Here is a 56,258-nt window from a genome sequence, read left to right as displayed (position 1 = left end):
ACCATAAATGTATTGTCTTAATATTCCCTTAATCAACAGTTAAATTGTGGTATACAAATTACTCATTCTTGAAAAACTTAATTTCAGCATTCCACTTTATGATATAATAACTATGTTTTGGAAATCCTTAATACTATTAAAGATTTCACATAAAAATACGAAAGAATTAATAAAAAAGGAGTTGCTCATTTTTGCTTACTAAGTTTAAGAGTTTGCCTAAAGCGGTATATGCAATTTTGGCGCTTTCTTTCCTGTTGCACGTTTTTTGTTTAGTAAAACAGCCAGGATTAGATGGAGAGTTAGTCAAAGTAACATATGGTGCAAATGATGCCTTTAACTATTCGTTAACAGCTGAACAACTATTAAAACATGGTGTATTTGGTTATGTGTATTTAGAACCTAGTGAAGTTCCAGGGAAAAATGCATATATTACACCAGGTCAGCCATTACTATTAGCTGGCGCTATGATTATTTCTGATATTACATCAATTCCTTACTATTACGTAGCAACTGTTATTAACATGATCATGAACCTTTGCACAGTGCTATTAGTATTCTTAATAGGAAAAGAATTGTTCGAAAAAAACATTTATGGAATTGTTGCAAGTATTTTATATGCTATTTATCCAAGTAACTATACATACTTCCGTACATTGCTAACAGAAGTTCCATCCATATTCTTATTGGCGTTATGTGTATATGTATTTGTTCTCGCATGGAAATACAATAAAGTGAAATTCCATATATGGTTTGGAATTGTCGTTTCAATTTTACTTATGTTCCGTCCAAATCCAGCTCCAATGATGCTCATTCCTGTTCTTGTTGTGTTATTTACATATGGATTTAAAGACTCCATTCGAATCGGATTGTTATGGTTTATCGGACCTTTCTTTATTATTGGCGCATGGGTTGTTCGTAACTACTTAGCACTCAACCAATTTATTTTATTCTCAACCCAAGGTGCAGATCCACTAATTGCCGGTGCAGATCCATTTAATAAAATTGGATATGAAAATATAGTAAATGAAATGAGAGCTAAAGGCTTAGATGACAAAGGTGCATACGCAAAAGAATTAATCAAGAACGGATTTAAGACGGACTTCACTTATTGGTTCTCTTGGTTCACTGTCGGTAAAACAATTGAATTATTCAAAACAGCTCCTGCTGTAGACCAATACCGTATTCACAACTTTATGCAACTATGTCATAGAGTGTTTATCATCGGTACATTCTTGAGCAGCTTCTGCTTCATGCTAAATTCATTTAAACATAAACGCGTTATGATGCTAGTAGCAAGTTCTATTATTTACATTATCTTCTCAAACTTATTCTTAGCAATTAATCGCTATGGATTTTTCATTAATCCTCTTATGTGCTTAATTCTTGCATACGGATTAATTCACATTGTGCAGAAACTTCCATTCTTCCGCACTAACCAAGCATAATAAGAAAGAGGTCGTCCACCGTTGGACGACCTCTTTCTTATTCCCCACACTTTAATTCCATATGTATGTATTTCTGTATTTGTCAAAATATCTTTCACAACACCACTCACTGTTTTATGTATAAATGCAAGTTTTTTACAACTATTACTATAACGAAAAGAACCTGCCACAAGACAGGTTCTTTTCGTTATTTTATGATAAAAGAGAAAATGATTAGCATGTGTATTATATAAAAGGAAGCAGCCATATTTTCCATACGATACATACGAGTACTATAATTACAAAATCAAAAAAATCTAATCTCGGACCTTTTTTCATATTCATATGTAGCCACATATGAAACCACTTTATTTTTGTATATTTATGGATGTTTTTCTTTGCAAATCGGTAAATAAGCATTTGCATAATAAAAAATCCGGCCACAAAAATAAATAATAAGATGAGAAATCCAATCACAAAATTCCTCCTATTTTTGTAGCGTTTTTTCTACTATCCGATTTTTCAAAACCCACTCTTCAAACTGGGCACTTCCAAATTCCCAGCTAAGATCGCGAGCATGTACAGAAAAAACGTAATAACCGGCATATTCATCCATAAACCTACCTAACTCTACATCGTCTTTCTGAATACCGTATACTCCAAAATTAAAATACACATCCCATACGTCTTCATTCTTCCTCTTATAAGCAATCGATTCCATATCACATTCTGTCCCGAAATAATCAAGATGTAAATGTACGCTATCATCGTATTCGTACTCCATTTTATCACCCCTTATATTTGTACTTCTTTACCACCCAAAAAATTCCTGCTATCTACACTCACATATGGGCACTTACCTACATATCATGCTTGTAGAGTGACTTCTGGGAGGTGTTATATAGTGAAAAAATTAATCGCGATTTTTTGCATCATGTTACTAGCTGTTTTTACTTTTGCTGCTTGTAGTAGTAAAAAAGAAAGTACGAAAGAACAAACCCAAAACATTCGCGTCGGCGAAGTTACCCATTCTCTCTTCTATGCCCCATTATATGTCGGGATTGAAAAAGGATTTTTTAAAGATGAAGGACTAAATATTGACCTACAAACAACAGCTGGTGGCGATAAAACGATGACCGCCCTATTATCTGGCGGAATTGATATTGCTCTCGTCGGTTCTGAAACGTCTATTTACGTTCATCAACAAGGAGCGAAAGACCCTGTCATTAACTTTGCACAGCTTACACAAACAGATGGGACATTTTTAGTTTCACGTAAAAAACTAGACTCTTTTAATTGGAATGACGTAAAAGGTGTTACATTTTTAGGACAGCGTAAAGGCGGCATGCCGCAAATGGTTGGAGAATACGTTTTAAAGAAAAATGGCATTGATCCTCATAAAGATACAAACTTAATTCAAAATATCGAGTTTGCTAATATTGCAAATGCCTTCGCATCTGGTACCGGAGAGTTTGTACAGCTCTTTGAACCGACTGCAAGTATACTTGAGAAAGAAGGTAAAGGTTATATCGTCGCTTCATTCGGAAATGAATCTGGTACTGTTCCTTATACAACGTTCATGGCAAAAGAAAGTTTCTTAAAGAAAGATAAAGTTGCTGCTGAAAAGTTCACACGTGCTCTCTATAAAGCACAGCAATGGGTTGATACACATAGTCCAGAAGAGATTGCTGATGCTGTTTCCCCGCTATTTAAAGACACTTCAAAAGACATTACAGTAAAAGTAATTGAACGGTATAAAAAGCAACATTCTTATGCGACAAATCCACTACTAGATGCGGAAGAATGGAAACAGCTCCAAACGATTATGAAAGACGCTGGTGAATTACAAAAGGAAGTCCCACATGAAGCGCTCGTCAATACAAAAATTGCCGAAAGCGTTATTAAGAAATAGAGGCGAAGTGTATGAGTTTTTTACAAATACGTAACGTTTCTCACTGCTTTTTTGCAAAAGAGAATGCCAAACTTATTCTTGAAGATATGAGCTTACAAGTGGAAGAAGGCGAATTTATTTCTATACTCGGCCCAAGTGGTTGCGGTAAAACAACGCTCCTCTCGATCATTGCTGGGTTACTTGATCCAATTGACGGTATCGTCTTTTTAGATGGTGAACCAATTACAACGAAAACATCATCTATGGGATATATGTTGCAGCAAGATTACTTATTCCCTTGGAAAACGATTGAAGAAAATATTATGCTCGGACTTCATATTAGAAAGATTTATGATGAGCAGATGAAAGAACATACTTTAAACCTTTTAAAACAAGTCGGTCTGCATGGTGTAGAAGAACAATATCCTCGTGAACTATCCGGCGGTATGCGTCAACGTGCCGCTCTCGTTCGAACATTAGCGACTGATCCGAAAATTTTATTACTAGATGAACCATTCTCCGCACTCGATTATCAAACGAAGTTAAAACTAGAAGAACTGGTTTTCAACTTACTAAATAAATATAAGAAAACATCACTACTTGTTACTCACGATATTGAAGAAGCGATTGCGATGAGTGATCGTATTTATTTACTACAAGCGAATCCCGGAAAAATCGCAAAAACCTTTATCGTCCCGGAAAGTATCCGTTCTTTATCACCGTTAGAAGCACGCCATCACTACGATTTCCCAGCCCTCTTTCAAGATATATGGAAGGAGCTGGAACGACTTGGATAATATAAAACAACTACATGAACAATTTCGAAAGAACGAACGCAGACGCGCTTGGATTGCTCGCTCGCTACAACTTTTACTACTTATTCTTTTCTTTGCACTATGGGAAATAGCTAGTAAAAAAGAATGGATTGATCCTTTACTCTTTAGCTCTCCTTCGAGTATTTGGGATCTCTTCTTAACGAAATGGATCGATGGTTCACTTTGGATCCACATATGGACGACATTGCTGGAAACAGGAGTAGGCTTCATTCTCGGAACGGTACTCGGTGCTATTATTGCCACGTTTCTTTGGTGGATGCCACTTCTAGCCCGCGTACTTGATCCTTACCTCGTCGTTCTAAATGCAATGCCAAAAGTTGCACTCGGTCCAATCATCATCGTTATTTTCGGTCCAAACATTTCATCTTCTATCGCAATGGGAGTAATCATTTCCATCATCATTACCATTCTCGTTATTTACAGTGCATTTCAAGAAGTCGATTCTAACTATATAAAAGTGATGGACACATTTGGCGCAAATAAATGGCAATGTTATAAGCAAGTCGTTCTCCCTGCATCCTTTCCAGCAATTATCTCAACGTTAAAAGTAAATGTTGGTTTATCCTGGGTCGGTGTTATTTTCGGAGAACTTCTCGTTTCCAAACAAGGACTTGGCTACTTAATTAGCTACGGATTCCAAGTCTTTAACTTCACACTCGTCTTACTTAGCGTACTACTCACATGTGTTCTTGCAACTCTTATGTATGTATTTGTTGAGGCATTTGAAAAAATTCTAATTGGAAAAAGAAAAAGAAGCTGACTCAAAACAGTGCGCTATAGTCAGCTTCTTTCTTTTACCTTTTATCACACATTTTCGTTTCATTTGTAATGTTTCCATCCGCAACCGTAACTGTATGGAAACAGTCTTTCACACGTACTGTAACGACATTATCTTTTCGATCTATCACATGATAATCATTAAACTTTTCATTCAAAGCACTACGAATTTGCTCCCCTTCAAAAATCGGAAAACCGTGAGACATTACCCAAATGAGACCAGCAACAGCAAGAATCGTTTTCATACGTTTCATTACCTCCTCGAGAGTAAACTTATAGTCCCTACAACACGCGCATTATAATTGTGTCTAAATTGTGACATTTTTATACTAATTCTATTTTATACCGCAAGTTCCTTCTTCTTTTTAATAAAAATACAGAATTTCCAATTTTATCAACATAAAAAAACGCAAAGAATTAAAAATTCTTCACGCTTTTCTTTAACGAAACTATATCGAAAGCATAACTCACATTAGTCTCCACTTTGTTGTTCTATCGTTTTTGAAACATCATATAATCCCGACAGCACTTCCGCTCTCATTTTTACAAGCTCAGGGAACTGATAGAAGAAAGCAATTTTTTTATATTTTAACTCTGTTCCTTCTTTCACCTTTTTTGAATCTTGTAAAATGAACGCTGTAAATGTATCTGCGATATCCTCCGTTACATTTGTTGTTCCATACAGCGATACAAAATCATCATGCTTTTCTTTATAAAATTCAATTTGTGCCTCTTCACTTTCTTCTACTTTCTTTTCTGTCCACTCTTGCTCAATTGGTTTCCAAAATTCATTATAAAATTGGTTAATATACGAAGTTTTTCTCGCACATCCATTTTTCAAGAATACCGTGTTACATTTATTTCGATATGATGAAATGTCTTTCTCTTCATCAAACGCCTCTAAATATTTCCTATCCACTGGTACTTGTTTATGCCCAATCGTTAATACGTGAGCCGTTTCATGAATTAATGTTTTCATCACTTCATCTATATTCACCCCAGAATCGAGCACGTCTAAACTAAGCAACCAATCTCTCGGGTCATCCATACTTGGCATGACATGGGCAACAACGCCGTCATAACCATCCGTTATTAGATCAAACCCTGTTATATTCTCACGATATTTCACTGGAATGAGAGTGCGATACATGTCCCATAACGTTTCATGATACTCTCTATCTTGTCGCTGGCTTAACAAATCATCTTTTGCTACTTTGTCATCTGCAAAAACTTTATTCAATCTCTTACGATCCAATTTCTCAAAATAAGGATCTACAATTTCATCATCATCGATATAATAAGAAGCTAAAAAGAAGTAATTGTAATTGTCATCCTCTTCTTTTTTCTGTTCCGCCTCTTTCATATTCATACTTTCATACTCTTCTATGTCATAATCCTCTACTTTTTCAAGTTCTGAAAGTCCCTCTATCTTTTTATATACTTTTTGTAATGTTTTATCTCCTATTTGCGTACACCCTTCTTCTGTTTTACAAATTTCTTTTTCTTTCGTAACCTCGATAGCACTCTCGCATCCTGCAACTAAACTGCTTGCTATAATACAACACACTAACTTGCCATACAGTTCCTTCATACAATCCCCCATTATTCCATTCTACAAAATATCATAATCATTTTTTTGCGAATATGCGATAATTAATTATAAAAACTGCAAGGGGCTTCCCATGATTCGTGCAATCTTATTCGACTTAGATGGAACACTATTAGATCGGCGCCAATCTTTAGAACAATTTATTTGTGAGCAATATAATCGCTTCGCCTCACATTTGAAGAGCATAGAGAAATCAGAGTATTGTTCTCGATTTCTTGAACTCGATAATAATGGCTATACGTGGAAGGATAAAGTATATGCTACTCTCTTTTCTGGATACAACATTACTACTTTAACGCAAGAACAACTACTACACGACTATATTACAAACTTCCAACATCATTGTATTCCTTTCAAAAACACGCATGAACTACTTCAACAGTTAAAACAGCGAAACATTAAAATTGGTATTATTACAAATGGTTTTACTGAATTTCAGATGAGCAACCTTCGAGCACTACATATACATACGTATACAAACACCATTCTCGTTTCAGAAGCTGAAGGAATTAAAAAACCTCATCCTGAAATTTTCGAACGTGCTTTGCAAAGACTAGATGTGAAGGCAGAAGAATGTCTTTATGTTGGAGATCATCCAGAAAACGATGTGCTTGGTTCTGAACAAGTAGGGATTCTTGGTGTTTGGAAAAAAGATTCGTTTTGGGGGAATTTTAAGCATTCACGTATCGTAGATGATTTGTTGGAGGTGCTTTCGTTTTTAGAGGTGGAGATAAAAACACAATAATAGTAATTAAATTACATCAATGATTTTCACAATAGATCGATTTACTGAAAAAAAATAAAAATAATAAGAGGAGGCGTTGTTCAAAAAAGCCTCCTCTTATTATTCATACACTGTAAACTGTGGTTTACTCGGATGATCTTTTACTAGCGCATCATCTGGAAACTTTGAAACTTTTTGATATAAGGCAATGTCACCGATACAACCTGCTGTTAGTAGAATTCCTAAAAATGAGAGTGGCTCCAGATTCATAGCTAATCCCAATACAATTGGCAAAATTCCAGTTGGTAAAAACGGAAGCATTAACACTTTCTTCATTTGCTTTACTGTAACCGCCTGTTTAGAATGAGCATATGCAACACCTAATTTCCAATTAACGCCCCATTTTAGTTCACTCCACGGAACACCTCCGATATAGCGAAAGCCAATTAAATGTATCGCTTCATGAATACAAACGAGAACAATCATTGCGATAATAAAAAGAAACATCGTTAATAATGTAACTTCAACTTGAACCCCACCTGAAAGAAATATATGCAAATAACCAATTCCAAACGACAAAGCAATTATTATAAAAAATAAAGAAAAGTTTAATTTAACCATCGAAACAGTAACAGTCGTTTCTTTTCTTTTATCCATCTTCCCCCTCCTAAAATGTAAATATATCTTTACAAAATTGTATAATATACCCAAAATAATGTAAAGATATATTTACATTTATTCTTACATACAAAAAAAGAAACCGGCCACTTTACTTCGTAAAACAGCCGATTTCTTCTATATGTTTCATCGTACGCGCTAATACGTCATCGCGCATTATAAAGCTAAATTTTCTATTCGTTTTAATGTTGTCAGGAATGTCTTTTAATAAAACAGACCCTTTCGTTTCTTCGTAATGCGTATGTTCTTCTACCGCACTAATTGTTGCAAAATAAATGTTTTTAATGATTATTTTGTCTTTTCCAGATACTTTGTATTGTCCTAAGTAAGTTAAATCAGAAACTATGCCGCCGGTTTCTTCATGAACCTCTCGAACTGCCGCTTCTTCCGGTGTTTCCCCTAATTCTACTTTACCACCTGGAAATTCAAGTCCGCGACGTAAATGATGCGTTAATAACCATTGATCCCCGTACCGGCATACAACCCAAACATGCTTTGGCTCAGGAGAAAATGGATAACGTTCAAACGATAATTGTACAGTGTTGTGGTAATAATCTTTAAATTTGTACATGCCATTACTCCCCTATTGATGGTTACAAGTTTTTCCTACCACAAATTGTAGCATATTCTCGCTTTTCTGCATAATATTATCCAATTACAATCCATTGATTATTCCCATTTGCGCGACTAATTCTTTCGTCTCATGATTTCCTAAATCGTAAATCATTTTATATGCTTTTTGTAGTTGTTCATCATATCGGTCATTATTTGAATCGTGATGATACTCAACAAATGGAACGTGGGAGCGTACAAATGACCCTAAATCTTCTACATATGCTTGATCAAAGTGCTCTCGTAATTCCGTAATTTCCTCATCATTTGCGGAAATCTCAAAATTATACGTATCCGCCGTCTTCACTTGTGAAATTTGACCATTTCCTATTGATATATAATATGTTTTTTTCGTCTCCATGTAACACCCTTCTTTCATCCTTTTATTTTCTATTGTTTTCATCAATTACAAAATTATGTAAAATAAAGAAAAGGAGGGGGTTTTATGTTCAAAATATTAATTATCGGTATTATCATCGTCCTAATCATCCTCGTACTCTCCATCATGACAATTAATAAAGGCTATGCTTATAAACATTCCGTCGATAAACTAGAAGACAATCCTTATACAAAAAAGAATAAGGAGAATTCCTAATATGCTTCGTATACTTCGCATCATAGTAGCACTCACTGTGATTGTTATGTCGGCAATTGGATTATATACAGGTCAAAATAATTTTTTACCTCTTTCACAATTTCTATTAGGAGCTTTAATGTTTCTCATCGCATTTGAACAAATAAAGAAAAAGGAGGCAGCAACTGGATTTATTTGTATTATTGCCGGTGCTTTCATTTGGATTGTTCTCATCATTAGCTATATCAAATAAAAGGAGGTACATGCATGCTAAAAGGAGTACGGATTACTTTATCACTTATTGCTTTATGTATAGCAATCTATGGATTTTTTACTAGTAATAGAGAAATAATGCCGTATATGTTTATCTTTTTAGGAGTTATGGCCCTCACCATAAGTTTAGAGGAAATATTAAAACAGCAAACAGGAGGTAGTGTGCTCGCTCTACTAGCAGGAGCCGCTGCTTTATTTATTGGTTTCACAGAAATATTCCGATAAATGGTCTAAAGGAGGCTATACAATGCTAACTCTAACTATATTACGGAGTTTTTTAGCATTTCTCATGCTTCTCTTACTCATTCTAAGCACTTATATCCATGTTACCGATAATTTTTCACTTCTCCCATACGTACAATTTATTCTCAGTTGTTTCTTTATTCTTCTAGGAATTAATGAATTGAAATCCGGACGAAAATCAATGAGTATCCCGTATTTTTTTGTTTCGGGCCTTATATTATTCGTTTTAATATCATATTACTTTCGCTACATGTAGAATGAAATTTTGACCAATTTGGCATTTATAATTATTTTCTCTCAGTAACTATTTCTTTCTACTTAAGGGGGATTCCATGTTAAAAAACATTCAAATTATAATCGCCACTATCGCTCTTTCTCTCGCCCTATTTAGCTTCTTTGCAAACTTCACTATTCTTTTACCTTACGTGTTTATCCTTTTAAGTATTATGTGTATCCTTTTTGGAATCGATGAAATAAAGAAGCAGCAAAAAAAGAAAGCATTTGTTTATTTTCTCTGTTCTGCCTTTGTTTTATATGTTGGAGTGTCTAGTATACTTTCATAAAAAAAGAACATGTTCGTTCTTAATAAAATAAAAAAACTGCCCTTTCACAGGCAGTTTTCCTTTTTATCCAAACACTTTCTCAAGTTCATCTTTATCTTGGCTTAACCAGAAGTTCATTAAGCGTTGTGCTCCTTCTAAGTCGTGAAGCTTCGCTTGACCACATTGTGTTTCATTTGCAGCCGGAATTTCTGTAATTTGAACCGCATCTTTTAATGTTAATTCTAATAAATCAATGATTTCTCGTACTGTCGGTGTTCCGCTTACTACAAGATAATATCCTGTTTGGCAGCCCATCGGTGAAATATCGATAATATCAAAATGCGGATAACGATCAATATATTTACGTAAATTAAATGCTAATAAATGCTCTAACGTATGAATAACATCTGGTTTCATTGCTTGTTTATTCGGTTGACAGAAACGAATATCAAATTTATTTACAATACCGTCACTACCTACATTGTGAACTCCGCAATGTCTTACATAAGGTGCCTTTACAATCGTATGATCTAATTCAAAGCTTTCTACTGATGGCATAAAACATCTCTCCCGCTTTTAATTTAATTCCGTTATATCCAATATGATATAACGGAAATGCACATTAGTAAAGTATTATGTACAGTCGTGCTATAATACTTTAAAAGTATGCTGAAAAGGAGACCATTATGAAACAGATTTTTATTGGGATTATACGCTTTTATCAAAAGTTCATTTCTCCGATGACACCACCAACATGCCGCTTTTATCCAACTTGTTCTCATTACGGATTAGAGGCGTTTCAAAAACATGGTGCACTCAAAGGCTTTTGGCTTACTTGTAAGCGTATATTAAAATGTCATCCTTTCCACCCGGGAGGATTTGATCCTGTCCCAGATAAAAAGGATGACAAAGTAAATTCTTAATTGTCGTAACCATTCACAACTAAATCTAATTTTCCTGTATCAGGATCTATAACAAGACCGTGAACAGGTACTTCTTCTGGAAGTAATGGATGGTTGCGAAGTATCGATACGCTATGTTCTACACTTTCTTCTACACTAGAGAACCCTTGTAGGAATCTTTCTAAATCGATTCCAGAATAACGGAGTGTATCTAATTTCTCATTTGTTATACCGCGTTCTTTCATCTTCTCAATTGTACTGCTTGCTTGAATTTTTGCCATACCGCAATCATGGTGACCAACTACACAAACTTCATCAGCACCAAGTTCATATACAGCAACTAAAATACTACGCATAATACTTCCGAATGGATGTGAGATAACAGCTCCTGCTACTTTAATAATTTTCACATCACCGTTACGCATATTCATTGCTTTTGGTAATAATTCAACAAGACGAGTATCCATACAAGAGATAATTACCATTTTTTTATTCGGGAATTTTCCCGTTTCATACTCTTCGTATCTTTTCTCTTCAACAAATTTTTCATTGTATTGTAAAATCTCTTCTAATGACTTCATAGTAAAAAACCCTCTTTTCTCTCATTTACATTACTTATATAGTGTACCAAAATATGAAAAACTCAAAAAGGATATCGCTTTATAGTAAAAATAAGATATTTTCAGATAATCGACATAATTCTTTCAAAATATACACACAGCTTTGTAACAAGTCTCACATACTTTAAACGTATTTTCACTATAAACTGATTGTAGATAATGTAAAAAAGGAGTGAATATTTATTATGTCCGACGTTCTGTTACTGAGTCGTTTTCAATTTGCAATTACTATTTTTTATCACTTTTTATTTGTACCTTTGACAATCGGACTTGTCATTTTAGTAGCATGTATGGAAACTCAATACGCCCGCACATTGAATCCAACATACCGTAAAATGGCAAATTTCTGGGGTAAATTATTTACAATTAACTTCGTAATGGGGATTATAACTGGGATTACGATGGAATTCCAATTTGGAACGAACTGGTCTGAATACTCCAAATATATGGGAGATATTTTCGGATCACCTCTCGCAATCGAAGCACTCGTTGCCTTCTTCTTAGAATCTACTTTCATGGGAATATGGTTATTCGGTAAAGACAAAATTTCACCAAAATTCCGTGCCTTCTGTATGTGGATGGTTGCACTTGGAACAAACATTTCCGCACTTTGGATTATTACAGCAAACGGATTTATGCAAAACCCTGTTGGCTACGTAGTACGTAATGGCCGCGCTGAATTAAATGATTTCTGGGCACTCGTTACAAATCCATATGCTTGGAATATGTTCTTCCATACTGTCATTGGTTGTTATATCGTAGGTGCTTTCTTCGTTATGGCAATTAGTGCCTATCACTTATTACGTAAAAATGAAGTGGAATTCTTCAAAAAATCATTTAAGTTTGGTTTAATGTTAGGCTTATTCGCCGCAACAATTACACCGTTTATGGGACATCAATCTGGTGTATCAGCAGCTAAATATCAACCAGCAAAAGGAGCTGCGATGGAAGCAGTTTGGGAAACTGGAAAAGGACAAGGCTTCTCAATTGTTCAAATTCCTGATGTAAAAAATGAGAAGAACTTTGAATTCCTTACGATTCCAAAACTCGGAAGCTTCTTCTATACAAACTCATTTGATGGCGAAATTGTTGGTTTAAAAGATATTCCGAAAGATGAACGTCCAAATGTTAACCTCGTGTATTATAGCTTCCGCTTAATGGTTGCACTTGGTATGTTCTTTATGGCATTAACTTGGTATGGCTTCTATTTAAACCGAAAAGGAAAACTAGAGAACTCAAAACGTTATTTAAAAATTACAATATGGTCTGTCTTACTTCCATACATTGCGATTAATGCTGGCTGGATTGTCGCTGAAGTAGGTCGTCAACCTTGGACAGTATATAAACTAATGCGTACCGCAGAATCTGTATCACCTATATCTGTTCCACAAATTTGGTTCTCATTAATTAGTTTAATTTTGTTCTACACTTTACTTTTAATCGCAGACGTATACTTAATGCTGAAGTTCGCGAAAAAAGGACCTGCAGCATTAGAAGATCCTGCTACTGAGGGAGGCGTGGCTCATGTCTCATGATATGCTTGCAATCATCTGGTTTGGTTTATGGGGCGTGATTTGGACAGTTTACTTTATTCTTGACGGGTATGCACTTGGTAACGGAATGATTTTTCCTTTCGTTACGAAAGATCGACAAGAACGAAATCAATTACAAGAAGCAATTGGCCCCTTCTGGGGCGGTAATGAAGTATGGTTAATTACAGCTGGTGGCGCAACATTTGCTGCCTTCCCAGTCACATATGCAAATATGTTTAGTTATCTATATACACCGTTATTCTTAGTATTACTTGCACTGTTTGCTCGTGCCGCTGGACTGGAATTCATGCATAAAGATGATTCACCGATTTGGCAAAAAACTTGTAAATGGGCATTTGCAATTGGCAGTTTTTTAATTGCTTTCCTATTCGGTGTTACGTTCGCTAATCTTTATTACGGACTACAAATCGGAAAAAATGGTTATGAAGGAAATTTACTTAGCTTACTAAACCATTACGGTATTTTAGGAGGGTTGTTCTTCACTGCTATATTTGTCGTATCCGGTGCCCTTTGGGTCATGATTAAAACGACTGGTGAAGTATCCGACCGTGCTTATAAAATCGCAAGACCATTTTCAATGGCAGCAGCTATTATTTTAGCTATCTTCTATGTAGCAACTGCTAATCGGACAAACTTATTCCAAAACTTTACGGAATATCCGGTACTATTCATTCTTCCAGTACTTGCAATGCTAATGAGTGTACTCGCACTTATTATGGTGTACAAACATAAAATTGGCCTTGCATTCACATTCGTTTGCCTAACAATCGCAATGTTTATGACAACTGGCTTTGCAGGTATGTTTCCAAGAATGTTACCATCTCGTATTAACGATGCATACAGTACAACGTTATACAACGCAGCCGGTAGTCAATTAAACTTAAAAATTATGTTCTTCGTTGCAATGGTCATGGTACCAATCGTTATTGGATATCAGCTTTGGAGCTACAGTATTTTTAAAAATAAAATTCATAAAGACTCTGCTAAAGGGTATCACTAAAATGAAAAAAGACACTTCGTTTGAAGTGTCTTTTTTATACGTATGATTTTCGATAGGATGTTATATTTCTAATCTAACAACTATAATACAGAAGAATCATTAACAGCTCACAGCTAGATTGTAGCACAGGACAAACATGTTACTTTATGCAATTTTGCATATAAAAATTATAATGTAGATTGGATTACTTGATCATACACATCGCTATCTCTTACATCCGCTGTACTAACCCCGCTAAACGTTTGTACTTTTATTCCTGTATTCGATGATCCTGACCCATTATACGCTTTCGTTTTTTCAATCGGCTGCACATTATATTTATCTCCTAAATTAATCGTTCCGTTACAGTTTTCAATAATAACACCTTCCACAACTGCCGGCATTTTGTCACCCACTTTCATTTCTTTACTTTTATTTTATGAAAATCGCCTAGAAAAATAGCATGTTTCAATAAGAAAAAGCACTCAAATTGAGTGCTTTTTCTTTAAGCATAAAGACAAGTTTGGAGACAGTTGACTTCTTCAAAATTTTATTAGGGGTAATATTTTGAAAAAGAAAGCCTTTCATATGTAGGTTAACACCACTGGAATATATAGTAAATTGATAATATTTATACGGAAGATTGCTAATGTTTAGTATAGATAGTTTACACTATGCTAACAGTGAAAACTATCTATACTAATAAAAAAAGGTGCCTTCAAAGAAGCCACCTTTCAAAAACAGACACTATAAAACAGAATTATTTATTGTTATACGATTGTTAGATACAAAAAGTAGAGGGAAATGTTTGTATGAAATTCTGCTTTATAAAGTCTGTCTACAACTTATATTGTAATCCTCTTCATTTGAAAAAAAATATAATATGCACAATTGCATACAAAAAGAAAAAGCACTCTACTGAGTGCCTTTTCAACCATTTTACTTTTAATATATCGCTTTGAATATATTGTAACATATGTATTCAAATATTTTATTGAGAAAATTCAAAATCCTTTTTCTTTCATTTTCACTTATAAAATCATGTAATATAAAAGGTATGTCAAATTCTTATACAAGTTGAGGTGTACTATATTTATGCTGTATTTTGGAATTATTCCTCTTATACTATTTATTATTTTTCTTATTTCCTATTTAAAAGATCCGCGAAAAATAATAAACGGCTTTTTATTTAATGCCTTTGTCTGTTTTTTCCTTCTTTTTTGTGTGATTATATCTGTGAATTCAAGTAGTGATGTCCTACGCTATATTATAATTTTACCTATTTTAGCACTTCTTATTATGCTTCCTTTCGGTATTGTTGCTTTAATGTTTGGGCTATTTCTTAATGCTAGAATTTTAATGAAGCGAGAAGGAAGACGGTTCACCAACTGTTTAACACTCCTTGCTGCTTTAGGGATGTTATTCTTTATGTTACTCCCTATTATAAACCCAGCAAGTTTGGTCTCATCGCATTTAGAGCCTATTTTTGCAGCTATTTCTCTTATAAGCTTCTATTTCTTTATACACTTAACTAATTTCTTAAGCGCATATTTTTTATACCAATTCAACAGACCAAGACGTAATCAAGATTTCATCATCGTTCTTGGTAGCGGCTTAATTAATGATAAAGTACCACCTTTACTTGCAAGCCGCATTAATAAAGCGATCGACTTCTATTGGAAACAAGCCGCTGTGAATACACCACCAACAATTATTTTTTCTGGTGGACAAGGTCCAGATGAAGGTCTTCCAGAAGCGGAAGCGATGCAAAGTTACGCTGTTGAAAAAGGAATTCCTCTTGAACATACAGTCCAGGAAAATCGCTCTGTAAACACATATCAAAATATGCTGTTCTCTAAAGAAATTATGGATTCTTTAAAACCAGAAGGTAAATATAAAAGTATTTTTACAACGAATAATTTCCACCTTTTCCGTGCTGGTATATATGCAAGACAAGCTGGTCTTAACAGCCAAGGTATTGGATCAAAAACTGCATTTTATTACTGGCCTAACGCAATGATCCGTGAATATGTTGCGATTGTCGTAATGGGACGTAAGCGCCATATGAAAATATGTGGAACTATTTTAGGCTTAGCTGTATTCGTATCAGTACTTAGTTTTATATTTTCTTAATAGCATCCCATCCTTTGAAAGGATGGGATTTCTTATACTTATTTCAAAAATATTTTAAAGATAATATGGTCATAATATTCCCTGCATACATCCATTAAAGGAGAAATTTTTCAAATTAAATGTTAAAATAAAATTTAGATGTAAATTATGTAACAAACAAGAAACTAGTTTGAAACGAGGAAATTATATGGAGAAAAGTATCAAAAACAAGCCCAATAAGCTAAAAATTGCTTCGAAAGCTTTGATGATTATTATTGGGGCATTTATCACAGCGTACGGATTAGAAGCAGTATTAATTCCAAATAATGTATCAGACGGTGGTGTGACTGGTTTAAGTATCGTTAGTTCAAGATTATTTGGATTGCCATTAGGAGCTCTAATCGCAGTTATTAACATTCCTTTCGTTTGGTTAGGATATAAGCAAATCGGTAAAAGCTTTGCGATTTATTCCATTATCGGGATTGCTTCATTAGCAATAGGTACCGTTGTCATGCACGGAATACCAGCTATTATTGAAGGCGATACATTATTAGTTACAGTTGTTGGTGGTATTATTATCGGTTTTGGTATGGGACTAGCATTACGTAACGGTGGGGCATTAGATGGAATCGATATGCTAGCTGTATTGCTTTCTCGTAAGTTACCATTTGGAACGAGTGACCTTATTTTATTCTTAAACATGTTCGTATTTATTTTCGTATCAACGGTATTCGGTCTTCAAGGAGCTATCCTTTCGGCAATTGCTTACTTTATTGCTTCGAAAGTGATTCATATCGTTGAAGTTGGTTTAAGTGGTTCAAAAGCATTTAAAATTATTACAAAAGAGCCTGAATTAATGGTAGAAACAATTCGCGATCGTTTAGGCAGAAGTGCAACATATAACGAAGTATACGGTGGTTATTCAAGAGAGAAATTCAAAGAAATTTCTTGCGTAATTAACCGTTTAGAAGAAAGTAAAATGAAAGAACTTATTAATGAAATCGATCCTAATGCCTTTATTACCGTTTATGACGTAGCAGAAGTAAAAGGCGGTAATTTCAAGAAACGTGATATTCATTAATCGTTATGAAAAAAGAGGGTGTGCCGAGATTTTGGTACACCCTCTTTTTATTATTAAGTTGCTATCGTTGTCAGTTTTTGTCGGTAAGTCGATATATTTCAATAATCGCTGATATATTTTGAATTGTGGTCGATATATTCCAATAATCGCTGATATATTTTGAATTACGGTCGATATATTCTAATAATCGCTGATATATTTTTACTCGCCCCCTTATGCCTAAATTACACCACCTGAAAGGAATTAGTTCTTATAACAAGAAAAAAGACCAAAAAGCAATTTACACTTTTCGGTCTCTACACTATCTTCTCTTCGTAATCTTTCCTGAACCACCGACCCTCGTTTTTGGAGGAGATGTATTTCTTGGCGGCGTTTTAATAGATGATTTCGGCTTCACATCTGATCCACTTGAACCGCCTGGTGTTTTTGTAATTTTACCCTTGCTTCCAGTAGAAGGTGGGGGCGTCGTATTATTTCCTTTTTCAGTAATACTTCCCTTATCACCTACTGATGGTTTCGAATCTACATTATCGCCTCGCTTAATGATAGACCCTTTCCCTTCCTTCGTAATTGGAGGTGGGGTTTTCTTTTCTTCTTTCGTAGGTGGTCTCTCTGGAATGACTGGTTTATGATTTTGTCTGTCGTTATATCCTCGATAATCACCGTATGATGATTTTCGTGAACCGAATATATCGTTTAATATGCTACCCATAATATATCCTTGCAAGAAGGACGGTTGATAATTTTGACGGACAAATTCTTTATTACTTATTTCAATTAATGTATCAGATGGTTTCTCTTTATCCTTTTGCAGGTTATAAATCTTGTCAGAATAAACGAGGAACATTTGATTTTCGTCTTCTTTAGATGCTTGCTTCGGTTCTCTTTCGTTAATGAGTTCCTTCGCTACTTCAGGAACTGACCGATTGGCGGCCCTATACACGTAAGATTCTTGTTTACCTTCCTTGGCAACAGATTCAAGTGGATAACGGTCTTGAATCGACTTTGTCTGCCCGCCTTGACAACCTGATAAGGCATAACCAGCAACAACAAGTAATATAACGATAGCAAGTATAGGGATCACAAACGATTTAATCATGGTAAACAATCGGTTTGACATGATTACGCCCCCTTACGTTGCTCTTATAATTTGTACATCAGCAGGAATGATTGCTTCTCCCTCATACATCATTGTGCGACCATTTTGCCATTCAATACGCAATAATTTTCGATTATCTGATTGGAATTCCCATATATACTGTTCTTCTGAAGCTGAGAATGGAGTTTTTCCCATCACAACAACACGTCCGTTATATTGTTCTTCCATATGGTACTCGATATCATCCATTTCAATTGTCGTCGGAATTTCATCAATTGAATCTAAGCGACCATCAATTGGAGTATATAATTTGTAATACGTATTTTCTCGGTCTTCAATTTTTAAATAACGAATATCTTTTCCATCTTGCAATGTCAAAACAATTTCCTTGCGCGAATGCATACTCGTTTTCCCAATTAATTCATACATAACTAATGAAACTTCAATCATATCGCCAGGAGCTAACGTTAAAAGACTCTTTTCCGGCTTCGGTGGCTCTGGGCTTTTCATTATATTTTTAATTCGTTTAAATAAACTCATGATCTACCCCTCCTTTTCTCTTTATAAACAAGCACCTAAAATTAGTGCACCAACAATATGTAATGATCCGGCTAACATCGCATGTGCAACGCTACCTTCTTTCGTACCTTCTTCTAAATCAAGACCAGACATTTTCTTTAATACGAATTCGATAAACATTTCTACCACTAATAAAATAACGAAAGAAACTGCTGATGCAAGAAGTGCTTGCCATAAGTCATTTGCTTTCGTTATCGATTGAGATAAAATGTACCCTTGTGCAAATAATTTCATAATAAAACGAGTTGTTACAGCTGTATTTCCATTTTTGATTTCTTTTAAATCATTGTATTTTGTAAAAATTGAATCAACCCACATAATTGCAAATAAAAGTACTGCACTCGCTCCAGTCCATACAAGCATGGCAACTACATTCATCCATGTCATTGCAAAACCTCCTCTAAAATATAATAGAAAACCGACATGAGTATATTTAGACATGTCGGTTCATTTGTCTCTATTCTATATTATTTCTCATACTGCTTCATAATACGAGCTAATTCATCGTCAACAGCAGAATTTTTGTTTAAGCTTGCGAATTCATCATCTAATGATTTTTCTTTCTTATAAACTTCACCGCTTGCTTCCGCTTCAGCCTCTAATTGAAGAGCTTTCTCTTCCATACGGCTTAAACCAGCTTTTGCTGAATTTGAATCAAATCCAGACATCGCCTGATTAATATTCTTTTGTGCTTTCGCCGCATTTACACGCGCTACAAGTGTTTCACGTTTATTTTTCAGCTCATTTAATTGCTTACGCATTTCTTCTAGCTTTAGGCGCAGGTTATCAGCAGCAGCTTTATTTTGCTCATAGCTTGCTTTATACTCATTCATTTTTTGCTCTGCGTTTTGTTTTTCTTCTAATGCACGACGCGCAAGATCTAAGTTATTAGCTTGAACAGCCATATGAGCCTGCTCTTCACGTTTTTTCACAAGTGCTTCTTGCTCTTCAAATAATATTTTGAATTTCTTCTCAAGTGCGATTTGAGCTGCTACACTTTTCTCAGCTTCTTGTACATCCGCTTGCATATCGCGTAAATATTGATCCGTCATCTTAACTGGATCTTCCGCTTTTTCAATTAACGAGTACACATTCGACATTGTTAAATCTCTTAATCGTTTAAATACAGACATCTAAATTCCTCCTATGATATACCTCATATTTCAAATTCACTACTTGGAAAACTGAAAAATCTCCCTTTACAGTAAAGAATATTCATTTTTACAGCCTATGTGTTTATTATAACAAAACTAATATGTCCTTACATGTTATTTCCAAAATACATCCATTATAATATGACATTCTATATACAATATTGCATTTCTAATATATTCTCATTATCCCTCTTTGAAATTAACTTACTTTTGTGCAATTTCACTAAATTACATAAGTGTAATGTTACTGTAAGCTAACTCGATAGTTGCATTCCGATATTTCTTATACACTAATACCAGAAGCAACAAACAAGCTTCTTCACATGTAAGCACTAATACAAAAATTGTATTTACTATAAAACATATAAAAGGAGAAATCATCATGAAAAAATTAGTAGGAATCGGATTAGCAGCAGCAATTTCATTTGGAGCATTATCAGGTTGTTCTTTATTAGGAGAGAAAGCGAACGGTTTTGTACTGTACGGCTCAGAAGAACAAGTTCAACAAATTACAGATAAAAACAAAAAAGAAGTGAAAGAAAAAGACTTCTATAAAATGAAAATGACAACATTAGATGGTAAAAAAGTTCTTGTAATGGATAAGAAAACTGGTGAAGAACTAGTGAAAAAAGAGTTACTTAGCAAAGTTGATGAAAAAGACAACACGAAACCACTTGATAAATTACCAGCTGTAACAACAGAACAAGGTGTATTATTCGCAAAAGAGAAAGTAGAAAATGCTACACTTGATGGAGCGAAATTAAAATATGAAGGCAACACAATTATCGGAAGTGGCCGTGCATATACAGATATGTATGCGATTGTTGATGACGCAACTTACAGCAATGTAAAAGGTGATGAAAAATCTGTAGGTGTATTAAAATTTGATAAAGACCCAAGTAAAGAATTCCCTGGTTACAAAGGCGTAGAAGCTTCTCAACTTGTAAAAATTAAAAAGTAAAAAGTAAAACAAAAAAGCTTTGCGAAATTCGCAAAGCTTTTTTCTATTTATGAGCAACTTGTTCCATATCCGGACTACAAGTATTCGACTGACATGACTTATTTAAAGAACATGCCGCGCATTTTCCTTTTTTACTTCTCTTTACAAAATTAACTAACGTATATGCTGCATAACCAAAAATGATAGCTCCAATTATAATATTGACCATCATCACAATACATCTCCTTCTAGAATCCGAGTAAGGATCCAACTTGGTATATAATGAGCGTTAATACATAAGCAACTACGAGTGGATAAACGACTGAGAAAATCGTCCATTTCGCTGATCCTGTTTCACGTTTAATAACAGCTACCGTCGCTAAACACGGAACATATAATAAAATAAAGAACATAAATGCATAAGCTGATAATGCTGTATAATGTGCTCCCATTACATTTCCAAGCACATCTTCTTTAACTGCATAAATAATTGCCATTGTAGAAACGACAACTTCCTTCGCTAAAAATCCTGTTAAAAGGGATGCTGCAGCTTGCCACGTTCCGAAGCCGAGCGGTGCAAATAGTGGTGCGATAAATCCACCAATCATCGCTAAGTAGCTATCTCCCATATCAACGCCAAATCCTGATGGACCTGCATAGTTTAATAACCAAATGACAACCGAACCACCAAAGATGAATGTACCAGCTTTACGAACAAATCCTTTTCCTTTCTCCCACGTGCTTAGCCATAATGTTTTCGCTTGTGGCACACGGTAAGGTGGTAATTCAATTACGAAAATAGACTTTTCCGCTTTCAAAATCGTAAGAGACATAATTTTTGTAACTAATAACGCAAGAACAATCCCTGCAACATATAAAGAAAATACAACAGTCGCCTGACTATGCGGGAAAAATACACCCGCAAATAATGCATATACAGGTAATCGTGCTGAACAAGACATAAATGGTGTTACTAAAATGGTAAGTAAACGTTCTTTTTCCTGTTCAATCGTTCTCGCAGCCATGATACCTGGAACGTTACATCCAAAACCGATAATCATCGGAATAAAAGCTTTTCCGTTTAAGCCGAAAAACTCCATAATTCTATCCATAACAACTGCAATTCGCGCCATATACCCTGAGTCTTCTAATAATGAAATGAAAAAGAATAGTGCAAAGATTTGTGGTACGAATACTAATACCGCACCAACACCGGCAATAATACCTTCTGTAACGAGCGCTTGAATAAAATCAGAAGCTCCAATACTTGTAAGTCCAGCCGTCACCCAATCCGTAAGCTGGCCACCAAAAAACTCATCTAACATATCCGATAAAGGTGTACCAATCCACGTAAACGTAACCTGAAAAATAAAAAACATAACTGCTAAAAAGATTGGAAGTCCTAAAATTTTATGTGTAATTAATCTATCAATTTTTTCTGAAAAAGGAATTTTCCCTTCTTTCTCATGCTTCATAACATTTGTTTTTAACTTTTCAATATACGCTTCACGAGTTTTGTAAATGTGCTCTTCTAACGTACAATCAAGTTTTCCTTCTAAGCGAGATCGAATGGCTATGAGTTCCTTATAAATTGGTAATGCTTTCATTTCTTTTTCTACTACTTCGTTATTGCTTAAAAATTGAAGTGCTAACCATCTCGGATGCTCGTAATTCACTGTCTCTAAAAGAGCAATTACTTCTCTAATTCCTTCATCCATTTGTACACCATATGAAATAAGGAATGGCTTTTTCTCTTGTTTGCCATTTTCTTTAAGAGTCGTAAGCAGCTCTTCACAGCCTTTTCCACTTCTTGCAACAACAGGAACGACTGTTACACCTAATAGCTCTGATAATCGTTTTACATCAATGACAATTCCTCTTTGCTTCGCCACATCAATCATGTTTAAACCAATTGAGACTGGCTTACCAAATTCAAGTAACTGCAACGTTAAATGCATATTTCTTTCAAACTGCGAGGAATCTACGATATTTAACATATGATTAAATTCTTCTGTTAATAGAAAGTTTGTTACAACACCTTCATCACGTGAAACTGGATTTAAATCATAAACACCTGGTAAATCAATTAATGTTCCTTGTCTATCTTTTAATTTACCAACCTTCTTTTCTACTGTTACACCGCTCCAGTTTCCTACATACTCATAAGAACCAGTAAGTGCATTAAATAATGATGTCTTCCCTGTATTCGGATTCCCTAGCAAAGCTACCTTATTCACGCTAATTCCACCTTTATCATTTTCGCGTCACAATGACGAATACTAATTAACTGTCCACGACACTCCAATGTACAAGGACCTTTGAACATCGCTTTCTGTTTCAAGCGAAGTACGCTTCCTTCCGCAAGACCGAAAGCAGCTAGTCTACGCTTTAATAGTTGATCTAAAGACTGAATACTTTTTACTAACACTTTCTCTCCAATTTTAATATCTACTAAGCTCATAACCTTCCCCCTCAGAAGAGAATGATAATTATTTTCAAAAAAATTATACCACACCCAATTTCTCTTGTACTATACCCTTTTGCTTCATATTTATTAACATTTCGCTACAATTCTATTTCAATTATTGTCATACAGCATTTGTTTGCCATTCTCATCCATTTCGCTTACAATAAACAATAGCAAATAAAGAATCTCGTTATCACTGGGGGAGCCATGCCGCTGAGAGGGAACACTTCGTTCCGACCCTTCGAACCTGTTAGTTAATGCTAACGCAGGGATTGTGCAAACGTCCGAAATACATACCTCATTTTTATTTACGTATTTCGTATCCTCCTATGATATCTATTCTTTTTTGTACAACTTGGATTTAGGGGGAGACAACATGCGTAACACCAATTTACAAGCGATGATCGAATCTGCTATTCTTGCAGCCTTCGCCTTGGTCATCGACATTTTACCACTTTCAATAAAAATATCAGCAACAGGCGGTTCCATTTCATTTGCTATGATTCCTATTTTTATTATCGCATACCGCTGGGGTTTCAAAATGGCTTTCTTAGGAGGCTTAATTTGGGGATTATTACAAATTGTCGTAGGCGATGCCATTATCGTCACACCAATTCAAGTACTAATTGAATACTTTGTTGCTTTTGCATTCATTGGATTTGCTGGTTTATTCTATCGTCCAATTCAAAAGGCGCTTTTAGCGTCAAATGAAAATAGCGAAGAACAATCAAATTTAGGTAGCCGTAAAGACAAACCTTCATCAAAACCAAACCAAGGAAAGAAAGTAATTGGATACATTATCGTCGCTACTTTTATCGGTAGTCTAGCTCGTTACTTCTGTCACTTTATCGCTGGTATCATTTTCTGGGGACAATATGCACCAAAAGGCCAATCGGCTTTCCTATATTCTTTAATATTTAACGGTAGTACAATGATTGGTTCCTATATTCTATGTACCGTTTTACTTATATTTTTATTTATCACTTCACCACGCTTATTCAAAAGCATCAGTGCTTATCAAATGAATACACAAAAAAAGGGCGCTTAATGAGCGCTCTTTTTTCATATCGTAATATTAATTAAAAATACAATAAATGCGCAAAAGAAAATAAATACCATTATACTTAGCCAATTGCTATGCACGGTTCATCGACTCCTTACATAACCTCATATTCTAAACAAATTATACTGATTAAAAATAAAAATTAGGTAAAGATAATATGAAAATAATTTAAAAAAACGTAGATCATATTTTCTACGCTTTTTTCGGTAAATAGAAATAAAATAACACACCATCTTCTGTATTTCCTGCCCCATATTCAGTATCATGTAGTTCTAAAATATTCTTTGAAATGGCAAGCCCAAGCCCCGTCCCACCTTGTGAACGCTGCCGAGCTGTATCCACTCGATAAAAACGATCCCAAATTTTATCTAATTGTTCTTCTTCAATGTGAGTACCTTTATTTTCAATGCACACTTTTATACGATCCTTCTCATCTATTGTAGAAATAATAATATCTTCTTTATTTGGTGTATAACGTATGGCATTCGTAATGAAATTCACGATGACTTGTTCAATCCGGCCTTGATTTGCAATCACTTCAAATGAACATATATTTTTATGAACACGAAGCTCTTTTTTCTCTATTTCCACAGATAGATGTTCACATATGTCTTCAATTACTGTATCAATATAAAACGAATCCTTTTTCATTTTATATGTACCAGATTCAAATTTAGCTAACTCAAGCATATCCAAAATTAACGTATCCATTTTGTCTACTTCTCTCTCCATCGCCTGAAAATAATAATCCTTTTTATGCTCAGCTACCCCGTCTTTTAAAATAGAAATACAGCTTTTCATAATACTTAGCGGTGTTTTTAATTCATGTGAAACACCAGAAATGAATTCTTTTCGCGTCTTTTCTAACTTTCTTTCCTTTTCAATATCTTCTTCTAACTGCCCAATATGCGAATGGAGTTTATTTGATAGCACATTAATATTTTTCGATAAATCTCCAATTTCATCTTTTGAAGTAATCGGTATTTTTTCTGTAAAATCTAATTGTGCTATTTTCTTCGTCGTATCATTTATTTTTAATAATGGTTTTGCAATTTGTTTTGAATAATAAAACGAAGCTAAAAAAATAAGAACAACTACAAATGCAATGATATAGATGTAATAATCTTGCACCATTTGTACAGCTTCATCTACGGGCTGTAAAGAAGCCATCGCATAAATATATGTTACTGATCCATCTTTTTCTTTTATTGGTTTCATTAATAATTTATATTTTATATCATTCTTTTCATAGTCCATTGTCTTTGTTGAATACTCTATTTGATTACTCTCTTTTAGTAATACATCTGTTTGAAATTCTTTTATACTATCCAAAAATAAAGTATTTTTATAAATTGGATTCACAGGACCTTTTACATCTGGAAACTGTACTTTTGTAACAAACCCACCTATGTAAGCATCTGGTTCTTGGGCAGCTTGCTCCTGAACAGCCGGCTTCTTTTCCTTACTTACTTGTTCCTCAGCTGCTTTCTTTTTCTCCTCATCTAATTTACTCATTTTCTCCTTAAATGCTTTTTCTAACGGTTTATTAGATCCACTTAAATTCTGCTTAGATAACGAGAAAGAGAATGGAATAAAACTATCTCCTTTTTTCACTCCAGAAAAATAAATTCCTTGGCCTAGAAACTGATCTGATGATTTATTATCAATCTCTTCTATATTGACGAGATTGTATAAAGGAATTTTGAATATTTGTTGTCCAAAGCTCTTTTGTTGCCTACGATCTATCGTTACTTCAAAATAAAAATCATCTGCATGTTTTAAATCCCCGTTCTTATCTAATGTCGTAATCCACGTATTATTTTCTCTTAAAAAGTCTTGCTCAAGTTTCTGAATTCCTTCTACGTTTCCTGTGTAGTTTAAATAATTCTTCTCAAAGGAATTTAAATTTACTTTAATATCTTCCACTTTTCGATTCGCATAATATTGTTTAAAAAATATCGTTTGTCCAATAAATATCGTCGCTAAAATCAACATGCATAATGCCGTTGTAAGAGTAAATAATTTTAGTACAATTCCTTTCCTCATACATTGCCCTCAAATTTATAACCTGTTCGTACTACAGTTGTAATATACTTTGCTTTCTCTCCTAATTTATTTCTTAAATTACGAATATGACTATTCACCGTTCGATCATCACCAGCAAATTCATATCCCCAAATTCTTGAAATGAGTTGCTCTCGCGTTAAAACGATTCCTTGATTTTTCATGAAATACGCTAATATTTCAAATTCTGTATGCGTTAAATTAATATCTGTTCTATCTACCGTAACAGTGCGAGACGGAAAATGAACGTGAATACCGTGGATTGATAATGTATCATCTTCATTCTCTAAAAGTTGCTTTGTCACTTTTCTGCTTTCTAATAACCTTTTCGCTCTTGCTAATAAAATTGGCGGACTATACGGCTTCGTCACATAGTCATTTGCCCCAAGTTCAAAACCAAGTAACGTATCGTCTTCATCTACGCGCGCCGTCAGCATAATAATAGGCACCTCAGACGTCTTCCTAATTCTTCGGCAAACAGACCATCCATCGAGTTCTGGCAACATAATATCTAAAATAACTAAATCAACCTCTTCTTCTTCAAATACAACTAAAGCCTCTTTCCCGTCCCTCGCTTCAAACACTACATATTGTTCACTTAAAAAATAATCTTTTAATATTTCACGTAATATGTCTTCATCTTCAACAATTAAAATGTTTTTTGACATAACTGATATATCCCCCTCCTGCTTTCAAAAACTATAATTTCATTTTGAATAACTGCCAGTTAACTTCGCCTCGATAATATATCTATCTGGTGCATCCCCTATATAATCAAATGGGTAACAAGTTGTCAGTGTTAATATCGGTTCTTCTTTTTTTATAATAACAGTACGATCATCCGCATGAGTAATCCATGTCTTTTGAATTTCATATGTGTACGTTTTATTATCATACTCTAAAACAAGGGTATCCTTTTCTTTCAACTCCCCTAAATCTGTAAATACAGTATCTCGATGTCCACTCAGTACAGTATGTCCCCCTCCAGATGGGGTTGTCGTTAAATTACTAACGAACATACCCACTCCTTTTTTCAAAGTCGTATCATCCGCTCCCCAATATATAGAAAACTTCTTCTTTATTTTTGGTATGTTTAACATCGCTACCTTTTCTCCTTCTTTATGTTCTGTTTGAGAAGAAGGCACTTGAGAAGTTACAGGTGTTTCACGAGAAAGTTGAGTATATTGTATATTTTTAAGACTCTTTATTTCTTCTGCAGTTAATTGCCCGGCAGAGCTTCTTCCTTTATACCATTCCACAGCATAATAGGATCCCATGAATAGCCCTATAGCCATCAATATGATACCGATATAATTGAGTAACTTCATTCTTCATTCCTCCATGCCAAAAATGGTAGGAGTAACCTACCATTTTTAATATATGAAATTATCCCATTCTTTATAGGAAAATATTTTATTTACGCTTTAATCTTATTGCGACGATTCAAACCAAATAATGTACCTACCGCTACAAGACATGCACTTAATCCCATCATTGCTACATTATTTGATGCTGTATTTGGTAATTTTTCACCTTGTACAACTGGCTTTGCTTCTTCTTTTTTAGCTACTTCATTCTTTTGCTCGGCTTTTATCGCTGCTTCTTTTTTGGCCATATCGTTTTTTAACTGTTCTTGCGCTATTCTCTTTTTCTCTTCTTCACTTTTTTTCTCAGCTTTTATTGCTTCTTCTTTTTTAGCCATATCATTTTTTTCTTGTACTTGTGCCGCTTGCTTTTTCTCTACTTCACTTTTTTGCTGTTCCTTAATTGCTTCTTCTTTTTTAGCTTTATCTTGTTGCACTTGCGCTTCTTCCTTTGTTACTGTTCCAGTATCTGCACTCGCTACTGAAGAATATCCTACTGCTAAAAGTGCCATTGCACAAATTGGTAATAGTCTCTTTTTCATTTTCATTCTCTCCTTATATTTTATTCACATCAACTCGCATCGGATGTATTACTAGAATAAGCAAGAGATATAAATATAAAATGCAGATGAAATATATTTCATTTAAAGATTTCATTGTAGCAAAAGAAAAAAACATCGCAATATGTACGATGTTTTTTCGGGTGTGTGTCTCAATTATTTACATGTTACTTTCGCGTGATTTGGAAGTAGAACGGGCCGGAGCGATAACTAATTGTCTCGGCTCAGTTTTCTTGAAGTGATTTTTGACGTTACACTTACGACGTTGAACAACCCACGCTTTAATAGGGTTTGTTAAAATAATCTTTTGCTCTTCGTTAGGGGCCTCTTCTTCAATCTTACAACTCTCGCTCCATTTATTCCATTTCATTGTAAATTTAGAAGAAGAATGATCATCTTCACGATCAAACAAGTGCAAAAAATCCATTTTTCCATCTAGCATTACGGTGTTACTAGTCGCTAAAAAAGAAAAGGTCGTCCAACGTTTCTCCATGCCCTCCTACTCCTTTTTCACATATAGAGTGCCTAAAACTTAATTTACCTAAAATATGCTTGCCTTTTACCTTACACCCATAGTTTATCCAAAATGCTATTATGCAACTATCGATTTGCCTTACAACTACCTTACATTTTTGTAAGAAACAAAAAAACCTTCACTCTATATAATGAAGGTTTCTTACTTTTTATCTATATGATCTCTCATATCATCAAGTCCAGCTTCTTTTAGCTGCGACATCATACCGTGCGAAATTGCTCCTAACACTAAAGTCATTCCAATTAATGAAATACGAATCGCAGGTACATCAATTACGTAAGCCAACAGGCCAAGAACAATTGTTAAAAGTAATGCTTTTATAAATGTTACACTTGTGTACTGTTTCTTCTTCATCATATTCACCCTTTATGGAAGCGTTTTCTTAATACACTTAGTATATCATATCATCAGATGATTTTGGCGTTATCTTTGTAAAAAATTACTATCTCCTTTGACTTTTTCCATTCTATCCTTTACAGTCGAAATGTTCGCAAGTTTTACACTGTAGGAGGATTACAATGAATATTGAAATAAAAGACACTTTAATTTCTGAAGAACAATTACAAGCAAAAGTTAAAGAATTAGCACTTCAAATCGAACGTGATTTTGAAGGAGAAGAAATCGTAGTTATCGCAGTATTAAAAGGTTCATTCGTATTTGCTGCTGATTTAATTCGTCACATCAAAAATGATGTAACAATTGACTTTATTTCTGCATCTAGCTACGGAAATCAAACAGAAACAACAGGAAAAGTGAAACTACTAAAAGATATCGACGTAAACATTACTGGGAAAAACGTAATTGTTGTAGAAGATATTATCGATTCTGGTTTAACACTTCATTTTCTAAAAGACCACTTCTTTATGCATAAACCAAAGGCACTCAAGTTCTGTACATTACTTGATAAGCCAGAACGTCGTAAAGTAGACTTAACAGCTGAGTATGTTGGCTTCCAAATTCCAGACGAATTCATCGTTGGATACGGTATCGACTGTGCGGAAAAATATCGTAACTTACCATTCATTGCTTCAGTTGTAACGGAATAATCGTATAACTTAAAAAATCGATAGTACATAAAATGGTACATAAAATGTATATCGGCGATTTTCAAAATATATCGACCGTAATTCAAATTATATCGGCGATTTTTTAAATATATCGACTTACCGACAATAACTGACAATGTTAGCACCCAATTAATAGGGAGAAGCTGTTCTAAAATACATGGGAACAGCTCCTTTCTTTCCATTTACAAACTACAGGGAGAGATGAAATATGACAAAGAAAAAATTTGAAAAAGTACTCCTCATCGTAAATCCGAAAGCTGGTCAAGGTGACTTACATACAAATTTAACGAAAATCGTACCACCTCTTGCCGCAGCTTTTCCTGATCTACATATCCTTCATACCAAAAAACAAGGTGATGCAACAAAATATTGCCAAGAGTTTGCTAGTAAAGTAGATTTAATTATCGTCTTTGGTGGTGATGGAACAGTATTTGAATGCACAAATGGCTTAGCACCTCTCGAAACTAGACCTACACTTGCAATCATTCCAGGTGGAACTTGCAATGACTTCTCTCGCACACTTGGTGTTCCGCAAAACATTGCAGAAGCAGCAAAACTTATCACAAAGGAACACGTAAAACCAGTTGACGTTGCAAAAGCAAATGAACAACATTTCTTAAACTTCTGGGGCATTGGACTCGTATCTGAAGTATCAAACAATATCGATGCAGAAGAAAAAGCAAAGCTTGGTAAAATCGGTTACTATTTAAGCACAATTCGAACTGTAAAAAATGCTGAAACATTCCCGGTAAAAATTACTTATGACGGACAAGTATATGAAGACGAAGCTGTCCTTGTCATGGTTGGAAATGGTGAATATCTTGGTGGTATTCCATCCTTTATTCCGAACGTAAAATGTGATGATGGAACACTTGATATTTTCGTAGTCAAATCAACAGGTATTCAAGCATTTAAAGATTACATCGGAAAGAAACTATTTGAAGACTCAAATGAAAATGACATCTTCCACGTAAAAGCGAAATCCATTCATATTGAAACGAAAGAAGAAAAAGAAGTAGATACAGATGGAGAAAGCTCGCTTCATACACCTTGTCACATTGAATTATTACCAGGACACTTTACGATGATTTATAATCCTGCGGTTGTGTAATACAAAAACGAGTGCTAGCACTCGTTTTTTTCTCTTCTAATCTAGTTATGTCGTTGAATCATTTCTTGTATTTCTTTAACTCTCTCTAAAGTAATTCCATTTCTTTGTTCGATCGCTAAAGGATGCTCGGTTGGCTCTAATTCAACATACGGTGCCGTTCCAACTTCTCTTATATGTACATTTGTTTTTAAATTTAATGTTTCTGGATAAAATGGTATTTCTACAGATAACCAACCAAAATAAGGATCACTATTTTCTCGGCCTCTCTCATCCCACTTTTTTAATACTTCATCATAACTTTCTTTACTAAGTGATACCCACACAGTCCATATGAAATTTTCGTGGTAATCAATGATAGGAATCTCTAAACAACCTCTAATAAAGTAATGTTCATCGTCCATTACGCAAAGTTCTGATGTTAAATGGAAGCGTTCCTCTCTTTCATGGGGCGCTACCTCGTAATAATAATATGGTGCTTCACTTCCTTAGCATAGAGGTAGTGCAAAACGATGCATTTGTACTTTTTCTCCGGATTTTCTTCTTCTTTTCATTTATTATTCTTTCTCCTATCCTTTTCAGTCACAATCAAACGCTACCCAATTTCTCCAATGCGTGTTAGAATCCTTCTTCACAATAATACTTGGGTCTTTCTTCTCTATTGCAGCGGCTACTGATTGGAAGAATTCATTTTCACTTACTTTTTCGTCTTCAACATGTTTCCATTCTTCCGTTTCATACGCTAGTTCCCAATTACCTTCTAAACCGAACTCTTCTAAAATCTCTTCTTTACTCCACCATAATAATGTTCTAACTTCTTCATTAGTAGCAAGCATACGCATAAAGTATGTTGGATAATGCTCTGTCGTTTGTACTTCTATTCCATTATTTATATAATCCTCTTCTGTAAATTCATATTCAAAATGATGCTCACGAATTTTTAAACTGCCGTTATAAATATTCGGCATAAATTCACCTTCATCATCAAACAACTCATAATTGCCATCATTTAATTGTAAAATGCAATCATCACCCATTGAATGAGTAATTCTATCGCCATATACTTGAATATCATTACATACACCTAATGAACCTACACCAACAAGCTGAAACACCATTAACCAATCCTTAGTATCTTTAAAGAAAAGAGAGAATTTCACTTGCGAAATATCCATATATTCATTATCAAATGCAGGAAATTCATAGTTACTTTGCTTTTTATCTAATAGTTTTAAAATATCTTTTTGCATATGTAGCATCTTCACCTCGATATAAACAAAAATATTTTTTTAATTTCACTAGAGTATAACATAACCATACTTACCTGTGACATTCTAATAACACTACTAAAAAATAGAAGAATGGCTTGTTTGCATACTCTAGTTCTTTTTATGTACAATGAAGAAAAGAAGCACCTTCATATAAGGGAGAGGACAAACTTTGTTCAACCAACAGTTAGTTAATTTACGCATTGATTTTGCATTTAAACAATTGTTTGGTACGAATGGTAGTGAAGATATTCTAATTGCATTTTTAAATGCTATGTTACAAGAGTCTTTAGAGTCGCCCATTGCTTCTCTACAACTAGAAGATCCACATTACACAGGGAATATGAAGAGGATAAGTTATCTATTTTAGACATTTCAGCGACATTAGACACAGGAACAAAAGTTAATGTAGAAATACAACTCAATAATAATCACGATATGGTTAAACGCAGTTTATATTATTGGGGAAGACTATACACATCTCAACTACAAAAAGGGATGCCCTACAGTGCACTTCACAAAACCATCACCATAAACTTACTAAACTTCGTAATGTTTTCGGAACACCCAGCCTTCCATACAACGAGCATATTATGGAATACACAACAAAAAAACTCCTGAGTGAAGACATAGAAATCCACATTATAGAAATTCCAAAGTTAACTGAACAATGGCATGAAGAAAAAGTAAATCCGTGGAAAGATCCATTTGTTCGTTGGCTTTTATTGCTTTCAGCAAATGAGGATGAGCACTTAACTAAACTATTGGAGGATATTGCTATGAACGAAGATCCTATTTTACAAAAAGCGATAAATAAATGGGAACGTATGAGTCAAGATTCTTCTTTCCGGCAAGCCTATGACGCAAGGGAGAAAGTTTTAATGGATGAAGCAGCAAAATTCGCCCATGCAGAGACAGAAGGAATAAAAAGAGGAATGGAACAAGGAATTAAAAAAGGGCTTGAAAAGGGTATTTAAAAAGGCATTCAACAGGGCATTGAAAAAGGTCGAAAAGAAGGAGTCCAACAGGGGAAATTTCAAATGATTAAGAATATGTATGATCTTGGTATACCACTTGAAACGATTGCTAAGGCAAGTAAATTAAGTTTGCATGAGATTGAGCATATTTTAGGACATAAATAGTCATAAAAAAAGAGCTTGAATAGTTTCAAGCTCTTTTTTTATCAACTCTCCTCAATATCATCCAATTGAGTCTTATAACACTCATCACACTCTGGCCTCGTAGGAAGAATCCCTCTTTCATCAGGTAATAAAACCCTCAAAACTTCTCGATCCATCTCTACGAAAGACTTCATAATAATGGGATATCCTTCAATAATATTCGTATACTCAATCCCTTGTTCAAACTTTTTTCCGTTCTTTATTTCTTCTATTATGGAACAAAAAACACTATGCGCGACTTCAGGATCCATATTTAATGTTATTTGTAAATCTTGATGATTAAGGTTCTCTCTTAGACCATTCGTATGATAATTAGCATGGATGCCATCAATATCTTCTGCTAATATGCTATGCATGTACCATCCATACTCTTGTAGCATATTTTCTTCCCATTCATCTGCATCCTCTTCTAAATCTTCATCAAACAAATTCGAATCATACCACACGTCCTCGTAATCTCCAGCAATTAAAAATCTCCAACCAGGTGGTAACCCTAAATACTTCTTTATTTCAGGTGCCCATTCATCAATATGTTGAACGTGTAAAGGAAGAAAGAAATCTTCCTCTGTCCCCATTTCTTCACCAGCCCAAATGTACCAACCTGTCGTTCCGTTTTCTATAGGCATTCGTAACCCATTAATCGGAGCGATACCATCTTTCACATTTTGCGATATTCCTAATTTCAAGTCATTCGGAGATTCTACATACTCTACTTTATATTTGTCACATATACTCATCTGTTCTTTTATGTATTTTTCCATCCTTTTAGCACACTCCAATCCCCATCTATTTCCAATCTATTCTTTCAATCTTCCAAACTAAATTAGCTGGGATATCTTTCTCTAAAAAGGTTAACATCCATACAGTTTTTCCTTTATCGTTCATCAACAGTACTTTATGGTTTAACTTCCAAGCCACTTCACTAACATGATGAAACATCTTATACATATCTTCTTCTTTCATAAGCTTTTCCTTTTTGATTAACCGCCTCGTTCTATACTCTCTTATTTCTAAGTACATGTCAGCATAAGCCACTTCATGCTGACATGTTATACTACATACGTATTTTTTATTCGGACTACTCTTTTTTATATATACGAACTCGTTTCTATAATCCACTTCTAGTATTTTATTCTTCACTTTTTCTAACTCTTCTATATCCCAATCATATTTCACAGCTAAACGCTTCATTTCCGCATGAACGATTTGAAGGGCTAATTCTTTTTTCTCTCTATCTGATAAGTATGGAAAATCCCTCACACTCCCATATTCCGCAAAAGCATTCATATATTCAGGGAAAATTCGATATTTCTTCTCCCACTCATCGAGTAATGAAATATCATCCACACAATGAATCAAAATCCCTTTCTCATAATCCATTCTTAACTTTGGCATATGTCGACAATATAAAGAAGTAATACTGCTCGTCTCTTTACCAAAAGAGATGTCTTCATCGTAGTTGCTTGTAGATGTTAACTGTAATGCCTCTATGTTTCTGGTATGCTCTTTTACTTTTAGAAAACTCAATTGTATATCTCTTATAACCGGCATTTGCTCTCTCCTCTTCGCAATACAACTATGAAATATCTTTGTTAATACGCCTTAATCAATTTCAAGCCAACCCATTCCCATAGAAAGAAATAACAACAGTCCGATTACAAAAAAGAGACCCCCAGTAAAAAAATAGAACGGCACTCCATGCAATGGATCACTAAATAACTCTATCAAATTTCCAGCTACTACTTTCCATTTCTCTTTCTTTGAATTTTTTTCTTTTAATTCTTTTATAAATCGATAATTACTTATACTAATCAAAATAATTCCTATTAATAGGCATCCTACTATGATTAAAATCTCCAAATATAGCACTCCATATGTACATCTATATTTATTTTCGTTTACATACTATTGTTATTCATATTCCATTTTAGCTAATAAACAAACGAAAAAGAACTAGGTGGATTAATGTTTACTTAAAAAGAAAAAGTCCGAAACCATATAAAGTGATTTCGGACTTTTTTTAAAAAAATATTAAATTACATTTCGAACAAAAAGGAGCTGAATTTCCGCTTCTAATTTTCGCATCACATTTTGGACAATATACATATCGTTCTTCTACCTTTTGTCGTTCTATCATATGTAAGGATACTATTTTCATACTGCACATAAATCCAATTAAGATAAGGCTAAAAATGAGTAGCACAACGCTCTCCCTCTCCTATTTTTTCTATATTTACCCATAAAATGAAGGTAATTTTATACTTATAATCCTATCTTACCCTTCATACCGGCAGGAACTTTCTTTACTTCTATTTACTCATAAACGTGATTCTTTTTTGTCTATATAAATAAAGAATACCTGTAATAATAAAAACCATCCCGCCAAAATACACACCATACTCTATCGCAACTGCTACAATCTTTTCAATATGTTGTCCAAAGAAAGAACCTAATACGAAATAAACGAGTGTCCAAACAAATCCTGTCGTATAAGAATACAATGCATACGTCTTAAATGACATGTTATTCATTCCAACTAAATACGGCACGATATGTCTTACAACTGGTATGAAATAGCTTGTAACTAACGCGTACTGTCCGTATTTATCAACCATTTCTTGTGATTTTATTAAATACTTCGCTTTTTTCTTTTTCATCAATTTATGGAGTACCTTCGTGCCAAATACTTTCCCTAATATATATCCTAAAGAAAGCCCTGATACAACACCTAAATATGTTAATACAAATGAAGGAACAACACTTAATATCCCTACTGAAGATACGAAACCACCACTCATAACAATCATTTCATCTGGAATTGGCATTCCGATAATACCTAACCATAAACAAAAAAATAGTGCCCAATAACCGTACTGCTCGATATAGGATAATAATTCATGTAATTCCATTATGCATACGCTCTCCTTAGTTCTTTTTTGCAACTAAAGACGTAGGCTGGCGGGAAATTGAGCCATACTTTTTCTAGTGTAATTTCAGGGAAGAAATGCTGTATAAATCCTTTTTTCACAAGTGAATATTGAAATGTAATGAATTCACCATTCTCATGTATCGCTTCCATCGCATTATTTAAAATGCGCTTTGAAACTTCTTCTGGTAAAGAAGTGAAAGGCAACCCTGATAAAACGTAATCAATGCATTCTATATTGAGCTCCTCCATATACTTCTTTATATTTTCAGCTGAACCGTGTACAACAATGACATTCTGCTCATCTTTAAATTTTCTTTTTAATTCTTTGAAAAATACTTCATTAATTTCAATAAGAAGAAATATTGTTTCCTTCTTTTTTCTCTTCATAATCTCTTTCGTAAAAACCCCTGTGCCAGGCCCTAACTCTACAATACATTTCGCTTTATTAAAATCAATTACATCGACCATTTTCTTTGCTAATATTTTTGAACTTGGCGTAATTGCACCAGTATGTTTTGGATGCTTTATAAATTCATGTAAAAATGTAATGAGCTGCATGTAAACCTCTCCTCATTCGTTCGATAGTTTTTAACTTGTGTCTAAGTATAACTATCGTTTCTTAATAAAAATTGAGGAAGTTTCTTAAGATTTTATGAAGAATAAAAAAACAGCTATCGCGTGTAGCGATAGCTGCCCCTTATTACTTCGCACTCACGATCTTATAATAAGAACGAACCGTTAAGAAGTAATATCCAATATAAATAGCGCCGTATACTCCGATACTAATTAGAAGCGGAATCATAATTTCAAATGGTAATATATTTGATAAACCTTTTAGTGCAAATAGGCTGTGTAAAATACCAATTACTAACGGAATAGCAAAGATAAAGCTCACTTGTTTTGCGATAGCTCTCTTCATCTCTTGCTTCGTTACACCAATTTTATGAAGAACAACGTAACGATCATGGTCAGCACTTGCTTCTGTTAATTGTTTAAAGTAAATGATTGAGCCTGTTGCTAATAGGAATACTAATCCTAAGAATAACCCAATAAACATCATTAAGCCTGTTGTTTCAAGCCCCATTTGGAATCCTGTATAGAAATCGTTAAATGGTTTTAAAACTTCTGATTCTCCAGCTGGCATAATGCTTGCTAATTTTGCTGTTAACTCTTTACTATTTCGCTCACCTTTTACATCAATATTTTTTACAGTACGCGTTTCGTTTACTTGTTTCACTTGCTCATATGTTTTATCAGGAACGATTACAAATAGTTCATTTAGATTTGTAAGGCTTCTATTATTTACACCTTTAATTTTTAATTCTTTTGACTCGTTTCCAACAGGGAATACAGCTGTATTTCCTGTATAAAGAGGACCAAAATCAAGTTTCTCAATATATAAGCTATCATATACGAAAGCTTCATTCGCACTTAAATTTACAGGTTCTACATCTAAATGTTTCACAAGTGTATTAAAGTTTGATTGAGAAATAAGCTGGTACTGATTCGTAACATTATAGTGTGTGTTCAGAACTTGATCAGCTCTTTCACCTTTAAATGTTCCCTTCACAGGAATCATTTCAACTTCTGATTCATATGTGACTGGGTGATTATTCTTCTCTCCAGCAAGTATTTCATTTACTTTTTTATCTAATGCTGCATCTTTTTTCTCATAGGAATAACTATACGGCGCAGCAACTTTTGATTGCGTAAATGTGTTGTAATACATCGTAACTGACGTACCAACCGCTGTTAATGTTACCGCACTTAAAATAGAAATTGTCGCAAGTGATTTTGCATTTCCTTTAATACGATATAGTAGCTGTGACGTCGTTACCATATTCATACCGTTATAAAACGATGATTTATTATTTCTTGCACGTTTCAATACAAATACTGTGAAGAACATGAACAGTAAATAAGTCCCTGCTACTGTCGCTAATAAAATATATAATGCAACGACCATAAAGTCTGCATACATAACTGCTTTCATGTACATTAATGCTAAAAAATAACCTGAACCGATTAAGAAAACTGAAATTAATGCCATAATGACAGATCCTTTTGGCATTGCTTCTCCTTCACGTTCTGCACGGAAAAGTTCAATTAACTTAAAGCGATAAATTAAACGATATCCTTGAAGTGATGTATATAAAATAATCACAAAGAAAATAATTGCTGTATCAATAATGGCAGCCATCGGTACTTCAAAATGAACGTTTAAATTTAATCCCATCATATTTACTAATAACTCAAGGAATAATTTTGAAAGGACACTACCGATCGCAATCCCAATTACTAATGACATTAATCCCATTAACATATTTTCATAAAAGAGCATTTTACCAATTTGTCTTTTACGAATACCTAATAACGAATATAAGCCAACTTCTTTTTTACGTTTACGTGTAAAGAATCCGTTCGAATATATAATGAACACTGCTACGAAAATGATAAGCATCACACTTGAAACTTGGAACGCTCCGCTAATTTTTTTTGAAGCTTCTGCTGCTTTTTCCATTTGTGAATTATATTGCAGTGCTTTAAATGTAAAATAAATAACAATACTAAAAATCATAGATGCGAAATATACAAAGTAGTCTTTAAAGTTCCGCTGTATGTTGCGGAGGGCAATGCTAGATAAGGTCATCAGCCATACCTCCAGAAATAGAAGACATTACGTCAACAATTTTTTGGAAGAACTGTTTACGCGTTGATTCACCACGGTGCAATTCTTTATATAGTTCACCATCTTTGATGAAAATAACTCGTTTACAATAACTTGCTGCAAATGCATCATGCGTTACCATTAAAATTGTTGAGTTATCATATTCATTTAATGACTTCATACTTTCAAGTAAATCTGTTGCAGATTTAGAATCAAGCGCTCCAGTTGGCTCGTCCCCGAAAATCATACTTGGATTCGTAACGATTGCACGTGATGCTGCGCAGCGCTGCTTCTGTCCACCAGATACTTGATATGGGAACTGACTTAAAATATGATCAATGCCAAATTTCTTTGAGATTTCAAGAACGCGGCGATCAATCTCACTCGCTTTCACCTTTGATAACGCAAGTGGTAAAGCGATATTCTCTTTCACTGTTAACGTATCTAATAAGTTATAATCTTGGAAAATGAAACCTAAATGATCGCGGCGGAATAACGCTAACTTATCATCATTCATTTTCACAATATCTTTTCCATCAATTAAAATTTCACCGTTCGTCGCATTATCAATTGTAGAAAGAACATTTAGTAAAGTTGTCTTACCAGAACCAGAAGGTCCCATAATTCCAACGAACTCACCTTCTTTTACTTGTAAGTTAATACCTTTTAACGCTGCAAATTTATTACCACCCGTGTCATATACTTTTTCAATATTTTTTGCTTCTAATACTGTTTTCATCTCGACATCCCTCATTTCTTCTATTCTCTATTTTCAACTATATACACTCTCTACTCTTGCCACTATCGATGTTTCTTACACAAACATGACAGTTATGTAAGGCACATAAGTAAAGAAATCAAAAAGTTAACGTAATGAATTAAAGTACTTTGTTACTATAACATTGGGATATCATACCATCCATTCATTCTCCTTACAGGAACATTACAATTTTGTAAGGTAAAAAATGCACCTACAAAGTTGTGCACGAAATGTCGGATGGAGCTATTTCGTTCCTGCTATTCTATGTACAGAGGAGGTCATAATATGGATTCACTTAAAAATATGAATGCTGCAATGCAGTATATCGAAAACAACCTTACACATGAAATTGATTTTAAAGAAGTCGCAAAAATAGCTTACTGCTCCGAATATCATTTCAAGAGAATGTTTTCTTTTTTAGCTGGCATATCACTATCAGAATATATTCGCTGTAGACGTCTTACTCTCGCTGCCTTTGAACTAAAAAACAGCAATGTAAAAGTCATTGATTTGGCTATAAAATATGGCTACAACTCACCAGATTCATTCGCTCGTGCATTTCAAAACTTGCACGGTATAACACCTTCAGAGGCCCGAAATAGTAGCCATTCTTTGAAGGCTTATTCACCAATGACCTTCCAATTATCCATTCAAGGAGGAAATGAAATGAATTATCGAATTGAAGAAAAAGAGCCATTTCAAATTATAGGTATTACAAAACGAGTACCAATCATTTTTAATGGTGTAAATGAAAAAATTGCTTCTATGTGGAAAAGTTTAAACCCAGAGTCTATTCAAACATTAAAGTCCCTTTCAAACATTGAACCTACTGGAATTATTAGTGCTTCTACTAATTTTTCTGAAGGAAGAATGGAGGAAAAAGGAGAACTCGATCATTATATTGGAGTAGCCACAACAAAGGATTGTCCAGAGCAGTTTAAACAACTCGAAGTCGCAGCTTCAACATGGGCTATATTCGAAGCTGTCGGCCCATTTCCTGATGCACTACAAAATGTATGGGGGCGTATTTATTCTGAATGGTTCCCTTCTTCGAACTATGAACTAGCGGAAGGATCAGAGATATTGTGGAATGAACAGAAAGATATATCTTCTCCAAACTTTAAAAGTGAAATTTGGATACCGGTTTTGAAGAAGTGAAAAAATAAAGCTGCTCTTCCCTAAAAGGAAAAGCAGCTTTATTTACATTTTCAACTCTTCTTTATAAATACTATATGACTTTATTGTTGATACGATAATGCATATTAATATGATTCCAATCCCTATAAAAATATTAAATGGATCTGGAAGCAAAGCCCCGGCATATATACAAAGTGAACCTATTACAAATACCCTCGAAGCAAATCTATGTGTTTTCCTCCAAACTACAGGATTTTCTAATGTCCAGTCCATTCGAATGCCTACTAACCCGTTCGGCTTCGTTTGTTGCATGTAATTACCTAGTACAAGAAACAATGTTCCAAGTCCAAAATTAAATGCAATTGAGCCCGATGCAATATAATTAGACGCTGCTAATAGTGCAAATAAGTTACAACCGAATCCTATTAAAAGAATTGCATAATGGATTGCGGAAAGGACTTTGGATTGCCGTGTAGACTTATCTTTTATGAATCCCAAAACTAGCCATATCATATAGAGCACTATCATACTACCTATCGAGAATGAACTTGCTTCTATTTTAGAAAAATACCCATCTACTACTCCTGCTGCATTATAATGGCGTGGAATTTGTTCTGGTAAATATGGCCATACAATATACCATCCAATTGCAATGCCAATAATTAAACTCCATGGTAATACGTGTCTTTTCATCCTCTCTCCCCCATAATTTTTTATTAGGCCCCTATTTCTTTTTTGTAAGCAATATATGAATATCCCATAGTTAATCCTACTGCACCAATAATAATTCCAACCATTACGAAAGATTTCCACGTTACTGGTGCAAAAACACTTAAAATCATAATGATCCCCAATGCAACAAACACCTTTCCGCTAAAACGGTGTGTCTTTCTCCATACTTCTTCGCTACTTAACGTCCACGGCGTTTTTATACCTACAAAATAATTTGGTTTACATTGTGGTAAATAGTTTCCGATGACTATAAATAAAATACCCACTAATAATTCCGGCACGCGATTAATGAATAAATTGTATCCTAATCCACTTGTAATAATATCTATATTCCCTACAAATAGTAGCAGTAATATCCCGTTATTCATCATCATAAAAGCTTTAGAAAACTTCTCGTAGTTTGCTTTCTTTGGATCAATCTTTGGTAACACGTTTAGAAAAATATATAAAACAATCATAATTCCAACCATAGAAAGCATTCCATACAATTTAGAAGAATATCCATCTACTTTACCGCCGCTCCAATGCGTTGCAATTGTATCCGGTAAATGTGGCCAAGCAAACGCCCAAGCTAAACAAGTTATAACAATTAATAAGATTGCAAAAAGATGCTTTTTCATTTCACCTCTTCCCCCTTATTCGTAAATGTAAACACCCAAGTCAATAAATCTTGAAAGACCGTTGTATTTAAAGAGTACACAACGAATTGCCCTTTCTTTTCATCTTGAATAAGTTCAGCATTTTTAAGTGCGCTTAAGTGGTGTGAAATACTGGGTTTTGTCATATTAAAATGTTCAGCAATCTCACCAGCGGTTAGATCACCTTCTTTTAATAAGTCTAAAATTTTTCGCCTTGTTGGATCTGCTAATGCTTTGAATGCTTGATTCAATGTCTTTCTTCCTTTCGATAATTAGACATTTAGATATTTATCTAAATGTTAAAATGATTACCGTTATTTGTCAATTGTATCCAGCGCCCTTTTTACTTTTCTCACTTTTAACCTATACTGTTTACTAGCTTATCTTTCAACATAATGAAAAGACTTGAAACACATGATACACTATAGCTACAATTGTTTTTTTGAGGAGGAATATACATATGTATAAAATTTTAATCGTTGAAGACGATCCAAATATTTCATCATTACTGCAATCTCACATTCAGAAGTACGGTTATGAGGCTGTAGTAGCAGAGAATTTCGATGATATTATGGAATCGTTTAACGCTGTGAAACCACATCTTGTTTTACTTGATGTAAACTTACCGAAATTCGATGGTTTCTACTGGTGCCGTCAAATTCGTCATGAATCTACTTGTCCAATTATTTTCATTTCAGCTCGTGCTGGTGAGATGGAACAAATTATGGCAATTGAAAGCGGTGCGGATGATTACATTACAAAACCGTTCCACTACGATGTTGTAATGGCGAAAATTAAAGGACAATTACGTCGTATTTACGGTGATTATGCACCAAATATTTCTGAACGTATCGTTGAAGTAGAAGGTTTAAAACTATTCCCAGAACGTCCTGAAATACACTTCGGATCTGAACAAGTTCTTTTAACGAAGAAAGAAGCTATTTTAGCTGAAATGTTATTATCTAAATTCCCTCGTACAGCGAGCCGTGAAGATTTATTAGCTGCGCTTTGGGATGACGAGAGCTTCGTTGAAGAAAATACATTAAACGTAAACATTACGCGTCTTCGTAAAAAGTTTAATGAGCTTGGCATTGAGAACTCTATTGAAACAGTACGTGGACTTGGATATCGCTTTAACGCAACTTGGAGTGAATAAGCATGAAGCTATTTTTACGTGATCATTTTGCATTTTTCCTACTGTACGTTTTAAACTTCGGTATCATTTTCGTTCTTTATGATGCAGTAGATGGATTTCAAAACAATAAATTTTACTTCGTCGTTTTAAGTTTATATTTATTTATTTGTTTCCTCGCTTACCGTTACGTTCGCAATCGTAGAATGTACCATAGATTAAGCGAGCAACCAGAAAAAATGGAAGATGCGTTTATTGAAAGAGCGACTGCTCCGATGCCTCACGGTGTCAATGAACTCGTGCGTACGCAGTACCGCCTCTTCCAAAAAGAACTACAATCGTATGAAGTAAAACAACAAGAACATCAACTATTCATTAACCATTGGGTACATCAAATGAAGACACCTGTTTCTGTTATGCAGCTTATGGTGCTAGAAATGGAAGACGAGCATTTAATTCCAAAGTTTAAAAAAGAATTAGAGCGTCTAAACCAAGGGCTTGATATGGCTTTATACATGGCTAGGTTAAATAACTTCCATGAAGATTTCCATGTCGAGACGATTTCATTAAAAGATACGGTAACAAAAAATATTAACGGATTAAAAGAACTATTCATTCGTAATGGTGTCTTCCCTGTTTTAGAAGTCCATTCTGATTTAAAAGTTGCTTCTGATGCGAAATGGCTAAAATTTATCATCTATCAATTAATGACAAACGCTGTTCGTTACTCCGGTGAGCGCGGAAAGAAAGTTTTCTTATCTGCTTACCGAAACGGAAAAGATATTATTTTAGAAGTTCGTGATGAAGGTGTTGGTATTCCACAAGAAGATATTCGAAGAGTATTTGAACCGTTTTACACTGGGAAAAACGGTCGCGCCTTCGGAGAATCTACTGGTATGGGACTTTATATTGTAAGTAAAATTTGTGATTATTTAGGTCACTCTGTCAAACTAGATTCTGAAGTTGGTAAAGGAACGACGATTAAAATCATCTTCCACAACGCTGCAAATAATCAAGCAGAACATACGGAGAAGGTGACCGAAGTATGATCGTAACATATGCAAGCAAAATGTATGAGAACTCACTCTCATACATTTTTTGCAATACAACTACTTCTATATCTTCTAGCCGGAGGTATAATCTATGACATTTTGGCAATTTGCATTTAAAAACGTCACGCGCAACTCGAGAGCTTATTTTGCTTACTTTGTAAGTAGTTCCTTTTCCATTGCTGTGTTCTTTTCGTTTGCTGTTTACTTATTCCATCCGAAATTACAAAACTTTGGCATTACCTCTGAAATTTCAGGATTAATGGTATTTTCAGAAGTAATAATTGTATTTTTCTCTTTCTTCTTTTTACTATATTCCATTGGTACGTTTTTAAAAGTTAGAAAAAAACAATTTGGTGTTTTAAGCATTTTAGGAATATCGAGAAAACAATTACATCGTCTTGTTTTTATGGAAAATATGTTAATCGGAATTTTATCTATCTTTTTCGGCATGCAGTTTGGAGTTGTTTTTTCTCAATTTTTCTTATTAGTAACAGCCAAACTTACGCATGTTCCAGGAATATATTTATACGGGCCTACTAACGCGTTTATTTTAACAACCATTGTTTTCCTTAGTCTTTTTATCATTGTATCTGCATTCACACCAATGCTAATTCGTACAAAAAAAGCAGTACACCTTTTAAAAACAAATGGTGGAAAACAAAAAGAAAGAAAACCATCCATACTTGTTTCATTATTTGGTGCGATTTGTTTATTTGGTGGTTATGCGTTAGCTGGAAATCCTAAATATTTCGTATCAGTAAGCCCGCAAATCGGTGTTATATATATGGTTTCAAGTATTTTCGTTATCCCAACGCTTGTTACAATTGGAACATATTTCTTCTTTTCACAAATTAGTTTCTTACTAATTTATATTTTAAAGAAAAGAAGGAAGTTTTATATGAAACGGATTAATATGCTTTGGATTTCGGATTTAGCGAGCCGTATTCGAACGAATATTAATATGCTGTTTATTGTAGCGATGCTATCTACAATTGCTTTCACAATGATTACGTTTCTATATGGATTCGGGAAATTTATTAAGCTAGAGGTGAATAGAACTTCTCCTTTTCCAATTTCTTATTTTTCTTATGATGCGAACCCTTTTGTTACAGAGCATTTAAATTGGCTTGAGCAACAATTACAAAAAGAGCATTTCCCCTATCAAAAAATAAAAGCTGATATATATGAAACACCACTAAAAGAAGATAAAGATATAGCTATTTATAATGACGTATACGCAATTAAGCAAAGTGACTATAACAAACTTGCAGATTCTTTACGAATGAAACAACTATTTATGGATGATAACGAAGCATATGTGCTAACAGGGACATCTTATATCACCATATTCAACGAATTTGAGCAAAGCTACAAAAGAGATTACATTACACTGTCTAGTACAAATACGAAATTACGAGTGAAAGGCTATGAGCATGTGAGTGCAATTCCATCTGGCTTTTCATATCAAACGATAGTTTTGCCTGATGTTATCGTAAATAACTTACCTAGCACCGTAAAGCATATATCAGCATACAATTACAAAATTCAAAACTGGGAACAGACATATGAAATTGCTGATAATTTTATAGAAAAAGTGCAAAAAGATCGAAATAAATCCCAGTATGAAGGACCTCTTATTCGTTCCTTTGAATCAGCAGGATCGTTATACAAAATAACATCAGGCAGTGCTGCATTTTTCCTAATTGGGACATTTTTAGGAGTTATTTTCTTCATTGGAGCTGGTAGCGTTCTTTACTTTAGAATGTATACGGATTTGACGAACGAACAAGAGAAATATATAACGATTTCTAAAATCGGTGTAACAGATACAGAGATGAAACGATCTGCAACCATTCAACTTAGTATTTTATTTTTCATTCCGTACATTATGGCATCCATTCATACAATGTTCGCAACAAAAATGCTACAAGATGTAATTGGTTTATCTCTGTTCAAAGAGGTTTCAGCCGTTCTTATTATTTTTGGATTCGTTGAAATCGTATTTTTCGTATTCATTCGTTCACTTTATATGCAAAAATTATCACAATACACGAGTGGACAAAATATTTAAAATAAACTTGATGAAAAGAGTATTTCTTATGCTCTTCTCATCTTCACCCTATCAGGAGGTTCAGGTGAATGACATTTTGGCAGTTTGCATTTAAAAACGTGACGCGGAACGCCAGAGCTTATTTCGCCTATTTTGTAAGCAGTGCGTTCTCCATCGCAATCTTTTTCTCATTTGCAGTTTATTTATTTCATCCTAAATTGCATATGACAGACGTGAATTATGCTCTGAACATATTAATGACAATTTCAGAAGTTGTCATTGTGTTCTTTTCATTTTTCTTTTTACTGTATTCAATCGGGACGTTTTTAAAAGTACGAAAAAAACAGTTCGGGATTTTAACAGTACTTGGCATATCTCAAAAACAATTAAAGCGACTCATATTTATAGAAAATATGTTAATTGGTGCTCTTTCTATATTTTTTGGTATTCAACTTGGAGTTGTCTTTTCACAGTTCTTTTTATTAGTTACCGCCAAAATTACACACGTACCTGGTTTATATTTATATCCGCCTACAAGTGCTATCGTTTTAACTATCATCATCTTTCTCGGGCTCTTCATTCTCGTATCATCTTTTACACCGATGCTCATTCGCACGAGAAAAGCCGTACGTCTTTTAAAAGAAGGAAAACAACAAAAAGAAAGAAAAGCATCCGTGCTCATCTCTCTATTTGGTGCGGCATGTTTAATAACTGGATATGTATTAGAATCCAATCCATTATATTTTATGTCGTTAGGCGATATCATTGGGCTTTTATATGCCGTCTCTAGTATATTTGTTATTCCATCGCTTATTGCAGCTGGAACATACTTTTTCTTTTCACAAATTAGTTTTTTACTTATTCGTATTTTAAAAATGCGAAGAACGTTTTATATGAAACGAATTAATATGCTTTGGATTTCGGATTTAGCAGCGCGCATTCGGACAAACATTAACATGCTTTTTATTGTAGCGATGCTATCGACACTCGCTTTTACAATGATTACATTCTTATATGGATTCGGGAAGTTTACAAAGTTTGATGAAATTAGGAAAAATCCTTTCCCGTTTACGTATTTATCACATACTGAAAATACATTAGCTGATGAACATTTAAACTGGTTAGAGCAGAAATTTAATGAAGAGCATTTTACTTATACGAAATTTAAAACGGATATATATGAAGTATCTTCAGCTGAAGATAACACGCAGCTCTATTACGCAGTTAAACAAAGTGACTATAATGTACTTGCTACAGCATTAAATTGGGAAAAATTCACGGTAAATAAGAATGAATCTTATATTCTTATGAAAGACTTAGATGATCAAGTTATTGGAACACTTCACAATGAAGAAAAGAAAAATACTCTTACACTTACTCAAAACAATTTACAACTACAAGTGAAAGAATATAAAAGTTATAGCCCATTCCCAAACAGCTTAATATACCAATTACTCATACTATCTGATGAAAATGTAGAATCCTTATCCACAGTTTCCAAACAAATGAGTGTATATAACTTCAAAGTTACAGATTGGGAAAAAGCACATAATATCGGTTCATCGTTTATAACAAAAATTGATAACGATAATGCAGCAATTCAAGCAGAGCATCCACCTTTCCATGCAAGTGAAGCGAGCGATTCCCTATATAAGACAAAACTAAATGTCGCTTCGTTCTTCTTAATTGGTACTTTCTTAGGTGTAATTTTCTTTATCGGTGCTGGTAGTGTTCTTTACTTCCGAATGTATACAGATTTAACAAATGAGCAAGAAAAATATATAACGATTACGAAAATTGGCTTAACTGAAACTGAAATGAAACGTTCAGCGACAATTCAGCTTGCGATTCTTTTCTTCGTGCCTTACATTATGGCATCAATCCATACGATGTTTGCGACAAAGATGCTACAAGAAGTTTTACATCTCTCGTTCTTCGCTGAGATTACAGTCGTACTGTTGATTTTTGGAACAGTTGAAATTTTATTTTTCCTTTTAATTCGTTCCTTTTATATGCAAAAATTATCACAACATATCAAGTTTTAAAAGTAGAAAGGTGATTACTATGGAAGAAGTATTACACATAAAAAACGTCTCAAAAGTATATGAGGGAAAAGTCCCTCATACTGCTTTAAAAAATATAAATTTACACGTAGATAAAGGGGAATTCGTTGCCATTATGGGTCCATCTGGTAGCGGGAAATCTACATTTTTAAACGTTATTTCTACAATTGATTCTCCTACTTCTGGTGACGTCGTTATTAACGGAAAAAAACCACACACATTTCGTAGAGAGAAGTTAGCTATTTTCCGCCGCCAAGAGTTAGGATTTGTTTTTCAAAACTTTAACCTACTAGATACACTAACAATCGGTGAAAATATCGTACTACCTTTAACATTAGATAATGTTCCATTAAAAGAAATGGATGAAAAGCTTGATAACATTTCAAAAAAACTTGGAATTGATCATATTTTGGACAAACGTATTTTTGAAGTTTCTGGAGGACAAGCACAGCGTACTGCAGTAGCACGCGCTGTTATTCATCACCCTTCTCTCTTACTAGCCGATGAACCGACAGGGAACCTGGATTCAAAAGCCGCTATTGATGTAATGGAGTTATTTACGAAATTAAACAAAGAAGAAGATGCAACGATTTTAATGGTTACGCACGATCCGTTTGCAGCAAGTTATTGTAACCGTGTTATTTTCATTAAAGATGGAGAGCTTTACAATGAACTGCACCGCGGATTATATCGCGAGAAGTTTTATCAAGAAATATTAGATGTTCTAGCCTTATTAGGAGGAAGACGTGGATGACGTTTTGGCAATTCGCATTTAAAAATGTCTCACGTAATTCAAAAGCATATTTCGCCTACTTTGTAAGTAGTGCGTTTTCTATCATGGTTTTCTTTTCATTTACTGTATACGCGTATCATCCACGCTTACAAATTATGAATCAATTACAGGAACAAGATCCGCTCATGAACTTAACCGGAATGGCACAGTTTGTTATCGTCTTGTTCTCGTTCTTCTTTCTCTTATATTCTATCGGGACATTTTTAAATGTACGGAAACAACAATTTGGCGTTTTAACTGTTCTCGGTATATCTCAAAAACAATTAAAACGTCTTTTGTTTACTGAAAATATGATCATTGGAATGCTCGCTATCTTTGCAGGTATTCAAGGCGGTCTTGTGTTCTCTAACTTTTTCTTACTCGTTACCTCTAAATTAACAAGTGCAAAAGGTCTCTATTTATATTGGCCAACAGAAGCAATCATCGTTACAACAGTAACTTTTATTATTTTATTTCTTATCGTATCTACGTTTACACCGATGTTCATTCGTACTCGGAAAACAACTCGATTAATTAAAAATAATAAAAAAGAAAAAAACGAAAAAAGACCGTCTATACTCATTTCATTATTTGCCTTAATTTGTTTAGGACTATGCTATTATATAGCTGGTTATCCGCAAGGCTATATAACTGAAAAAAATTTACAAAACGGATCTGCACTCCTTATTATTTTATCTATTTTACCGCTCGTAGTGGTGGGAACATATTTATTCTTTTCACAAACGTTTCTTCTCTTTATCTTTATTTTGAAGAAGCGGAGAAAGTTTTATATGAAGCAAATAAATATGTTATGGATTTCAGATTTAGCTAACCGTACTCGTAGTAATATTAATGTACTCTTTATCGTTTCTATGCTATCTGCACTTGCATTTACCATTATTATTGGATTATTTGCTATTAATAATAATACGAAAGCAATGATATTAGAACGCCGTCCTTTTCCCTTCACATATACGTCTACAGGGGAAAATTCACTTGAACAAAAACATATTGCTACAATTGAAACGGAACTTACAAATGCTAATTTTCAATACAACAAGCATAAGTCTACATTGTTAAAAGATACCGCTTTAAAAGAAGACATTGCTCTTATGAAAATGAGTGATTATAACACACTTGCGAAACAATTAAGAAGACCAGAAATACATCTTGATTCTACACAAGTTTATATTATTTCTCGTTACTCACCAGAGCTCTTAAATCTTGTATCAAATCCATTCGCAAAACAAAATACAATTACAATCGGGTCTAATAAAAAAGAATTTCATATTAAAGGATTTATTAATAAATCAATTGAACCAGCCTTCGTATTCCCTTATTTAATGGTTGTACAAGATGATGTATTCAATAATACGATTCCTCATATTGAAACAACCATAGTGTATAATTACTTCGTTGAAAACTGGGAAAATGCGATTGCTCCTACGAAAAATATATTAAAACATATTAGAAATGATACAGATAATTTCTATGAGGTACACAAAGATGCGGAATCTGATTTTCACCCCCCATTTAGTATTTATACAGCGGCCGATGACCTAAAATACAGCAAAGGCAGTTCAATTGCTACTTTCTTTATTTGGGCATTTCTCGGCTTTATTTTCTTCATCGGAGCAGCTAGTGTTTTATATTTCCGTATGTATAATGACTTAACAACTGAAAGACAAAAGTATATTACGATTACAAAGCTTGGCTTAACTGAATCAGAAATGTTTCGCTCTGCAACGATTCAATTAGGAATTTTATTTTTCGTTCCTTACATCGTTGCTGGTGTTCACACTTTATTTGCAGTTAAGTTTTTACAAAGCATGTTTTCTTTTTCATTACTAAAAGAGACATGTATCGTACTCACCTTTTTCGGGATTATCGAGATCATTTTCTTCTTCTTAATCCGTTCTCTGTACATTAATAAATTATCACAGCATATAAAAATATGAATAAAATGGCCTTGTGCGTATTGCACAAGGCCATTTTCAATAGTTTTTAATAATTAGCAGCAATATCCGCCGTAGCCACCATATCCGTAACCGCCATAACCACCATAGCCACAACCGCCGCCTCCTCCGAAGCAGCTAGCACCGATGATAATTAATAAAATAAACAATACGATTAGAAGCGCAAAACCGCCTCCGCAACCATGTCTGCGGTTACAATCATCATGTCTGTGTTCACACTTTTCGCTCATTACCCTATTCCTCCTTTAGTATCATTCATAACAAGTTCCTCTTGTTCTAAATGAGGGGATTCCATTTATATTATGTTTTCAGGGCGAATAGGAAGCTTGGCTTACCTAAAAACGGGCTTGTTTCAGAAAATGAGCCTTATCAAGATGTAGGTATAAAACATTTGACATACTAATAATTTCTTACTAATATTTAATTGAACGATCAATCAATTTTTTGATTACATATTCAAATCATATAAATTAGGAGTTGAATAACGTGACTGATTCTTTTATTGCAGAGGCTAGGCGTGAACAAATTATTCTTGCATGTATTGATACATTAGAAGAGGTTGGATATAACAACTTGAGCTTAACGAAGGTGGCAAAAAAAGCTAAGATTAGTACCGGACTTATTTCTTATCATTTTAATGATAAGCTTTACCTTATGAACCGTACATTACAATTTTTAGTTGCCAAACAACATGAATTTATTAGTAATCGAGTACTATTGGCTCAATCTGAAATAAATAAACTAGAGGCTTTTATTGAAGCACACTTGGCTTATCAAGAAACTCATTACAAAAATAATATTGCCTTAATTGAGATTGTCTTTAATGCAAGAAATGAAGAGAACGTTCCTTATTACAGAATCGAAGACGACGAAGAAGATGATGCTCTTAGAACGATGTTATTAGATATTTTGAAGACTGGTCAACAAAATGGCGTGTTTTCCGATTCTTTCCAAACCGACACATTAGCTTCATTTATTTTAGGAGCAATTGAAGAAAGAATGCTGAAGGCGAATTCATCGATATCCATAGAAAATTACTCAGATGAGCTCATAAAAATGGTGAAGAAACTTACTATTTAACTGCCCTGATTTTGAAAAAATATATATTAAGAAAGGATGAACTACAAATGAAAAAGGTATCTGTTATTGGATTAGGTTTTTTAGAAAAATTACTTGCTATATTAAGTCCAATCCTTTTAGGCGTTATTGGATATTTTTCACCTAAATTAATAGAGATTATAAAAAAGATTCCTCTCTTTTCTGATTCAAAAATTATAGAACTTTTAAATTTCATTAACCCCTTCTGGCTTCCTATTATCCTCATGCTAATTGGTGTTATTGCAGGAATTTTATTTTCTTTAATTATTTATAGTGAAGCTTTAAAAATGAACATTACTTCGGAAAGCATTCACGTGAATAAGGACGATCAAAAGAAACAAATCACCAGGTCAAATGTAAAAGCCGTTTTCCTAGATAAGCGTCAAGTCGTTATCATTGATCAAGAAGACCGAGAATGGTTACGTGAAACATCTGACATTAACCCAAGCAAAATTAAAGATACTTTCGTAATACACGGCTTCCCCTGGTTGGAACAAGATCCTTATAAACATGAGTATAGCTTATGGAAATTAGAGGATGAGCGATTTAATAAAAGCATAAATACTATTTTGTATGAAAGACGAAATGCTCTTCGAGAAGGAAACTCGAAAAAAAAGAAGCATTTACGCAAAGATTTGAATGAGCTAGGAGTCTTTGTCAAAGACGATGGAGAAGATCAGTATATCCGTTCCATTAAATAATAGAAAGCACAAAAAACGAATAAAACCTACAGAGGAAATGTAATTTCTCTGTAGGTTTTATTCGTTTAAATCTGACCTCCTCTCCTAAAGAAACATATTCAACAAAAGGGCAAAACCGAATGTAATAAATGATAACAATGTCTCCAGCACCGTCCACGTTTTAAACGTTTCCTTCACCGTCAAACCTAAATACTCTTTTACAAGCCAGAACCCTGCATCATTTACGTGAGAAAACATTAATGAACCTGCACCGGTTGCAATAACGAGGAGCTCTAAATTCACACCAGACATGTGCTGAATAACTGGTGAAACAATCCCTGCTGCTGTCGTTAATGCTACTGTAGCTGAACCTGTTGCAATTCGAATTAAACCAGCTACCATGAAAGCTAATACAATTGGTGATAAAGAAATATGTTCTGCCATTTGTGCAATAGCTGTTCCAACGCCGCTTTCAATTAATATTTGTTTAAATCCACCGCCTGCACCAATTATTAAAATAATAGAACCGACAGGCAATAAACTTTCATCTGTTAATTTTTTAATCATCTTTTTATTAATACCTTGTTTGATACCAAGTAAATAAAATGCTGCGAAACATGAAATAAGTAAGGCGATTACTGGACTTCCAATAAACACAAAAAATTCAGTCAACTTTTCCGGTAATGAAATATATGGCGCAACTACTGATAAAATCATCAATACAACTGGTAATAAAATAATAAAGAATGAAACTTTACGACTCGGTAAATCAGTTGAGACAGTCGTAACTCGAATAAGCTCTGGTTCATTTTCAGGTATAACCCTTTTATGTACCCACTTTGCAAATATCGGTCCTGCGATAATGGCTGTTGGTAAAGCGATAATTAATGAATATAAAAGCACCTTTCCTAAGTTCGCGTTATAAATACCGATTGCTGTCATCGCCCCTGGATGTGGTGGCACAAGCCCGTGTACTATTGATAATCCAGCAATAACAGGTAACGCGATTAATAAAATGTTTTGCTTCGTCGTTTTTCGAATTGAAATAACAAGTGGTAATAAAATGACGATCCCTACTTCAAAAAACACGGGAATCCCTATAACAAACCCTGCAAATAACATAGCCCAAGGTAATTTTTTTACGCCGAAAAATCGAATAAAGAAATCTGCAACTTGCATGCCTGCCCCTGAATCAGACATCATTTTCCCGAGTATAGTCCCAAGTGCCAAAATACCAACTAAATGCCCTAGTACACTACCAACACCAGTTTCATAGGCAGTTACTATTTTCGTTAAGTTCAGTCCAGACATAATAGCTAAAAATAAACTAGCAACTGTTAAACTAATAAATGCATGCCATTTCCACCATGATACCCCTAAAATGACAATTGCAATTGCAAGTAACGTGACGATTAATAAGTATATATCCATCTCTCATTCCGATACGATAAACTTAACTAAATCTATACAATTCAATCAAATTTATACAAGTTAGTGCTTCATCGTGTTCTCGCAGCCCCAAAGGGACGAGGGGTATAACACTCCACACGAGGCAGTATCGTTACCTCCTATTATCAAGCATTTATTTTACCCATCTTGATAAATTTATCGCAGCATTTACATCCCTATCGTGATAGCTATTGCATGAAGCACAACGCCACTCACGTATCTTTAAACTCCACTGTCCTTCTGGTTGAACTGAATGGTCGTATTTAACGCCGCAACATGAGCAAATCTTGCTTGAAGCGAACCATTTATCAGCTTTTACATACGCAATGCCGTACTTCTCGCACTTGTATGACAAACATTGAAAGAAGAAGTTTAATTTTTGAAATGAAAATGCTTTCGATAGTTTTTTGTTTTTTAACAGGTTTGAGATAGATAAGTCTTCCACAACAATTCTCATTGGTTTGGTTTTCACCAATTTAGCTGTTGCTTGATGGATATGGTTATTTCGGATATTCGTAATTTTTCTAGATAACCGCAGGTGCTCATCTTTCGCTTTTTCATATCCAGCAGATTGAATTTTCACACCTTTTTTAAATCTCCTAGACATATCTCTTTGCGCTGACTTTTTCCTTTTCAAAAGTTTTTTAACCTTGGCGTCTTTGTTTATATTTCGTTCTTTCGTACCATTAGAAGCTACAAACAGCTCTTTTAAACCAACATCCACACCGATTGACTCATTGGTTAGTTCTTGTGATTCAAAGTCTTCTTGGAACCCCACACTAATCCACCAGTGACGACCATCAAATGTAACTCTTGGATTGGATGGTTTTTTATTTCTTGGTAGTTGTTGGCTTGTTTTCACTTCTCCAATAGACTGAATATGAACGACTTTTTTTCCTATAATCAGTCTTTCATAATTGGCATAAAATCCTTGGATCAAATCTTTTTTGGATTTATAAGAAGTGTGAGAACCATTTTTGTACTTTTTGAACGAATGTTTTCTAGCCGTATCAAAATCTTTTGAAGCCTGTTTGGGAACTTGTGCATTAATGTCTTGTAACCACTCATATCTCTTTCGCTTCTTGATCTTTGTAAATCGTTTCTGTAAAGCTAACTGTGAAACAGATTTTCCAAATAGCTTATAGTATCTATCACTCATTCTTTTACAATAGTTATAAGCGAATCTTGCAGCACCAGCATGGTTTCTAAGCACTTTTTCTTGTTCAGGCGTTGGAATCAGTCT

65 protein-coding genes, 3 pseudogenes and 1 riboswitch are annotated in these 56,258 nt (G+C 34.3%); of the genes and pseudogenes, 28 read left to right on the top strand and 40 right to left on the bottom strand.

Annotated elements, in window-relative coordinates:
* Positions 1-191: 191 nt before the first annotated feature.
* Positions 192-1,445, top strand: a complete 1,254-nt coding sequence (locus tag ACTJJY_RS11910) for a glycosyltransferase family 39 protein (RefSeq protein ID WP_000956217.1) — start codon at positions 192-194, stop codon at positions 1,443-1,445.
* On the opposite strand, the pseudogene ACTJJY_RS11905 reads toward ACTJJY_RS11910, so the two are convergent.
* From ACTJJY_RS11905 to ACTJJY_RS11895, 3 genes and pseudogenes are all read right to left on the bottom strand, one after another.
* Positions 1,400-1,561 (bottom strand): annotated as a pseudogene (locus tag ACTJJY_RS11905) (DUF2196 domain-containing protein); the annotation flags it as partial. The gene ACTJJY_RS11910 and the pseudogene ACTJJY_RS11905 overlap by 46 nt on opposite strands.
* Before the next feature lie 109 nt (positions 1,562-1,670).
* Positions 1,671-1,901 carry a hypothetical protein gene (locus ACTJJY_RS11900; RefSeq protein ID WP_000578980.1) on the bottom strand — a complete coding sequence of 77 codons (231 nt, stop codon included), beginning with the start codon at positions 1,899-1,901 and terminating at the stop codon, positions 1,671-1,673.
* 10 nt (positions 1,902-1,911) lie between these two features.
* Positions 1,912-2,208, bottom strand: coding sequence for a DUF3986 family protein (locus ACTJJY_RS11895; protein ID WP_000455580.1), 297 nt, complete (start codon positions 2,206-2,208; stop codon positions 1,912-1,914).
* Between the two features lie 120 nt (positions 2,209-2,328).
* Between ACTJJY_RS11895 and ACTJJY_RS11890 the strand changes: the two genes are divergently transcribed.
* The 3 genes from ACTJJY_RS11890 to ACTJJY_RS11880 are packed head-to-tail and all read left to right on the top strand — an operon-like array spanning position 2,329 to position 4,911.
* Positions 2,329-3,336 (top strand): ABC transporter substrate-binding protein, encoded by a 1,008-nt coding sequence (locus ACTJJY_RS11890; protein ID WP_440605580.1) that lies wholly within the window; start codon positions 2,329-2,331, stop codon positions 3,334-3,336.
* A gap of 11 nt (positions 3,337-3,347) precedes the next feature.
* Positions 3,348-4,112, top strand: a complete 765-nt coding sequence (locus tag ACTJJY_RS11885) for an ABC transporter ATP-binding protein (protein ID WP_000009022.1) — start codon at positions 3,348-3,350, stop codon at positions 4,110-4,112.
* The gene (locus tag ACTJJY_RS11880) at positions 4,105-4,911 is read left to right on the top strand and encodes an ABC transporter permease (RefSeq protein WP_440605579.1); all 807 of its coding nucleotides are present in this window, start codon (positions 4,105-4,107) and stop codon (positions 4,909-4,911) included. Before ACTJJY_RS11885 ends, ACTJJY_RS11880 begins: the two co-directional genes overlap by 8 nt.
* A gap of 34 nt (positions 4,912-4,945) precedes the next feature.
* Here ACTJJY_RS11880 and ACTJJY_RS11875 read toward each other — a convergent pair whose 3' ends face one another.
* Complete coding sequence (locus ACTJJY_RS11875) at positions 4,946-5,173, bottom strand: hypothetical protein (RefSeq protein ID WP_000849112.1); 228 nt, start codon at positions 5,171-5,173, stop codon at positions 4,946-4,948.
* A gap of 227 nt (positions 5,174-5,400) precedes the next feature.
* Positions 5,401-6,519, bottom strand: a complete 1,119-nt coding sequence (locus ACTJJY_RS11870; RefSeq protein ID WP_440605578.1) for a recombinase family protein — start codon at positions 6,517-6,519, stop codon at positions 5,401-5,403.
* A gap of 91 nt (positions 6,520-6,610) precedes the next feature.
* Here ACTJJY_RS11870 and ACTJJY_RS11865 point away from each other — a divergent pair, with 91 nt between their 5' ends.
* Positions 6,611-7,282, top strand: a complete 672-nt coding sequence (locus tag ACTJJY_RS11865; RefSeq protein WP_440605577.1) for an HAD family hydrolase — start codon at positions 6,611-6,613, stop codon at positions 7,280-7,282.
* A 99-nt stretch (positions 7,283-7,381) separates the two neighbouring features.
* On the opposite strand, the gene ACTJJY_RS11860 is transcribed toward ACTJJY_RS11865, so the two are convergent.
* The 3 genes from ACTJJY_RS11860 to ACTJJY_RS11850 all read right to left on the bottom strand — a co-directional run bounded on the left by ACTJJY_RS11860 (position 7,382) and on the right by ACTJJY_RS11850 (position 8,912).
* The gene (locus ACTJJY_RS11860; protein ID WP_000361287.1) at positions 7,382-7,918 is read right to left on the bottom strand and encodes a DUF3267 domain-containing protein; all 537 of its coding nucleotides are present in this window, start codon (positions 7,916-7,918) and stop codon (positions 7,382-7,384) included.
* Between the two features lie 112 nt (positions 7,919-8,030).
* The gene (mutTA, locus tag ACTJJY_RS11855; RefSeq protein WP_000276385.1) at positions 8,031-8,510 is read right to left on the bottom strand and encodes an antimutator 8-oxo-(dGTP/GTP)ase; all 480 of its coding nucleotides are present in this window, start codon (positions 8,508-8,510) and stop codon (positions 8,031-8,033) included.
* An 84-nt stretch (positions 8,511-8,594) separates the two neighbouring features.
* Positions 8,595-8,912 (bottom strand): hypothetical protein, encoded by a 318-nt coding sequence (locus tag ACTJJY_RS11850; RefSeq protein WP_000448409.1) that lies wholly within the window; start codon positions 8,910-8,912, stop codon positions 8,595-8,597.
* 84 nt (positions 8,913-8,996) lie between these two features.
* On the opposite strand from ACTJJY_RS11850, the gene ytzI reads away from it, so the two are divergent.
* The 4 genes from ytzI (at position 8,997) to ACTJJY_RS11830 (ending at position 10,204) form a co-directional block, all read left to right on the top strand.
* On the top strand, positions 8,997-9,146 hold the full coding sequence (ytzI, locus tag ACTJJY_RS11845; RefSeq protein ID WP_000472791.1) for a YtzI protein: 150 nt from the start codon (positions 8,997-8,999) through the stop codon (positions 9,144-9,146).
* Between the two features lies 1 nt (position 9,147).
* Entirely contained in the window at positions 9,148-9,378 is a 231-nt protein-coding gene (locus ACTJJY_RS11840; protein ID WP_000944455.1) for a DUF3953 domain-containing protein, read from the top strand.
* A gap of 14 nt (positions 9,379-9,392) precedes the next feature.
* Positions 9,393-9,623 carry a DUF3953 domain-containing protein gene (locus tag ACTJJY_RS11835; protein ID WP_440605576.1) on the top strand — a complete coding sequence of 77 codons (231 nt, stop codon included), beginning with the start codon at positions 9,393-9,395 and terminating at the stop codon, positions 9,621-9,623.
* 350 nt (positions 9,624-9,973) lie between these two features.
* Entirely contained in the window at positions 9,974-10,204 is a 231-nt protein-coding gene (locus tag ACTJJY_RS11830) for a YczI family protein (RefSeq protein ID WP_440605575.1), read from the top strand.
* 63 nt (positions 10,205-10,267) lie between these two features.
* On the opposite strand, the gene luxS is transcribed toward ACTJJY_RS11830, so the two are convergent.
* Positions 10,268-10,741: an S-ribosylhomocysteine lyase LuxS gene (gene luxS / locus ACTJJY_RS11825; RefSeq protein WP_001141371.1), complete on the bottom strand. Its 474-nt coding sequence runs from the start codon at positions 10,739-10,741 to the stop codon at positions 10,268-10,270.
* Between the two features lie 128 nt (positions 10,742-10,869).
* Here luxS and yidD point away from each other — a divergent pair, with 128 nt between their 5' ends.
* Complete coding sequence (yidD, locus tag ACTJJY_RS11820; protein WP_000809334.1) at positions 10,870-11,106, top strand: membrane protein insertion efficiency factor YidD; 237 nt, start codon at positions 10,870-10,872, stop codon at positions 11,104-11,106.
* Here yidD and ACTJJY_RS11815 read toward each other — a convergent pair.
* Positions 11,103-11,666 carry a beta-class carbonic anhydrase gene (locus tag ACTJJY_RS11815; protein WP_000838173.1) on the bottom strand — a complete coding sequence of 188 codons (564 nt, stop codon included), beginning with the start codon at positions 11,664-11,666 and terminating at the stop codon, positions 11,103-11,105. The genes yidD and ACTJJY_RS11815 overlap by 4 nt on opposite strands.
* Before the next feature lie 224 nt (positions 11,667-11,890).
* Here ACTJJY_RS11815 and cydA point away from each other — a divergent pair, with 224 nt between their 5' ends.
* On the top strand, positions 11,891-13,240 hold the full coding sequence (gene cydA / locus ACTJJY_RS11810; protein ID WP_001286164.1) for a cytochrome ubiquinol oxidase subunit I: 1,350 nt from the start codon (positions 11,891-11,893) through the stop codon (positions 13,238-13,240).
* Positions 13,230-14,258, top strand: coding sequence for a cytochrome d ubiquinol oxidase subunit II (gene cydB / locus ACTJJY_RS11805; protein WP_000017662.1), 1,029 nt, complete (start codon positions 13,230-13,232; stop codon positions 14,256-14,258). Before cydA ends, cydB begins: the two co-directional genes overlap by 11 nt.
* A 167-nt stretch (positions 14,259-14,425) precedes the next feature.
* On the opposite strand, the gene ACTJJY_RS11800 is transcribed toward cydB, so the two are convergent.
* Positions 14,426-14,659, bottom strand: coding sequence for a spore germination protein (locus ACTJJY_RS11800; RefSeq protein WP_440605574.1), 234 nt, complete (start codon positions 14,657-14,659; stop codon positions 14,426-14,428).
* A gap of 673 nt (positions 14,660-15,332) precedes the next feature.
* Between ACTJJY_RS11800 and ACTJJY_RS11795 the strand changes: the two genes are divergently transcribed.
* Positions 15,333-16,370, top strand: coding sequence for a YdcF family protein (locus ACTJJY_RS11795; protein WP_440605573.1), 1,038 nt, complete (start codon positions 15,333-15,335; stop codon positions 16,368-16,370).
* A 187-nt stretch (positions 16,371-16,557) separates the two neighbouring features.
* On the top strand, positions 16,558-17,430 hold the full coding sequence (locus ACTJJY_RS11790; RefSeq protein WP_023523234.1) for a YitT family protein: 873 nt from the start codon (positions 16,558-16,560) through the stop codon (positions 17,428-17,430).
* 301 nt (positions 17,431-17,731) lie between these two features.
* Here ACTJJY_RS11790 and ACTJJY_RS11785 read toward each other — a convergent pair whose 3' ends face one another.
* From ACTJJY_RS11785 to ACTJJY_RS11770, 4 genes are all read right to left on the bottom strand, one after another.
* Positions 17,732-18,550 carry a DUF4247 domain-containing protein gene (locus ACTJJY_RS11785; RefSeq protein ID WP_440605572.1) on the bottom strand — a complete coding sequence of 273 codons (819 nt, stop codon included), beginning with the start codon at positions 18,548-18,550 and terminating at the stop codon, positions 17,732-17,734.
* Between the two features lie 12 nt (positions 18,551-18,562).
* A complete protein-coding gene (locus ACTJJY_RS11780) occupies positions 18,563-19,069 on the bottom strand; it encodes a DUF4178 domain-containing protein (protein ID WP_000051743.1) in 507 nt (168 codons plus the stop codon).
* Between the two features lie 21 nt (positions 19,070-19,090).
* A complete protein-coding gene (locus ACTJJY_RS11775) occupies positions 19,091-19,495 on the bottom strand; it encodes a DUF350 domain-containing protein (protein WP_000220087.1) in 405 nt (134 codons plus the stop codon).
* An 80-nt stretch (positions 19,496-19,575) separates the two neighbouring features.
* Complete coding sequence (locus tag ACTJJY_RS11770; protein ID WP_000110280.1) at positions 19,576-20,241, bottom strand: PspA/IM30 family protein; 666 nt, start codon at positions 20,239-20,241, stop codon at positions 19,576-19,578.
* A gap of 403 nt (positions 20,242-20,644) precedes the next feature.
* On the opposite strand from ACTJJY_RS11770, the gene ACTJJY_RS11765 reads away from it, so the two are divergent.
* Entirely contained in the window at positions 20,645-21,223 is a 579-nt protein-coding gene (locus tag ACTJJY_RS11765) for a lipoprotein BA_5634 family protein (RefSeq protein WP_048565089.1), read from the top strand.
* Positions 21,224-21,266: 43 nt separating this feature from the next.
* Here ACTJJY_RS11765 and ACTJJY_RS11760 read toward each other — a convergent pair whose 3' ends face one another.
* The 3 genes from ACTJJY_RS11760 to ACTJJY_RS11750 are packed head-to-tail and all read right to left on the bottom strand — an operon-like array spanning position 21,267 to position 23,663.
* Positions 21,267-21,434: a FeoB-associated Cys-rich membrane protein gene (locus tag ACTJJY_RS11760; protein ID WP_000989596.1), complete on the bottom strand. Its 168-nt coding sequence runs from the start codon at positions 21,432-21,434 to the stop codon at positions 21,267-21,269.
* Positions 21,435-21,450: 16 nt separating this feature from the next.
* Entirely contained in the window at positions 21,451-23,439 is a 1,989-nt protein-coding gene (gene feoB, locus ACTJJY_RS11755) for a ferrous iron transport protein B (RefSeq protein ID WP_440605571.1), read from the bottom strand.
* Positions 23,436-23,663 (bottom strand): FeoA family protein, encoded by a 228-nt coding sequence (locus ACTJJY_RS11750; protein ID WP_440605570.1) that lies wholly within the window; start codon positions 23,661-23,663, stop codon positions 23,436-23,438. The genes feoB and ACTJJY_RS11750 overlap by 4 nt, the downstream gene beginning before the upstream one ends.
* A 194-nt stretch (positions 23,664-23,857) precedes the next feature.
* Positions 23,858-23,959: riboswitch (TPP riboswitch) on the top strand.
* 86 nt (positions 23,960-24,045) lie between these two features.
* Between ACTJJY_RS11750 and ACTJJY_RS11745 the strand changes: the two genes are divergently transcribed.
* The gene (locus ACTJJY_RS11745; RefSeq protein WP_001246567.1) at positions 24,046-24,717 is read left to right on the top strand and encodes an energy-coupled thiamine transporter ThiT; all 672 of its coding nucleotides are present in this window, start codon (positions 24,046-24,048) and stop codon (positions 24,715-24,717) included.
* A gap of 207 nt (positions 24,718-24,924) precedes the next feature.
* Here the strand turns inward: ACTJJY_RS11745 and ACTJJY_RS11740 are convergent, their stop codons facing one another.
* The 6 genes from ACTJJY_RS11740 to ACTJJY_RS11715 all read right to left on the bottom strand — a co-directional run bounded on the left by ACTJJY_RS11740 (position 24,925) and on the right by ACTJJY_RS11715 (position 29,612).
* Positions 24,925-26,778 (bottom strand): sensor histidine kinase, encoded by a 1,854-nt coding sequence (locus ACTJJY_RS11740; protein WP_440605569.1) that lies wholly within the window; start codon positions 26,776-26,778, stop codon positions 24,925-24,927.
* Entirely contained in the window at positions 26,775-27,464 is a 690-nt protein-coding gene (locus ACTJJY_RS11735) for a response regulator transcription factor (protein WP_440605568.1), read from the bottom strand. The genes ACTJJY_RS11740 and ACTJJY_RS11735 overlap by 4 nt, the downstream gene beginning before the upstream one ends.
* 39 nt (positions 27,465-27,503) lie before the next feature.
* Positions 27,504-28,124 carry a class D sortase gene (locus tag ACTJJY_RS11730; RefSeq protein ID WP_000771598.1) on the bottom strand — a complete coding sequence of 207 codons (621 nt, stop codon included), beginning with the start codon at positions 28,122-28,124 and terminating at the stop codon, positions 27,504-27,506.
* Positions 28,125-28,213: 89 nt separating this feature from the next.
* The gene (locus ACTJJY_RS11725) at positions 28,214-28,702 is read right to left on the bottom strand and encodes an LPXTG cell wall anchor domain-containing protein (protein ID WP_440605567.1); all 489 of its coding nucleotides are present in this window, start codon (positions 28,700-28,702) and stop codon (positions 28,214-28,216) included.
* Between the two features lie 178 nt (positions 28,703-28,880).
* Positions 28,881-29,213 carry a hypothetical protein gene (locus ACTJJY_RS11720; protein WP_058839673.1) on the bottom strand — a complete coding sequence of 111 codons (333 nt, stop codon included), beginning with the start codon at positions 29,211-29,213 and terminating at the stop codon, positions 28,881-28,883.
* A gap of 183 nt (positions 29,214-29,396) precedes the next feature.
* The gene (locus tag ACTJJY_RS11715; protein ID WP_002001286.1) at positions 29,397-29,612 is read right to left on the bottom strand and encodes a hypothetical protein; all 216 of its coding nucleotides are present in this window, start codon (positions 29,610-29,612) and stop codon (positions 29,397-29,399) included.
* Between the two features lie 161 nt (positions 29,613-29,773).
* Between ACTJJY_RS11715 and hpt the strand changes: the two genes are divergently transcribed.
* Both hpt and ACTJJY_RS11705 read left to right on the top strand, forming a co-directional pair.
* Positions 29,774-30,301: a hypoxanthine phosphoribosyltransferase gene (gene hpt / locus ACTJJY_RS11710; protein WP_001019295.1), complete on the top strand. Its 528-nt coding sequence runs from the start codon at positions 29,774-29,776 to the stop codon at positions 30,299-30,301.
* A 229-nt stretch (positions 30,302-30,530) separates the two neighbouring features.
* Positions 30,531-31,433, top strand: a complete 903-nt coding sequence (locus ACTJJY_RS11705) for a diacylglycerol/lipid kinase family protein (RefSeq protein WP_023523237.1) — start codon at positions 30,531-30,533, stop codon at positions 31,431-31,433.
* Between the two features lie 41 nt (positions 31,434-31,474).
* On the opposite strand, the pseudogene ACTJJY_RS11700 reads toward ACTJJY_RS11705, so the two are convergent.
* Positions 31,475-31,984: pseudogene (locus ACTJJY_RS11700) on the bottom strand (DUF2199 domain-containing protein).
* A gap of 24 nt (positions 31,985-32,008) precedes the next feature.
* Positions 32,009-32,680, bottom strand: coding sequence for a DUF7003 family protein (locus ACTJJY_RS11695; protein ID WP_440605566.1), 672 nt, complete (start codon positions 32,678-32,680; stop codon positions 32,009-32,011).
* 190 nt (positions 32,681-32,870) lie between these two features.
* Between ACTJJY_RS11695 and ACTJJY_RS11690 the strand changes: the two are divergent.
* Positions 32,871-33,840, top strand: a pseudogene (locus ACTJJY_RS11690) (Rpn family recombination-promoting nuclease/putative transposase).
* A 41-nt stretch (positions 33,841-33,881) separates the two neighbouring features.
* Here ACTJJY_RS11690 and ACTJJY_RS11685 read toward each other — a convergent pair.
* From ACTJJY_RS11685 to ACTJJY_RS11650, 8 genes are all read right to left on the bottom strand, one after another.
* Entirely contained in the window at positions 33,882-34,640 is a 759-nt protein-coding gene (locus ACTJJY_RS11685) for a DUF4262 domain-containing protein (RefSeq protein WP_440605565.1), read from the bottom strand.
* Positions 34,641-34,665: 25 nt separating this feature from the next.
* Positions 34,666-35,430, bottom strand: coding sequence for a hypothetical protein (locus ACTJJY_RS11680; protein ID WP_440605564.1), 765 nt, complete (start codon positions 35,428-35,430; stop codon positions 34,666-34,668).
* A gap of 51 nt (positions 35,431-35,481) precedes the next feature.
* Positions 35,482-35,739: a hypothetical protein gene (locus ACTJJY_RS11675; protein ID WP_440605563.1), complete on the bottom strand. Its 258-nt coding sequence runs from the start codon at positions 35,737-35,739 to the stop codon at positions 35,482-35,484.
* A gap of 160 nt (positions 35,740-35,899) precedes the next feature.
* Positions 35,900-36,082 carry a hypothetical protein gene (locus ACTJJY_RS11670; RefSeq protein ID WP_106823741.1) on the bottom strand — a complete coding sequence of 61 codons (183 nt, stop codon included), beginning with the start codon at positions 36,080-36,082 and terminating at the stop codon, positions 35,900-35,902.
* 106 nt (positions 36,083-36,188) lie between these two features.
* Entirely contained in the window at positions 36,189-36,788 is a 600-nt protein-coding gene (locus ACTJJY_RS11665; RefSeq protein WP_440605562.1) for a DedA family protein, read from the bottom strand.
* Positions 36,788-37,366, bottom strand: a complete 579-nt coding sequence (locus tag ACTJJY_RS11660; RefSeq protein WP_440605561.1) for a class I SAM-dependent methyltransferase — start codon at positions 37,364-37,366, stop codon at positions 36,788-36,790. The genes ACTJJY_RS11665 and ACTJJY_RS11660 overlap by 1 nt, the downstream gene beginning before the upstream one ends.
* Before the next feature lie 142 nt (positions 37,367-37,508).
* Positions 37,509-39,458 (bottom strand): ABC transporter permease, encoded by a 1,950-nt coding sequence (locus ACTJJY_RS11655; RefSeq protein ID WP_440605560.1) that lies wholly within the window; start codon positions 39,456-39,458, stop codon positions 37,509-37,511.
* A complete protein-coding gene (locus ACTJJY_RS11650) occupies positions 39,445-40,215 on the bottom strand; it encodes an ABC transporter ATP-binding protein (protein WP_000859655.1) in 771 nt (256 codons plus the stop codon). The genes ACTJJY_RS11655 and ACTJJY_RS11650 overlap by 14 nt, the downstream gene beginning before the upstream one ends.
* A 306-nt stretch (positions 40,216-40,521) precedes the next feature.
* Here ACTJJY_RS11650 and ACTJJY_RS11645 point away from each other — a divergent pair, with 306 nt between their 5' ends.
* A complete protein-coding gene (locus tag ACTJJY_RS11645; protein ID WP_440605559.1) occupies positions 40,522-41,394 on the top strand; it encodes an AraC family transcriptional regulator in 873 nt (290 codons plus the stop codon).
* A 42-nt stretch (positions 41,395-41,436) separates the two neighbouring features.
* Here the strand turns inward: ACTJJY_RS11645 and ACTJJY_RS11640 are convergent, their stop codons facing one another.
* From ACTJJY_RS11640 to ACTJJY_RS11630, 3 genes are read right to left on the bottom strand one after another with little or no spacing between them, the layout of a single operon-like run.
* Positions 41,437-42,066, bottom strand: a complete 630-nt coding sequence (locus ACTJJY_RS11640) for an SdpI family protein (RefSeq protein WP_440605558.1) — start codon at positions 42,064-42,066, stop codon at positions 41,437-41,439.
* Between the two features lie 23 nt (positions 42,067-42,089).
* On the bottom strand, positions 42,090-42,725 hold the full coding sequence (locus tag ACTJJY_RS11635) for an SdpI family protein (RefSeq protein ID WP_000716359.1): 636 nt from the start codon (positions 42,723-42,725) through the stop codon (positions 42,090-42,092).
* Entirely contained in the window at positions 42,722-42,994 is a 273-nt protein-coding gene (locus ACTJJY_RS11630; protein WP_440605557.1) for an autorepressor SdpR family transcription factor, read from the bottom strand. Before ACTJJY_RS11630 ends, ACTJJY_RS11635 begins: the two co-directional genes overlap by 4 nt.
* A 209-nt stretch (positions 42,995-43,203) precedes the next feature.
* Between ACTJJY_RS11630 and ACTJJY_RS11625 the strand changes: the two genes are divergently transcribed.
* The 6 genes from ACTJJY_RS11625 (at position 43,204) to ACTJJY_RS11600 (ending at position 51,770) form a co-directional block, all read left to right on the top strand.
* Positions 43,204-43,899 carry a response regulator transcription factor gene (locus ACTJJY_RS11625; RefSeq protein ID WP_000276738.1) on the top strand — a complete coding sequence of 232 codons (696 nt, stop codon included), beginning with the start codon at positions 43,204-43,206 and terminating at the stop codon, positions 43,897-43,899.
* A 2-nt stretch (positions 43,900-43,901) separates the two neighbouring features.
* Complete coding sequence (locus ACTJJY_RS11620) at positions 43,902-44,924, top strand: sensor histidine kinase (RefSeq protein WP_000765342.1); 1,023 nt, start codon at positions 43,902-43,904, stop codon at positions 44,922-44,924.
* 94 nt (positions 44,925-45,018) lie between these two features.
* On the top strand, positions 45,019-46,998 hold the full coding sequence (locus ACTJJY_RS11615) for an FtsX-like permease family protein (protein ID WP_440605556.1): 1,980 nt from the start codon (positions 45,019-45,021) through the stop codon (positions 46,996-46,998).
* 68 nt (positions 46,999-47,066) lie between these two features.
* Positions 47,067-49,022, top strand: a complete 1,956-nt coding sequence (locus ACTJJY_RS11610; RefSeq protein ID WP_440605555.1) for an FtsX-like permease family protein — start codon at positions 47,067-47,069, stop codon at positions 49,020-49,022.
* A gap of 19 nt (positions 49,023-49,041) precedes the next feature.
* Complete coding sequence (locus tag ACTJJY_RS11605; RefSeq protein ID WP_000393250.1) at positions 49,042-49,794, top strand: ABC transporter ATP-binding protein; 753 nt, start codon at positions 49,042-49,044, stop codon at positions 49,792-49,794.
* Positions 49,791-51,770: an FtsX-like permease family protein gene (locus tag ACTJJY_RS11600; RefSeq protein ID WP_440605554.1), complete on the top strand. Its 1,980-nt coding sequence runs from the start codon at positions 49,791-49,793 to the stop codon at positions 51,768-51,770. The genes ACTJJY_RS11605 and ACTJJY_RS11600 overlap by 4 nt, the downstream gene beginning before the upstream one ends.
* A 53-nt stretch (positions 51,771-51,823) precedes the next feature.
* Here the strand turns inward: ACTJJY_RS11600 and ACTJJY_RS11595 are convergent, their stop codons facing one another.
* Positions 51,824-52,018: a YjcZ family sporulation protein gene (locus tag ACTJJY_RS11595; RefSeq protein ID WP_001290395.1), complete on the bottom strand. Its 195-nt coding sequence runs from the start codon at positions 52,016-52,018 to the stop codon at positions 51,824-51,826.
* Between the two features lie 256 nt (positions 52,019-52,274).
* Here ACTJJY_RS11595 and ACTJJY_RS11590 point away from each other — a divergent pair, with 256 nt between their 5' ends.
* Both ACTJJY_RS11590 and ACTJJY_RS11585 read left to right on the top strand, forming a co-directional pair.
* The gene (locus tag ACTJJY_RS11590) at positions 52,275-52,868 is read left to right on the top strand and encodes a TetR/AcrR family transcriptional regulator (RefSeq protein WP_440605553.1); all 594 of its coding nucleotides are present in this window, start codon (positions 52,275-52,277) and stop codon (positions 52,866-52,868) included.
* A 47-nt stretch (positions 52,869-52,915) separates the two neighbouring features.
* Complete coding sequence (locus ACTJJY_RS11585; RefSeq protein ID WP_440605552.1) at positions 52,916-53,587, top strand: YqeB family protein; 672 nt, start codon at positions 52,916-52,918, stop codon at positions 53,585-53,587.
* Positions 53,588-53,671: 84 nt separating this feature from the next.
* Here the strand turns inward: ACTJJY_RS11585 and gntP are convergent, their stop codons facing one another.
* On the bottom strand, positions 53,672-54,997 hold the full coding sequence (gene gntP, locus ACTJJY_RS11580; protein WP_440605551.1) for a gluconate permease GntP: 1,326 nt from the start codon (positions 54,995-54,997) through the stop codon (positions 53,672-53,674).
* Between the two features lie 151 nt (positions 54,998-55,148).
* Positions 55,149-56,258, bottom strand: a 1,110-nt coding sequence (locus tag ACTJJY_RS11575) for an RNA-guided endonuclease InsQ/TnpB family protein (RefSeq protein ID WP_440605550.1), incomplete at its 5' end; no start/stop codon positions are given.

It is taken from the genome of Bacillus sp. 22475 (assembly GCF_052044835.1).
Lineage (GTDB): Bacteria > Bacillota > Bacilli > Bacillales > Bacillaceae_G > Bacillus_A > Bacillus_A cereus.
Note: the sequence above shows the minus strand (reverse complement) of the source record. Positions and strands in the feature narration are given on the sequence as shown.

What these genes read in the sequence shown, in the direction of transcription:
- ACTJJY_RS11875 (WP_000849112.1), bottom strand. Translation starts at nt 5,173, where the DNA reads ATGAAAACGATTCTTGCTGTTGCTGGTCTCATTTGGGTAATGTCTCAC.
- ACTJJY_RS11750 (WP_440605570.1), bottom strand. Translation starts at nt 23,663, where the DNA reads ATGAGCTTAGTAGATATTAAAATTGGAGAGAAAGTGTTAGTAAAAAGT.
- gntP (WP_440605551.1), bottom strand. Translation starts at nt 54,997, where the DNA reads ATGGATATATACTTATTAATCGTCACGTTACTTGCAATTGCAATTGTC.
- ACTJJY_RS11885 (WP_000009022.1), top strand. Translation starts at nt 3,348, where the DNA reads ATGAGTTTTTTACAAATACGTAACGTTTCTCACTGCTTTTTTGCAAAA.
- ACTJJY_RS11790 (WP_023523234.1), top strand. Translation starts at nt 16,558, where the DNA reads ATGGAGAAAAGTATCAAAAACAAGCCCAATAAGCTAAAAATTGCTTCG.
- ACTJJY_RS11830 (WP_440605575.1), top strand. Translation starts at nt 9,974, where the DNA reads ATGTTAAAAAACATTCAAATTATAATCGCCACTATCGCTCTTTCTCTC.
- ACTJJY_RS11715 (WP_002001286.1), bottom strand. Translation starts at nt 29,612, where the DNA reads ATGATGAAGAAGAAACAGTACACAAGTGTAACATTTATAAAAGCATTA.
- mutTA (WP_000276385.1), bottom strand. Translation starts at nt 8,510, where the DNA reads ATGTACAAATTTAAAGATTATTACCACAACACTGTACAATTATCGTTT.
- ACTJJY_RS11705 (WP_023523237.1), top strand. Translation starts at nt 30,531, where the DNA reads ATGACAAAGAAAAAATTTGAAAAAGTACTCCTCATCGTAAATCCGAAA.
- hpt (WP_001019295.1), top strand. Translation starts at nt 29,774, where the DNA reads ATGAATATTGAAATAAAAGACACTTTAATTTCTGAAGAACAATTACAA.
- ACTJJY_RS11780 (WP_000051743.1), bottom strand. Translation starts at nt 19,069, where the DNA reads ATGAGTTTATTTAAACGAATTAAAAATATAATGAAAAGCCCAGAGCCA.
- ACTJJY_RS11795 (WP_440605573.1), top strand. Translation starts at nt 15,333, where the DNA reads ATGCTGTATTTTGGAATTATTCCTCTTATACTATTTATTATTTTTCTT.
- cydB (WP_000017662.1), top strand. Translation starts at nt 13,230, where the DNA reads ATGTCTCATGATATGCTTGCAATCATCTGGTTTGGTTTATGGGGCGTG.
- ACTJJY_RS11645 (WP_440605559.1), top strand. Translation starts at nt 40,522, where the DNA reads ATGGATTCACTTAAAAATATGAATGCTGCAATGCAGTATATCGAAAAC.
- yidD (WP_000809334.1), top strand. Translation starts at nt 10,870, where the DNA reads ATGAAACAGATTTTTATTGGGATTATACGCTTTTATCAAAAGTTCATT.
- ACTJJY_RS11695 (WP_440605566.1), bottom strand. Translation starts at nt 32,680, where the DNA reads ATGCAAAAAGATATTTTAAAACTATTAGATAAAAAGCAAAGTAACTAT.
- ACTJJY_RS11735 (WP_440605568.1), bottom strand. Translation starts at nt 27,464, where the DNA reads ATGTCAAAAAACATTTTAATTGTTGAAGATGAAGACATATTACGTGAA.
- cydA (WP_001286164.1), top strand. Translation starts at nt 11,891, where the DNA reads ATGTCCGACGTTCTGTTACTGAGTCGTTTTCAATTTGCAATTACTATT.
- ACTJJY_RS11765 (WP_048565089.1), top strand. Translation starts at nt 20,645, where the DNA reads ATGAAAAAATTAGTAGGAATCGGATTAGCAGCAGCAATTTCATTTGGA.
- ACTJJY_RS11610 (WP_440605555.1), top strand. Translation starts at nt 47,067, where the DNA reads ATGACATTTTGGCAGTTTGCATTTAAAAACGTGACGCGGAACGCCAGA.
- ACTJJY_RS11785 (WP_440605572.1), bottom strand. Translation starts at nt 18,550, where the DNA reads ATGTCAAACCGATTGTTTACCATGATTAAATCGTTTGTGATCCCTATA.
- ACTJJY_RS11870 (WP_440605578.1), bottom strand. Translation starts at nt 6,519, where the DNA reads ATGAAGGAACTGTATGGCAAGTTAGTGTGTTGTATTATAGCAAGCAGT.
- ACTJJY_RS11665 (WP_440605562.1), bottom strand. Translation starts at nt 36,788, where the DNA reads ATGGAATTACATGAATTATTATCCTATATCGAGCAGTACGGTTATTGG.
- ACTJJY_RS11740 (WP_440605569.1), bottom strand. Translation starts at nt 26,778, where the DNA reads ATGAGGAAAGGAATTGTACTAAAATTATTTACTCTTACAACGGCATTA.
- ACTJJY_RS11730 (WP_000771598.1), bottom strand. Translation starts at nt 28,124, where the DNA reads ATGAAGTTACTCAATTATATCGGTATCATATTGATGGCTATAGGGCTA.
- ACTJJY_RS11685 (WP_440605565.1), bottom strand. Translation starts at nt 34,640, where the DNA reads ATGGAAAAATACATAAAAGAACAGATGAGTATATGTGACAAATATAAA.
- ACTJJY_RS11625 (WP_000276738.1), top strand. Translation starts at nt 43,204, where the DNA reads ATGTATAAAATTTTAATCGTTGAAGACGATCCAAATATTTCATCATTA.
- ACTJJY_RS11725 (WP_440605567.1), bottom strand. Translation starts at nt 28,702, where the DNA reads ATGAAAAAGAGACTATTACCAATTTGTGCAATGGCACTTTTAGCAGTA.
- luxS (WP_001141371.1), bottom strand. Translation starts at nt 10,741, where the DNA reads ATGCCATCAGTAGAAAGCTTTGAATTAGATCATACGATTGTAAAGGCA.
- ACTJJY_RS11800 (WP_440605574.1), bottom strand. Translation starts at nt 14,659, where the DNA reads ATGAAAGTGGGTGACAAAATGCCGGCAGTTGTGGAAGGTGTTATTATT.
- ACTJJY_RS11595 (WP_001290395.1), bottom strand. Translation starts at nt 52,018, where the DNA reads ATGAGCGAAAAGTGTGAACACAGACATGATGATTGTAACCGCAGACAT.
- ACTJJY_RS11840 (WP_000944455.1), top strand. Translation starts at nt 9,148, where the DNA reads ATGCTTCGTATACTTCGCATCATAGTAGCACTCACTGTGATTGTTATG.
- ACTJJY_RS11760 (WP_000989596.1), bottom strand. Translation starts at nt 21,434, where the DNA reads ATGATGGTCAATATTATAATTGGAGCTATCATTTTTGGTTATGCAGCA.
- ACTJJY_RS11770 (WP_000110280.1), bottom strand. Translation starts at nt 20,241, where the DNA reads ATGTCTGTATTTAAACGATTAAGAGATTTAACAATGTCGAATGTGTAC.
- ACTJJY_RS11620 (WP_000765342.1), top strand. Translation starts at nt 43,902, where the DNA reads ATGAAGCTATTTTTACGTGATCATTTTGCATTTTTCCTACTGTACGTT.
- ACTJJY_RS11850 (WP_000448409.1), bottom strand. Translation starts at nt 8,912, where the DNA reads ATGGAGACGAAAAAAACATATTATATATCAATAGGAAATGGTCAAATT.
- ACTJJY_RS11650 (WP_000859655.1), bottom strand. Translation starts at nt 40,215, where the DNA reads ATGAAAACAGTATTAGAAGCAAAAAATATTGAAAAAGTATATGACACG.
- ACTJJY_RS11815 (WP_000838173.1), bottom strand. Translation starts at nt 11,666, where the DNA reads ATGAAGTCATTAGAAGAGATTTTACAATACAATGAAAAATTTGTTGAA.
- ACTJJY_RS11585 (WP_440605552.1), top strand. Translation starts at nt 52,916, where the DNA reads ATGAAAAAGGTATCTGTTATTGGATTAGGTTTTTTAGAAAAATTACTT.
- ACTJJY_RS11600 (WP_440605554.1), top strand. Translation starts at nt 49,791, where the DNA reads ATGACGTTTTGGCAATTCGCATTTAAAAATGTCTCACGTAATTCAAAA.
- ACTJJY_RS11865 (WP_440605577.1), top strand. Translation starts at nt 6,611, where the DNA reads ATGATTCGTGCAATCTTATTCGACTTAGATGGAACACTATTAGATCGG.
- ACTJJY_RS11655 (WP_440605560.1), bottom strand. Translation starts at nt 39,458, where the DNA reads ATGACCTTATCTAGCATTGCCCTCCGCAACATACAGCGGAACTTTAAA.
- ytzI (WP_000472791.1), top strand. Translation starts at nt 8,997, where the DNA reads ATGTTCAAAATATTAATTATCGGTATTATCATCGTCCTAATCATCCTC.
- ACTJJY_RS11635 (WP_000716359.1), bottom strand. Translation starts at nt 42,725, where the DNA reads ATGAAAAAGCATCTTTTTGCAATCTTATTAATTGTTATAACTTGTTTA.
- ACTJJY_RS11720 (WP_058839673.1), bottom strand. Translation starts at nt 29,213, where the DNA reads ATGGAGAAACGTTGGACGACCTTTTCTTTTTTAGCGACTAGTAACACC.
- ACTJJY_RS11835 (WP_440605576.1), top strand. Translation starts at nt 9,393, where the DNA reads ATGCTAAAAGGAGTACGGATTACTTTATCACTTATTGCTTTATGTATA.
- ACTJJY_RS11660 (WP_440605561.1), bottom strand. Translation starts at nt 37,366, where the DNA reads ATGCAGCTCATTACATTTTTACATGAATTTATAAAGCATCCAAAACAT.
- ACTJJY_RS11605 (WP_000393250.1), top strand. Translation starts at nt 49,042, where the DNA reads ATGGAAGAAGTATTACACATAAAAAACGTCTCAAAAGTATATGAGGGA.
- ACTJJY_RS11895 (WP_000455580.1), bottom strand. Translation starts at nt 2,208, where the DNA reads ATGGAGTACGAATACGATGATAGCGTACATTTACATCTTGATTATTTC.
- ACTJJY_RS11775 (WP_000220087.1), bottom strand. Translation starts at nt 19,495, where the DNA reads ATGACATGGATGAATGTAGTTGCCATGCTTGTATGGACTGGAGCGAGT.
- ACTJJY_RS11860 (WP_000361287.1), bottom strand. Translation starts at nt 7,918, where the DNA reads ATGGATAAAAGAAAAGAAACGACTGTTACTGTTTCGATGGTTAAATTA.
- ACTJJY_RS11615 (WP_440605556.1), top strand. Translation starts at nt 45,019, where the DNA reads ATGACATTTTGGCAATTTGCATTTAAAAACGTCACGCGCAACTCGAGA.
- ACTJJY_RS11640 (WP_440605558.1), bottom strand. Translation starts at nt 42,066, where the DNA reads ATGAAAAGACACGTATTACCATGGAGTTTAATTATTGGCATTGCAATT.
- ACTJJY_RS11680 (WP_440605564.1), bottom strand. Translation starts at nt 35,430, where the DNA reads ATGCCGGTTATAAGAGATATACAATTGAGTTTTCTAAAAGTAAAAGAG.
- ACTJJY_RS11745 (WP_001246567.1), top strand. Translation starts at nt 24,046, where the DNA reads ATGCGTAACACCAATTTACAAGCGATGATCGAATCTGCTATTCTTGCA.